55 protein-coding genes and 2 tRNA genes (1 of these 57 only partly in view) are annotated in these 55,020 nt (G+C 57.4%); 32 read left to right on the forward strand and 25 right to left on the reverse strand.

Features of this window, described 5'->3' with window-relative positions; genetic code table 11:
* Positions 1-49: 49 nt before the first annotated feature.
* Positions 50-1,180, reverse strand: coding sequence for a sugar diacid recognition domain-containing protein (locus ACQ4OB_RS02120; RefSeq protein ID WP_074876917.1), 1,131 nt, complete (start codon positions 1,178-1,180; stop codon positions 50-52).
* 169 nt (positions 1,181-1,349) lie between these two features.
* Between ACQ4OB_RS02120 and ACQ4OB_RS02125 the strand changes: the two genes are divergently transcribed.
* The 3 genes from ACQ4OB_RS02125 to rarD all read left to right on the forward strand — a co-directional run bounded on the left by ACQ4OB_RS02125 (position 1,350) and on the right by rarD (position 4,991).
* Entirely contained in the window at positions 1,350-2,660 is a 1,311-nt protein-coding gene (locus tag ACQ4OB_RS02125; RefSeq protein ID WP_430955029.1) for an MFS transporter, read from the forward strand.
* Positions 2,661-2,878: 218 nt separating this feature from the next.
* A complete protein-coding gene (locus ACQ4OB_RS02130) occupies positions 2,879-3,892 on the forward strand; it encodes an aldo/keto reductase (protein ID WP_074876921.1) in 1,014 nt (337 codons plus the stop codon).
* Between the two features lie 211 nt (positions 3,893-4,103).
* Positions 4,104-4,991: an EamA family transporter RarD gene (gene rarD / locus ACQ4OB_RS02135; RefSeq protein WP_074876923.1), complete on the forward strand. Its 888-nt coding sequence runs from the start codon at positions 4,104-4,106 to the stop codon at positions 4,989-4,991.
* A 63-nt stretch (positions 4,992-5,054) separates the two neighbouring features.
* Here rarD and hppD read toward each other — a convergent pair whose 3' ends face one another.
* Entirely contained in the window at positions 5,055-6,131 is a 1,077-nt protein-coding gene (hppD, locus tag ACQ4OB_RS02140) for a 4-hydroxyphenylpyruvate dioxygenase (RefSeq protein ID WP_046054072.1), read from the reverse strand.
* Between the two features lie 253 nt (positions 6,132-6,384).
* The gene (locus ACQ4OB_RS02145) at positions 6,385-7,329 is read right to left on the reverse strand and encodes a DMT family transporter (protein ID WP_102614392.1); all 945 of its coding nucleotides are present in this window, start codon (positions 7,327-7,329) and stop codon (positions 6,385-6,387) included.
* 79 nt (positions 7,330-7,408) lie between these two features.
* On the opposite strand from ACQ4OB_RS02145, the gene ACQ4OB_RS02150 reads away from it, so the two are divergent.
* Entirely contained in the window at positions 7,409-8,281 is an 873-nt protein-coding gene (locus ACQ4OB_RS02150) for a LysR family transcriptional regulator (RefSeq protein WP_102614393.1), read from the forward strand.
* Positions 8,282-8,684: 403 nt separating this feature from the next.
* On the forward strand, positions 8,685-9,047 hold the full coding sequence (locus ACQ4OB_RS02155; protein WP_008155126.1) for a histone-like nucleoid-structuring protein, MvaT/MvaU family: 363 nt from the start codon (positions 8,685-8,687) through the stop codon (positions 9,045-9,047).
* 174 nt (positions 9,048-9,221) lie between these two features.
* On the opposite strand, the gene ACQ4OB_RS02160 is transcribed toward ACQ4OB_RS02155, so the two are convergent.
* A complete protein-coding gene (locus ACQ4OB_RS02160) occupies positions 9,222-9,746 on the reverse strand; it encodes a DUF4946 domain-containing protein (RefSeq protein WP_074876928.1) in 525 nt (174 codons plus the stop codon).
* A 145-nt stretch (positions 9,747-9,891) separates the two neighbouring features.
* Between ACQ4OB_RS02160 and gloA the strand changes: the two genes are divergently transcribed.
* Positions 9,892-10,413, forward strand: a complete 522-nt coding sequence (gene gloA / locus ACQ4OB_RS02165) for a lactoylglutathione lyase (RefSeq protein ID WP_033055156.1) — start codon at positions 9,892-9,894, stop codon at positions 10,411-10,413.
* Positions 10,414-10,510: 97 nt separating this feature from the next.
* On the opposite strand, the gene ahpF is transcribed toward gloA, so the two are convergent.
* From ahpF to ACQ4OB_RS02180, 3 genes are all read right to left on the reverse strand, one after another.
* Complete coding sequence (ahpF, locus tag ACQ4OB_RS02170; protein ID WP_430955030.1) at positions 10,511-12,073, reverse strand: alkyl hydroperoxide reductase subunit F; 1,563 nt, start codon at positions 12,071-12,073, stop codon at positions 10,511-10,513.
* 125 nt (positions 12,074-12,198) lie between these two features.
* Positions 12,199-12,762 (reverse strand): alkyl hydroperoxide reductase subunit C, encoded by a 564-nt coding sequence (gene ahpC, locus ACQ4OB_RS02175; protein ID WP_008155117.1) that lies wholly within the window; start codon positions 12,760-12,762, stop codon positions 12,199-12,201.
* Between the two features lie 145 nt (positions 12,763-12,907).
* Positions 12,908-13,852: a site-specific integrase gene (locus ACQ4OB_RS02180; protein WP_074876931.1), complete on the reverse strand. Its 945-nt coding sequence runs from the start codon at positions 13,850-13,852 to the stop codon at positions 12,908-12,910.
* Between the two features lie 177 nt (positions 13,853-14,029).
* Here ACQ4OB_RS02180 and ACQ4OB_RS02185 point away from each other — a divergent pair, with 177 nt between their 5' ends.
* The gene (locus ACQ4OB_RS02185; protein ID WP_430955031.1) at positions 14,030-15,049 is read left to right on the forward strand and encodes a DNA-binding protein; all 1,020 of its coding nucleotides are present in this window, start codon (positions 14,030-14,032) and stop codon (positions 15,047-15,049) included.
* Here ACQ4OB_RS02185 and gorA read toward each other — a convergent pair.
* Both gorA and galU read right to left on the reverse strand, forming a co-directional pair.
* Positions 15,046-16,404, reverse strand: a complete 1,359-nt coding sequence (gorA, locus tag ACQ4OB_RS02190) for a glutathione-disulfide reductase (RefSeq protein WP_430955032.1) — start codon at positions 16,402-16,404, stop codon at positions 15,046-15,048. The two genes, ACQ4OB_RS02185 and gorA, sit on opposite strands and share 4 nt — an antisense overlap.
* Before the next feature lie 130 nt (positions 16,405-16,534).
* Positions 16,535-17,374: a UTP--glucose-1-phosphate uridylyltransferase GalU gene (gene galU / locus ACQ4OB_RS02195; RefSeq protein ID WP_076030977.1), complete on the reverse strand. Its 840-nt coding sequence runs from the start codon at positions 17,372-17,374 to the stop codon at positions 16,535-16,537.
* Between the two features lie 258 nt (positions 17,375-17,632).
* Here galU and ACQ4OB_RS02200 point away from each other — a divergent pair, with 258 nt between their 5' ends.
* On the forward strand, positions 17,633-17,821 hold the full coding sequence (locus tag ACQ4OB_RS02200; protein WP_074876938.1) for a hypothetical protein: 189 nt from the start codon (positions 17,633-17,635) through the stop codon (positions 17,819-17,821).
* A gap of 139 nt (positions 17,822-17,960) precedes the next feature.
* Positions 17,961-18,242, forward strand: coding sequence for a hypothetical protein (locus tag ACQ4OB_RS02205; RefSeq protein WP_076030976.1), 282 nt, complete (start codon positions 17,961-17,963; stop codon positions 18,240-18,242).
* Positions 18,243-18,253: 11 nt separating this feature from the next.
* Here the strand turns inward: ACQ4OB_RS02205 and ACQ4OB_RS02210 are convergent, their stop codons facing one another.
* Both ACQ4OB_RS02210 and ACQ4OB_RS02215 read right to left on the reverse strand, forming a co-directional pair.
* Complete coding sequence (locus ACQ4OB_RS02210; protein WP_076030975.1) at positions 18,254-18,484, reverse strand: hypothetical protein; 231 nt, start codon at positions 18,482-18,484, stop codon at positions 18,254-18,256.
* Between the two features lie 72 nt (positions 18,485-18,556).
* Positions 18,557-18,913: a hypothetical protein gene (locus ACQ4OB_RS02215; RefSeq protein WP_076030974.1), complete on the reverse strand. Its 357-nt coding sequence runs from the start codon at positions 18,911-18,913 to the stop codon at positions 18,557-18,559.
* A 212-nt stretch (positions 18,914-19,125) separates the two neighbouring features.
* On the opposite strand from ACQ4OB_RS02215, the gene ACQ4OB_RS02220 reads away from it, so the two are divergent.
* From ACQ4OB_RS02220 to ada, 6 genes are all read left to right on the forward strand, one after another.
* Positions 19,126-19,428, forward strand: coding sequence for a DUF1883 domain-containing protein (locus ACQ4OB_RS02220; protein ID WP_024164534.1), 303 nt, complete (start codon positions 19,126-19,128; stop codon positions 19,426-19,428).
* Between the two features lie 29 nt (positions 19,429-19,457).
* Entirely contained in the window at positions 19,458-19,634 is a 177-nt protein-coding gene (locus tag ACQ4OB_RS02225; protein WP_430955033.1) for a hypothetical protein, read from the forward strand.
* Positions 19,635-19,760: 126 nt separating this feature from the next.
* Positions 19,761-19,967 (forward strand): hypothetical protein, encoded by a 207-nt coding sequence (locus ACQ4OB_RS02230; RefSeq protein WP_430955034.1) that lies wholly within the window; start codon positions 19,761-19,763, stop codon positions 19,965-19,967.
* Positions 19,964-20,668, forward strand: coding sequence for a 2OG-Fe(II) oxygenase (locus ACQ4OB_RS02235; RefSeq protein ID WP_102614399.1), 705 nt, complete (start codon positions 19,964-19,966; stop codon positions 20,666-20,668). Before ACQ4OB_RS02230 ends, ACQ4OB_RS02235 begins: the two co-directional genes overlap by 4 nt.
* 4 nt (positions 20,669-20,672) lie before the next feature.
* The gene (gene alkB, locus ACQ4OB_RS02240; RefSeq protein ID WP_430955035.1) at positions 20,673-21,338 is read left to right on the forward strand and encodes a DNA oxidative demethylase AlkB; all 666 of its coding nucleotides are present in this window, start codon (positions 20,673-20,675) and stop codon (positions 21,336-21,338) included.
* 87 nt (positions 21,339-21,425) lie between these two features.
* On the forward strand, positions 21,426-22,499 hold the full coding sequence (ada, locus tag ACQ4OB_RS02245; RefSeq protein ID WP_074880714.1) for a bifunctional DNA-binding transcriptional regulator/O6-methylguanine-DNA methyltransferase Ada: 1,074 nt from the start codon (positions 21,426-21,428) through the stop codon (positions 22,497-22,499).
* Here ada and ACQ4OB_RS02250 read toward each other — a convergent pair.
* Positions 22,463-22,951, reverse strand: coding sequence for a GyrI-like domain-containing protein (locus tag ACQ4OB_RS02250; protein WP_074876949.1), 489 nt, complete (start codon positions 22,949-22,951; stop codon positions 22,463-22,465). The genes ada and ACQ4OB_RS02250 overlap by 37 nt on opposite strands.
* A 52-nt stretch (positions 22,952-23,003) precedes the next feature.
* Positions 23,004-23,987, reverse strand: coding sequence for an MDR family oxidoreductase (locus ACQ4OB_RS02255; RefSeq protein ID WP_102614401.1), 984 nt, complete (start codon positions 23,985-23,987; stop codon positions 23,004-23,006).
* 187 nt (positions 23,988-24,174) lie between these two features.
* On the opposite strand from ACQ4OB_RS02255, the gene ACQ4OB_RS02260 reads away from it, so the two are divergent.
* The 11 genes from ACQ4OB_RS02260 (at position 24,175) to ACQ4OB_RS02310 (ending at position 33,763) form a co-directional block, all read left to right on the forward strand.
* Positions 24,175-25,239: an NAD(P)H-dependent flavin oxidoreductase gene (locus ACQ4OB_RS02260; protein ID WP_430955036.1), complete on the forward strand. Its 1,065-nt coding sequence runs from the start codon at positions 24,175-24,177 to the stop codon at positions 25,237-25,239.
* A 124-nt stretch (positions 25,240-25,363) separates the two neighbouring features.
* On the forward strand, positions 25,364-26,131 hold the full coding sequence (gene modA / locus ACQ4OB_RS02265; RefSeq protein ID WP_102614402.1) for a molybdate ABC transporter substrate-binding protein: 768 nt from the start codon (positions 25,364-25,366) through the stop codon (positions 26,129-26,131).
* On the forward strand, positions 26,131-26,811 hold the full coding sequence (gene modB / locus ACQ4OB_RS02270; protein WP_074876958.1) for a molybdate ABC transporter permease subunit: 681 nt from the start codon (positions 26,131-26,133) through the stop codon (positions 26,809-26,811). The genes modA and modB overlap by 1 nt, the downstream gene beginning before the upstream one ends.
* Positions 26,812-26,814: 3 nt before the next feature.
* Positions 26,815-27,894, forward strand: coding sequence for a molybdenum ABC transporter ATP-binding protein (gene modC, locus ACQ4OB_RS02275; protein WP_074876961.1), 1,080 nt, complete (start codon positions 26,815-26,817; stop codon positions 27,892-27,894).
* A gap of 75 nt (positions 27,895-27,969) precedes the next feature.
* Complete coding sequence (locus ACQ4OB_RS02280) at positions 27,970-29,010, forward strand: DNA topoisomerase IB (protein WP_102614404.1); 1,041 nt, start codon at positions 27,970-27,972, stop codon at positions 29,008-29,010.
* A gap of 72 nt (positions 29,011-29,082) precedes the next feature.
* Positions 29,083-29,304 carry a hypothetical protein gene (locus ACQ4OB_RS02285; protein WP_074876965.1) on the forward strand — a complete coding sequence of 74 codons (222 nt, stop codon included), beginning with the start codon at positions 29,083-29,085 and terminating at the stop codon, positions 29,302-29,304.
* Between the two features lie 128 nt (positions 29,305-29,432).
* The gene (locus tag ACQ4OB_RS02290; protein WP_056852777.1) at positions 29,433-29,663 is read left to right on the forward strand and encodes a hypothetical protein; all 231 of its coding nucleotides are present in this window, start codon (positions 29,433-29,435) and stop codon (positions 29,661-29,663) included.
* Between the two features lie 307 nt (positions 29,664-29,970).
* Complete coding sequence (locus ACQ4OB_RS02295; protein ID WP_074876967.1) at positions 29,971-30,255, forward strand: hypothetical protein; 285 nt, start codon at positions 29,971-29,973, stop codon at positions 30,253-30,255.
* 684 nt (positions 30,256-30,939) lie between these two features.
* Positions 30,940-31,149 (forward strand): hypothetical protein, encoded by a 210-nt coding sequence (locus tag ACQ4OB_RS02300; RefSeq protein WP_074876968.1) that lies wholly within the window; start codon positions 30,940-30,942, stop codon positions 31,147-31,149.
* Between the two features lie 224 nt (positions 31,150-31,373).
* The gene (locus ACQ4OB_RS02305; RefSeq protein ID WP_430955037.1) at positions 31,374-32,843 is read left to right on the forward strand and encodes a DUF3300 domain-containing protein; all 1,470 of its coding nucleotides are present in this window, start codon (positions 31,374-31,376) and stop codon (positions 32,841-32,843) included.
* A 26-nt stretch (positions 32,844-32,869) separates the two neighbouring features.
* Entirely contained in the window at positions 32,870-33,763 is an 894-nt protein-coding gene (locus ACQ4OB_RS02310; RefSeq protein ID WP_102614407.1) for a DUF2950 domain-containing protein, read from the forward strand.
* A gap of 104 nt (positions 33,764-33,867) precedes the next feature.
* On the opposite strand, the gene ACQ4OB_RS02315 is transcribed toward ACQ4OB_RS02310, so the two are convergent.
* From ACQ4OB_RS02315 to ACQ4OB_RS02345, 7 genes are all read right to left on the reverse strand, one after another.
* Complete coding sequence (locus ACQ4OB_RS02315; protein WP_430955038.1) at positions 33,868-38,301, reverse strand: response regulator; 4,434 nt, start codon at positions 38,299-38,301, stop codon at positions 33,868-33,870.
* Positions 38,302-38,339: 38 nt separating this feature from the next.
* Positions 38,340-39,494, reverse strand: coding sequence for an HD-GYP domain-containing protein (locus ACQ4OB_RS02320; RefSeq protein WP_102614409.1), 1,155 nt, complete (start codon positions 39,492-39,494; stop codon positions 38,340-38,342).
* Between the two features lie 240 nt (positions 39,495-39,734).
* Positions 39,735-39,819, reverse strand: a tRNA-Leu gene (locus ACQ4OB_RS02325).
* Positions 39,820-40,039: 220 nt separating this feature from the next.
* Entirely contained in the window at positions 40,040-41,293 is a 1,254-nt protein-coding gene (locus tag ACQ4OB_RS02330) for an OprD family porin (RefSeq protein WP_430955039.1), read from the reverse strand.
* A gap of 90 nt (positions 41,294-41,383) precedes the next feature.
* The gene (locus ACQ4OB_RS02335) at positions 41,384-42,688 is read right to left on the reverse strand and encodes a CitMHS family transporter (RefSeq protein ID WP_430955040.1); all 1,305 of its coding nucleotides are present in this window, start codon (positions 42,686-42,688) and stop codon (positions 41,384-41,386) included.
* A gap of 131 nt (positions 42,689-42,819) precedes the next feature.
* Entirely contained in the window at positions 42,820-44,145 is a 1,326-nt protein-coding gene (dctA, locus tag ACQ4OB_RS02340; protein ID WP_430955041.1) for a C4-dicarboxylate transporter DctA, read from the reverse strand.
* A gap of 44 nt (positions 44,146-44,189) precedes the next feature.
* Positions 44,190-45,272: a 4-oxalomesaconate tautomerase gene (locus ACQ4OB_RS02345; protein WP_074876984.1), complete on the reverse strand. Its 1,083-nt coding sequence runs from the start codon at positions 45,270-45,272 to the stop codon at positions 44,190-44,192.
* Positions 45,273-45,438: 166 nt separating this feature from the next.
* Here ACQ4OB_RS02345 and ACQ4OB_RS02350 point away from each other — a divergent pair, with 166 nt between their 5' ends.
* A complete protein-coding gene (locus tag ACQ4OB_RS02350; protein ID WP_074876985.1) occupies positions 45,439-46,329 on the forward strand; it encodes a LysR family transcriptional regulator in 891 nt (296 codons plus the stop codon).
* A gap of 81 nt (positions 46,330-46,410) precedes the next feature.
* On the opposite strand, the gene ACQ4OB_RS02355 is transcribed toward ACQ4OB_RS02350, so the two are convergent.
* The 4 genes from ACQ4OB_RS02355 to ACQ4OB_RS02370 all read right to left on the reverse strand — a co-directional run bounded on the left by ACQ4OB_RS02355 (position 46,411) and on the right by ACQ4OB_RS02370 (position 50,445).
* Positions 46,411-47,187: an SDR family NAD(P)-dependent oxidoreductase gene (locus tag ACQ4OB_RS02355; RefSeq protein ID WP_102614413.1), complete on the reverse strand. Its 777-nt coding sequence runs from the start codon at positions 47,185-47,187 to the stop codon at positions 46,411-46,413.
* 222 nt (positions 47,188-47,409) lie between these two features.
* Positions 47,410-49,536, reverse strand: a complete 2,127-nt coding sequence (locus tag ACQ4OB_RS02360) for a TonB-dependent siderophore receptor (protein WP_430955042.1) — start codon at positions 49,534-49,536, stop codon at positions 47,410-47,412.
* Between the two features lie 411 nt (positions 49,537-49,947).
* Positions 49,948-50,021, reverse strand: a tRNA-Cys gene (locus ACQ4OB_RS02365).
* 202 nt (positions 50,022-50,223) lie between these two features.
* Positions 50,224-50,445, reverse strand: a complete 222-nt coding sequence (locus ACQ4OB_RS02370; RefSeq protein ID WP_074877108.1) for a DUF3079 domain-containing protein — start codon at positions 50,443-50,445, stop codon at positions 50,224-50,226.
* A 159-nt stretch (positions 50,446-50,604) separates the two neighbouring features.
* On the opposite strand from ACQ4OB_RS02370, the gene ACQ4OB_RS02375 reads away from it, so the two are divergent.
* The 5 genes from ACQ4OB_RS02375 (at position 50,605) to ACQ4OB_RS02395 (ending at position 54,156) form a co-directional block, all read left to right on the forward strand.
* A complete protein-coding gene (locus tag ACQ4OB_RS02375; RefSeq protein ID WP_074877110.1) occupies positions 50,605-50,961 on the forward strand; it encodes a hypothetical protein in 357 nt (118 codons plus the stop codon).
* Between the two features lie 87 nt (positions 50,962-51,048).
* Positions 51,049-51,579 (forward strand): iron transporter, encoded by a 531-nt coding sequence (locus ACQ4OB_RS02380; protein ID WP_074877111.1) that lies wholly within the window; start codon positions 51,049-51,051, stop codon positions 51,577-51,579.
* Positions 51,580-51,912, forward strand: coding sequence for a cupredoxin domain-containing protein (locus tag ACQ4OB_RS02385; protein ID WP_430955043.1), 333 nt, complete (start codon positions 51,580-51,582; stop codon positions 51,910-51,912).
* Positions 51,913-51,934: 22 nt separating this feature from the next.
* The gene (locus ACQ4OB_RS02390; protein WP_430955044.1) at positions 51,935-52,789 is read left to right on the forward strand and encodes an FTR1 family iron permease; all 855 of its coding nucleotides are present in this window, start codon (positions 51,935-51,937) and stop codon (positions 52,787-52,789) included.
* The gene (locus tag ACQ4OB_RS02395) at positions 52,777-54,156 is read left to right on the forward strand and encodes a 4Fe-4S binding protein (protein WP_430955045.1); all 1,380 of its coding nucleotides are present in this window, start codon (positions 52,777-52,779) and stop codon (positions 54,154-54,156) included. The genes ACQ4OB_RS02390 and ACQ4OB_RS02395 overlap by 13 nt, the downstream gene beginning before the upstream one ends.
* A gap of 33 nt (positions 54,157-54,189) precedes the next feature.
* Here ACQ4OB_RS02395 and ACQ4OB_RS02400 read toward each other — a convergent pair whose 3' ends face one another.
* Positions 54,190-55,020: the 3' portion of a methyl-accepting chemotaxis protein gene (locus ACQ4OB_RS02400; RefSeq protein ID WP_102614417.1), read on the reverse strand. It continues 789 nt past the right edge of the window; 831 of the gene's 1,620 nt are visible here — the last part of the coding sequence; its start codon lies beyond the right edge, outside the window; the stop codon is at positions 54,190-54,192.

Consider the following 55,020-nt stretch of genomic DNA (forward strand, 5'->3'; position numbering starts at 1 on the left):
TTTTTTTTTTTCCCCCCCCCCCCCCCCCCCCCCCCCCCCACCCCCGCTGCTACAGGTTGGTGTTCGGTGCGTCGGTTTGTGGGAGTAGCTGGACACCTAGGTAGAGCGCAAGCATCCCGTCGAGTCTTAGCGGATCAACTCCACTGAGCTCGGCAATCCGCTCCATCCGGTAACGCAAACTGTTGCGATGGATGCCCAGCGCATCGGCACAGGCCTGGCTCTGGCCATCGTGATCGCACCAACAGCGCAGAGTCGCCAGCAGTTGGCCGTTGCCATCCTTGGCGATGACTTTGCGCAGCGGTTTGAGCAACTCGTCCAGCGCGTCGTCGTTGCGGTGGCGCCAGAGCATCACCGGCAACCGATAACGGTTGAGCGTCAGCAAACGCGAGTGTGGCAACACCTCTCGCCCATAGGCCAGCAAGTCGCCGACGCGTCGATAGCAACGACGCAGCCCGGACAATCCATCCGCCTGCCCGCCTACGGCGATGCGCAAAATGTTCCAGCCGAGGCCGTCGAGTTTTTCCAGCAACCGGTCATTCTCGATCGCCTGCGCCGCCGGTCGGCACCAGAGCAACGATGACTTGGCTGAACTCACGCACCAACTGTCCGGGTAGCGCGAGGTCAGCCAGGCGCTGAGTGCCTCGACGGTTTGCCCCGGACCATGCTCCATCCCTAACTCGAACAGATAAGGCACCCGCGTCATCTGCGGCTTGAGCCCCAGCTGCTGCGCTTCATCGATCAACCGTGGCGAATCCCCGGCCTCGCTGAGCAGCAATGCCAGCAGATCGTCGCATCGCTGGCGCCGCCATTGCTGTTCGGCCTGCTGATTGCGCTGGCCGACCAGCATCTCCGCGGTCATCCGCACCAGTTCGGCATAGGTGCGTAATTGCTCGGGTTCACCGGTGATGCCCAGCACGCCAATCAAACGCTGATCGAGTAACAGCGGCAGGTTGATGCCCGGCTGCACGCCCTTCAAATGAATCGCCGTTTGGGCGTCGATTTCCACTACCCGCCCATTGGCCAGAACCAGTTGCGCGCCTTCATGCCGGGTGTTGACCCGCTCCGGTTCGCCGCTGCCAAGAATCAGGCCCTGGCTGTCCATGACGTTGACGTTGTACGGCAGGATAGCCATTGCCCGGTCGACGATGTCCTGGGCCAGGTCGTGATCGAGTTCGAACATAGCGCGGATCCTTGAAAGCGTGATGGAGCGGATTGTTCACCCGCACAGGCCTTGGTTGCAAACCCTGTGCTCAGGCACAAAGACAATGACCCAAGCGGTGGCCGAGACTCACCGGGCGGTCAACGTTACCCTTGCATCGCAAAAAATCATAATAAAGAGAGAGCCCGCCATGTCACAGAGCGCCGCCGCTACCCAGGCCATCGTTGACGAAAAAAACGCCGTCTACAAACGCATTACCCTGCGTTTGATCCCCTTCATCTTCATCTGCTACCTGTTCAACTACCTCGACCGGGTGAACGTTGGATTTGCCAAGCTGCAGATGCTCGATGCGCTGAAATTCAGCGAAACCGTGTACGGCCTCGGGGCCGGGATCTTCTTTATCGGTTACGTGTTGTGCGGCGTCCCCAGCAACCTGGCCTTGACCAAATTCGGCCCGCGGCGCTGGATCGCGCTGATGATGATTGTCTGGGGCTCGCTCTCGACCTGCCTGCTGTTCGTCACCACCCCGACCGAGTTCTACACCTTGCGTCTGTTTACAGGCGCGGCTGAAGCCGGGTTCTTCCCGGGCGTGGTGCTCTACCTTTCGCAGTGGTTTCCGACCTTCCGCCGTGGCCGCATCATGGCGCTGTTCATGTCCGCGATCCCAGTGTCCGGCCTACTCGGCAGCCCGTTTTCCGGCTGGATTCTCAATCACTTCGCCGCAGGCCAAGGTGGTTTGGCGGGCTGGCAGTGGATGTTCCTGCTACAAGGCATTCCGACGGTGATCCTCGGTGCCCTCGCCTACTTCCTGCTCAGCGACAGTTACGCCAACGCCAAATGGCTCACGCCGTTCGAGCGCTCGGTGCTGGAAGCCGACCACGCTATCGATCTGGCCAACAAACCGAAAACCACCACCGACTCGCTGCTGGCCGTGTTCAAGAATCCCGCTATCTGGGCTTTCGGTCTGATCTACTTCTGCATCCAGAGCGGCGTCTATGCGATCAACTTCTGGCTGCCGTCGATCATCAAAAACCTGGGCTTCAGCGATAACCTGGTGATCGGCTGGCTCAGTGCAATTCCGTACCTGCTGGCAGCGCTGTTCATGTTGATGGTCGGCCGCTCTGCGGACCTGCGCAAAGAACGTCGCTGGCACTTGGTGGTGCCGATGCTGATGGGCGCGGTCGGTTTGCTGATCGCGGTGAACTTTGCGACTACCCCAGCCATCGCCATCCTTGGCCTGACCATCGCCACCATGGGCGCCCTCACCGGCCTGCCGATGTTCTGGCCGGTGCCGACTGCGCTGCTGAGCGCGGGCGCTGCGGCGGGTGGTCTGGCGCTGATCAACTCCATGGGGCAGATGGCCGGGTTCCTGAGTCCGTATCTGGTGGGTTGGGTCAAGGACAGCACCGGCTCGACCGATGCCGCGCTTTACCTGCTGGCGGGCGTGATTGTTTGCGGGAGTTTGTTGGCGCTACGCATGACCCGCACCCTGCGCGTCTGACGAGGGTCCCTTGATTGATCGTTCCCACGCTCTGCGTGGGAATGCAGCCCGGGACGCTCTGCGTCCCTTTCGAGAGCTGGAACGCGGAGCGTCCCTTGAGGCATTCCCACGCAGAGCGTGGGAACGATCGGCACCGGATGTTCGAGATTTGCGTTTGCTCTGGACAGTCGTTCTGGTATTTGATTGAGCCTTTCTCCCACCGGTAAAAGGATTTCGTCATGAGCTACCGCACGCTGGGTCATTCGGGTTTACAGGTTTCCACCCTGACCCTGGGTACCATGATGTTCGGCGAACAGACCAGCACCGAAGATTCCCTGCGGATCATCGACAAGGCCTGGGACCAGGGCATCAACTTCATCGACACCGCGGACGTTTACACCAACGGCCGCTCCGAAGAGATCGTCGGCGAAGCGATTGCCGGTAACCGTCACGAATGGGTGCTGGCGACCAAGGTCGGTTTCGGCCCGGTGGACGGCGTTCCGAACCGCAGCGGCCTGAGCCGCAAGCACCTGTTCAATGGCATCGACGCCAGCCTGACGCGTTTAGGCACCGACTATCTCGACATCTATTACTTGCACCGCGAAGACCACAACACGCCGCTGGAAGTCACGGTGTCGGCCATCGGCGACTTGATCCGCCAGGGCAAGATTCGCTATTGGGGTTTGTCGAATTACCGTGGCTGGCGCATCGCCGAAGTGATTCGTGTGGCCGATCAACTGGGCGTCGACCGGCCGGTGATCAGTCAGCCGCTGTACAACATCGTCAACCGTCAGGCGGAAACCGAGCAGATCACCGCCGCGCAAAACTATGGCCTGGGCGTGGTGCCTTACAGCCCGCTGGCGCGTGGTGTGCTCAGCGGTAAATACGCGCCGGACGTGAAGCCGGATGCCAACAGCCGCGCCGGCCGCGCCGATAAGCGCATTCTGGAAACCGAATGGCGCGTCGAATCCCTGCGCATTGCGCAGCAGATCCAGCAGTACACCCAGGATCGCGGCGTGGGCATCGTCGAATTCGCCATCGCCTGGGTGCTGAATAACAGCGCCGTCACCTCGGCCATCGTAGGGCCGCGTACTGAAGAACAATGGGATGCCTACACCAAGGCGCAAGCGGTGAAGATTACGGCTGAGGATGAAGCGTTCATTGATTCGCTGGTTGTGCCTGGGCATGCGTCGACGCCAGGGTTTAATGATGTGAGCCACTTTGTGTCGGGACGCAAATCACACCTGGCTTGAGATGTATCCCTTGATCGCTTGATCGTTCCCACGCTCTGCGTGGGAATGCCTCAAGGGACGCTCTGCGTTCCAGTTCTCGAAAGGGACGCGGAGCGTCCCGGGCTGCATTCCCACGCAGAGTGTGGGAACGATCAGGCTCTGTTGATCAATATTCAACTCGAAAACCACGTATCCTCCGCAGCCGTTTCACGTTCAACTTCGCGAGGACAGTTTGTCTAAAGGTATCGCTCTATCGGTTTCAGCCTCGGTGCTGTTTGCCGTCATGTATTACTTCACGTCGTTGCTCACGCCTTTGAGCGGCGTGGAAATCTTCGGTTGGCGAATGCTCCTGACCCTGCCTTGCATGACAGTGTTCATGGTGGTCTCTGGTGAATGGAAACTCGTAATCGCCCTTTTCCGGCGGCTGGTTGCTCAACCAAAATTGCTTGCCGGCCTGATCGTTTCCGCGACCCTGCTTGGCCTGCAACTCTGGTTGTTCATGTGGGCGCCGCTCAATGGCTATAGCCTCGACGTGTCCTTGGGCTACTTCCTGTTGCCGCTGTCCATGGTGCTGACCGGACGGTTCGCCTATGGCGAGCGCCTGTCTTACCTGCAAAAGGTTGCCGTGTTTTTTGCGTCCCTCGGGGTGCTTAACGAGCTGTATCAGGTCGGCAGTTTTTCCTGGGCGACCTTGCTGGTCGTCATCGGTTATCCGCTCTATTTCATCCTGCGCAAACGACTGGCGACCGACAACCTTGGCGGTTTGTGGATGGACATGGCCTTGATGTTGCCGGTGGCGCTCTGGTTCGTTCAGGGCGGTGAACAGGGTTTCAACGTGTTCGATCAATACCCGTGGCTCTCGCTGCTGATCCCGGTGCTTGGCATCATCAGTGCTTCGGCGCTGGTGGTTTACATCATCGCCAGCCGGTTGTTGCCGTTCAGCCTGTTCGGGTTGTTGAGTTACGTCGAGCCGGTGCTGTTGCTCGGCGTTGCGTTGCTGCTGGGGGAAAGCATCAAGCCCGGTGAGTGGCTGACCTACATTCCGATCTGGTTGGCGGTGGTTGTGTTGGTGTTCGAAGGGTTCAAGCATCTGGTCCGGCATCGACGTAAATCGATGTAGAACCGGCACGAAAAAGCCCGGCCAGCATTGCTGCTGACCGGGCTTTTTTACATCTGAAATGGCTTAGTCGGTGGAGAGTACACCACGACGAACCTGATCGCGCTCGATGGATTCGAACAGCGCCTTGAAGTTGCCTTCGCCGAAACCATCGTCGCCTTTACGCTGGATGAATTCGAAGAACACCGGGCCCATCAGGGTTTCCGAGAAGATCTGCAACAGCAAACGCTTGTCGCCTGATTCGGACGAACCGTCCAGCAGAATGCCGCGCGACTGCAGTTGATCAACCGGCTCACCGTGGTTCGGCAAACGACCTTCGAGCATTTCGTAATAGGTTTCCGGCGGCGCGGTCATGAAGCGCATGCCGATGCTTTTCAGGTGATCCCAGGTCTTGATCAGGTCATCGGACAGGAAGGCAACGTGCTGGATGCCCTCGCCGTTGAACTGCATGAGGAACTCTTCGATCTGCCCGGCGCCCTTGGACGATTCTTCGTTCAACGGGATACGGATCATGCCATCTGGCGCGGTCATGGCCTTGGAGGTCAGGCCGGTGTATTCGCCCTTGATGTCGAAGTAACGGATTTCGCGGAAGTTGAACAGCTTCTCGTAAAAGTTGGCCCAGTAGGCCATGCGACCGCGATAAACGTTGTGGGTCAGGTGGTCGATGATTTTCAGGCCAGCACCGACCGGATTGCGGTCGACACCTTCGATGAACACGAAGTCGATATCGTAGATCGAACTGCCTTCGCCGAAACGGTCGATCAGGTACAGCGGCGCGCCGCCGATGCCCTTGATCGCGGGCAGGTTCAGTTCCATCGGGCCGGTTTCGATGTGAATCGGCTGGGCGCCCAGTTCCAGGGCCCGGGCAAACGCCTGCTGGGCATTCTTGACGCGAAATGCCATGCCGCACACGGACGGACCGTGCTCGGCCGCGAAGTACGAAGCAACGCTGTGGGGTTCGTTGTTGAGAATCAGGTTGATCTGGCCCTGGCGATACAGGTGCACATCTTTGGAACGATGGGTCGCGACCTTGGTGAAGCCCATGATCTCGAAGATCGGCTCCAGGGTGTTCGGGGTCGGCGATGCGAATTCGATGAATTCAAAGCCCATCAGGCCCATTGGGTTTTCGTATAAATCTGCCATGGTTGGCGCCTCATCATTTTCTTGTCAATTAACGGATCGTTAGTTGCTAGCAATGCTGAGAACGGCGGGTGGCGCGCAGGAGATGCCCCGCACGCTGCGGGCGAGGAAGTCACCGTAGATCAATTGAAACCCAAAACTCTTCATTGTCGACCCAAGGCTCTTGCGGGCGAGGCTTCTGCTTTGCAGAAGACGATTATTCTTATATGCGTAACCCGATTCTACACAGCGTAAATAGGTTTGTCCGCCTTCTGTATCAAATCCCCTTTTTCCCTGCTCGCGCAAGGGGTTTGTTGCACAGGAAAATCCCCACGAGGATCAGCCCTCCCCCCAGGCACATCGCCAGGGTCAACTGCTCGCCTAACAACAGTGCACCGAGGATCACCGCCGTCAGCGGGTTCAGGGCGATGAACACGCCTGAACGCGTCGCGCCGATTTTGCGAATGCCGTCGTAATAGCCGATATAGGCCAGCGCCGAACCCAACACGCCCAGGTACATCAGGCTCATCCATTGGGTTGGTCCGAGGCTGGCGAGTGCAGCCACACTCAACTCACCGCGAACCGCAGTGGTCGCCCACAGCATCAGCGTGCCCAACAGAATCGAATACGTCACCGTTTGCACCGGCCCCAGGGTTTGATTCAAATCTTTGGAGAACAGCGAATAAACGCCCCAGCCAAGCACACAGCCGAAGATCAACAGATCGCCGATCCAGGCATCAATGTTGTCGGCCAACAATTGCGGGTTACGGCTGACGATCACCAGGCTCGCCCCGGCAATACAGATCGCGATTCCGAAAACCTTTATGCGACTCAAGCGTTCCTTGAACAACAGCCACGACGCCAGCCCGATCACGGCCGGGTTCAACGCCACAATCAACGACGCCCGTGAAGCATTGATGTAATGCAGGCCATAAAAGAAGCACAGGTTGTAGAAAAAGATCCCGAAGAACCCCAGCAGCGCCAATTGCAGCCATTGCCTGGGGGCGGGCCTTGCAAGTGGCACCCGGGCCAATAGCAGAAACACCAGCAACGCCCCGCTGGCCAGCAAGAATCGCAGGCTGGCGGCAAACAAGGGGCTGAGGCTGTCGGCCAGAAACCGCCCGGCGACAAAGGTGCCGCCCCAGATCATGGTGACGGCAGCCAGTTTCAGATAAACCGGGATGTCCGACGGGTTGGACAAGCTTTGCTCATAAGTCGTCATAAGTTTCCAGGACGGAGAATTGGGAGAGATGACGTATCATTCGACTAATACCCTCTCATCGTAAAATGAGTAAAAACTCATGACCCTTACTCAACTGGAGATATTTTCCCTGGTCGCCGAGCTGAACGGTTTTACCGCTGCAGCCAATCGCTTGGGGATTTCCCAATCCGCGGTCTCTCACGCCCTCAAGTCTCTGGAACAGGAACTGGGCGTCGAGCTGCTGCGCCGACATCAGTCCCAGGTCGAACTCAGCGACATCGGCCAACAGCTTTTGCTGCGTGCCCGGGCGATGCTGGGCCTGGCCAATACCTTGCGTCAGGAAGCGGCTGATGCACGCGGAATGAAACGCGGCACGTTACGCATCGGCTCGTTCGGCCCGACCTCATCGATCAAACTGCTGCCGCAGATCCTGCAGCACTATCGCGCGGCTCACCCGGGCATCGAGGTCCATATAGATGAAGGCCCGGACCGGCAGGTGATCCAATGGCTGGAGGAGCGGCGTATCGATATCGGCTTCGTGGTATTGCCCGAGGAACGGTTCGACACCTTTGCGCTGATTGAGGACCAAATGGTCGCGCTGCTGCCCGCCGATCATCCGCTGGCCCACCATGACAGCCTGAGCTTGAGCGATTTGTGCAACGACCCTTTTGTCTTGACCGAGGCCGGTTCGTCGGAACTGGTATCGCGGCTATTCAGTGCCGCGCGGCTGACACCGAACATCCGTTATCGCTGCTCACAGCTACTGAGCACACTGGATACTGTTGGCCGGGGCGACGCGCTGACGGTCGTCGCCGAAAGCTCATTGCCGGACGACCGCGACAATCGCTACGTGAAAAAACCGCTGTCGCCACAGGTCGCCCGTCAGGTCGGTCTGGCAGTCCTCGATCAACGCCAGTCATCCCCTGCGGCGCTGGCTTTCATCAAGCTGGCCGAACGTCTGAACTACCGCTAAGCGGCACACTTACCGAGGGCCAACTATCATGGCCTCTACCTGAACTCTTTTTGGAAGGCGTCCGGTCCTGCCGATTATCTGACCGCTCACCGCGTGAACTTCTTGCAAGGTTATCTGTTTGGCCGGCCAATGCCCGGCACGGACTTCATTAACGCATTAAGTCACCATTAACTAGCGGCGCTCAGCGATGCGACAAGAAATCACGCACCAATTTGAATCAAAAGACTACTGTTGTTACATGAAGAAAAAGACAGGATTTACTCTTGGCCAATTAACTACTACAATTTTTCATGCCTGCGCTAGATTGGCAGGTGAGCCATTATCACCGGGTCGCTTCAAGGCTCTTGGCTTATAGCTTTGTTTGCGGTTGGTATCAGCCAAACACACTATTGGAGTAAAGATATTGTCCAGACTCGCTGAATTTCGTGCAGCTGAAAAGGCCCTTCAAGAGCAGCTCAAACAGCTGGAAACCCTGAAGAATGATGCCGGGCTCAAGAAAGAAATCGAATTCGAAGAAAAGCTCCAGGGGCTGATGAAAACCTACGGCAAGAGCCTGCGCGACATCATCGCCATTCTCGATCCGAACCCGGCAAAATCCGGTCTGCAACAGGCAACACCCAAAACCCGCCGCGCTCGCGTGGTCAAGGTTTATCAGAATCCGCACACCGGTGAACTGATTGAAACCAAGGGTGGCAACCACCGCGGCCTGAAAGCCTGGAAGGAACAGTACGGTGCAGCTACCGTTGATTCCTGGCTGCGTGGCTAAGCACTCGCGGTGACAAAAAAGCCCTGCCGATGCAGGGCTTTTTCATGGACGCCTTCTAAATGCAACGATTGGCGTCGATCAACTCGCTACTTGTTGAATAACTTTGTGCTTAATCCATTTGGGTATCTAAAAATTTCAGAATGCGCTGAAATCGGCAGCCATTGAAATCTTTAACTAAAGTTTCAGGCTGTTACGGGCCGCCTCTATTTCATCCTGACTTGCCTTATAAACCTCTGCCTGCCCCGCGTAGGAAAGAACATAGGCCTTATCGCCGTCCACGGCGGCAACCAATGTTTGAGAGAGCACATGCCTTCCGTTCTGCGTGATCGTGCAGGTAGTTTCCAGCGCTGATAAGCGGCTCAAGGTCGTCGGGTGAATCTTGTTGCAGACACTTTGATAACCGCCTTGAAAGAAGTCCTTTTGCACCGACTTGCGCATCTCCAGCAACACGCCCTGTAGATTCACGTGATGTCCGCTTTCCACTTGGGACATGGTCAATTCCATCACCATCACCGGCGTGCCGTCCTGATCGTTTTTCACCGCGCGCTGACGGGACACCTGAGTTTTGGCGTCAGCTTGCGGGACAGCTTCAACCTCCCAGCCGTTGGGCCAGGTCATGATTGGCTCGCCTGCATGAGCGCTGTTAATACCTGCAAGCACGCAGATCAGGACGAACATCGATTTACAGATACGCATCATTGCAATGAACACTCACGGATTGAGCCGCAAAGTCTGAGCCTCGCCCGTCGGTCAGGCAAGAGCCGACTGTTTGAGTTTGGTGATGTCAGAACCCTTGCGTATCATTGTCGCCATTCGTTAGCCCCACTTATTTTCCGGAGGGCCCATGAGCCTGCACGAATTGAACACCTTCCCAGGCGTGACTGCCCAACCTGACACCGCCACCCAGAAGTTCGTCTTCAACCACACCATGTTGCGAGTCAAGGACATCACCAAGTCGCTGGATTTCTACACGCGCATTTTGGGTTTTTCGCTGGTGGAGAAACGCGACTTCCCGGAAGCCGAGTTCAGCCTGTACTTCCTGGCACTGGTTGATAAAAACCAGATTCCGGCCGACGCTGCTGCTCGCACCGAGTGGATGAAGTCGATTCCCGGCATTCTCGAGTTGACCCACAACCATGGCACCGAAAACGACGCGGACTTCGCTTACCACAACGGCAACACCGACCCGCGTGGTTTTGGCCACATCTGCATCTCGGTGCCGGATATCGTCGCTGCATGCGAGCGCTTCGAAGCGTTGGGCTGCGACTTCCAGAAACGCCTGAATGACGGCCGTATGAAGAGCCTGGCGTTCATCAAAGACCCGGATGCTTACTGGGTCGAGATCATCCAGCCCGCACCGATGTAAAAAGTTTGCTGCCACTGATCGTTCCCACGATCAGTTTCAGGCACAAAAAAAACCCATGATCGCTCATGGGTTTTTTTGTGTTTTCAGCACCGAGGATTTATGCCGGAGCCGAGGTCCGGATCAGGTGATCGAATGCGCTCAAGGAAGCCTTGGCGCCCTCGCCCACCGCAATCACGATCTGCTTGTACGGCACGGTAGTCACGTCACCGGCAGCGAACACACCCGGCATCGACGTTTCACCGCGGGCATCGACGATGATCTCGCCGCGAGGCGACAACTCGATTGTGCCTTTGAGCCAGTCGGTGTTGGGCAGCAAACCGATCTGCACGAAGATCCCTTCCAGCTCGACGCTACGCAACTCGTCCGACTGACGATCCTTGTAACGCAAGCCGTTGACCTTCTGGCCGTCGCCCAACACTTCAGTAGTTTGCGCACTGGTGATAACGGTGACGTTCGGCAGGCTGTGCAACTTGCGCTGCAAGACCGCATCGGCGCGCAGCTGTACGTCGAACTCCAGCAGCGTTACGTGGGACACAATACCCGCCAGGTCAATGGCCGCTTCGACGCCGGAGTTACCGCCGCCAATCACCGCCACGCGCTTGCCTTTGAACAGCGGACCGTCGCAGTGCGGGCAGTACGCAACGCCTTTGTTGCGGTATTGCTGCTCACCCGGGACGTTCATTTCACGCCACCGCGCACCGGTCGCCAGGATCACGGTCTTGGCTTTCAGGGTCGCGCCGCTGGCGAAGTGGACTTCGTGCAACTCACCATTTTTGCCCGGCAGCAACTTGTCGGCGCGTTGCAGGTTCATGATGTCGACGTCGTATTGCTTGACGTGTTCTTCCAGTGCTACGGCCAGTTTTGGCCCTTCGGTTTCCTGCACGGAGATGAAGTTCTCGATGGCCATGGTGTCGAGCACCTGCCCACCAAAACGTTCAGCCGCCACACCGGTACGAATGCCTTTGCGGGCAGCGTAGATCGCGGCCGAAGCACCAGCCGGACCACCGCCGACGACCAATACGTCAAAAGCTTCTTTGGCGCTGATCTTCTCGGCCTGACGCTCGATGCCGCTGGTGTCGATCTTGGCGAGAATTTCTTCCAGGCCCATGCGGCCTTGGCCAAAGTTCACGCCGTTCAGGTAAACGCTCGGCACGGCCATGATCTGACGGTCATCGACTTCCGCCTGGAACAGCGCGCCGTCAATGGCGACGTGGTGGATGTTCGGGTTCAGCACAGCCATCAGGTTCAGTGCCTGGACCACGTCCGGGCAGTTCTGGCAGGAAAGCGAAAAGTAAGTCTCGAAGCTGAACTCACCTTTGAGCGAGCGGATCTGTTCGATCACTTCAACGCTGGCTTTCGAAGGGTGACCGCCGACTTGCAGCAAGGCCAGCACCAGGGATGTGAATTCGTGGCCCATCGGGATGCCGGCAAAACGCAGGCTGATATCGGCACCCGGGCGGTTGATCGAGAACGATGGTTTACGTGCATCGTCACCGTTATCGAGCAAGGTAATTTGGCTGGAAAGACTGGCAACGTCTTTCAGAAGAGCGAGCATTTCCTGGGATTTCGCACCGTCGTCGAGGGAGGCAACGATCTCGATCGGCTGGGTGACCCGTTCCAGGTACGACTTCAACTGGGCTTTAAGATTGGCGTCCAACATACGGGCGATTTCCTTTTTTTCATTTCGTAAAAAAACGCCCGAGCGAATCTCGCCCGGGCGTTTTTATTGGGCGGTTGCAACTTACTTAGGTGCGGAAACCCGCCCTGATGATGCGATCCACAGACTTAGATTTTGCCGACCAGGTCCAGGGACGGAGCCAGAGTGGCCTCGCCTTCTTTCCACTTGGCCGGGCAAACCTGGCCTGGGTGAGCAGCGACGTACTGAGCAGCCTTGATTTTGCGCAGCAGCTCGGAAGCGTCACGGCCAACGCCGCCATCGTTCAGTTCAACGATTTTGATCTGGCCTTCAGGGTTGATCACGAAGGTGCCACGGTCAGCCAGACCAGCTTCTTCGATCAGCACGTCGAAGTTGCGGGAGATGGCGTGAGTCGGGTCGCCGATCATGGTGTACTGGATTTTGCCGATGGCAGGCGAGGTGTTGTGCCAGGCAGCGTGGGCAAAGTGGGTATCGGTGGAAACGCTGTAGATCTCGACGCCCAGCTTCTGGAACGCGTCGTAGTTGTCAGCCAGGTCTTCCAGTTCGGTCGGGCAAACGAAGGTGAAGTCGGCTGGGTAGAAGAACACGACAGACCACTTGCCTTTCAGGTCAGCGTCCGACACTTGTACGAAGTCGCCATTTTTGTAGGCGGTAGCTTTGAACGGTTTAACTTGGCTGTTGATGATAGGCATCGATGACTCTCCGTCAGGGTTGAAAAGTTTGGTTGAGAAGTTGATGGCGTGAATCCTACCGACTCGATTGCCGGATGGCTCATTGGCAAAGCTCATGTTGCTCATTGGTTTTCGCTATTAGCCGAACGTATTAATAGAAGAAAACTTACTTGGCGGCGCCAATGGTTTTTTCCGCGAGCGGTGTCATCCCGAGAAACGGGCTGGCTTCAACATAGCGCATGGCGGACTTCATATCCTTCCAACCCACATAACTCATCAACGACTTCAAGTCCCACCCGCTCTGATGCGCCCACGTGGCAAAGCCGCGCCGCAAGGAGTGACTGGTGTAATGCTCGGCCGGGATGCCGGCGCGCTCCAGCGCCTGGCGCAACAACGGGATCACACTATTGGCGTGCAGTCCCTCCTCGCTCAGGTGACCCCAACGGTCGATGCCCCGGAATACCGGTCCACGGACCAATGCGGCTTCGGTGATCCAGTCGATGTACGCCTGCACCGGGCATAGGCGCTGCAACGCTGGCGTCTGGTAAGTCTTGCCGAGGTTTTCGCGGTCGCTCTTGGTTCGCGGCAAATACAGGGTGATGCCTGAGCCGACAACTGCTTGCACGTGCTCGATCTGTAACCGGCACAACTCATCACTACGAAAACCGCGCCAGAAGCCCAAGAGGATCAACGCTTTGTCGCGCCTGGCCCGCAACAGAGCCGGTTGATCCTGTTCAGATTTTGCGGTGTGCGCTTCTTGCTCCAGCCAGGCAACCACTTGCTCCAAATGTTGAAGCTGTAATGGCTCCGCTTGTTTTTCTTGAGCCGGGTGCAGCGCGCGAATGCCCTTGAAGACTTTGCGCACCACCGGCGCCTTGGTGGGATCGGGAAAACCCTGACTGTTGTGCCATTGCGCCAGCGCTGACAAACGCAACTTAAGGGTATTGATCGACAGCACTCCCGCATGCGCAACGAGGTATCGCGCCACGCTGTCACTGGTCGCCGGCAGGAAACCGCCCCAACTGACTTCAAAATGCTCGATGGCCGCCCGGTAGCTGCGACGGGTGTTGTCGCGAGTGGCGGCTTGCAGGTAACGATCCAGCTCAGTCATGGGCTCAACTCTCTAAAACGTACCGCTTTGGCGGGTGAAAACGCGCCACAGGCTCATCACACGGGGTAATACCAGTATATCCCGCATGAATACTTGTCGTATTTTAAGTTTTGGTTTGGCGTGGTACATTGCGTACTTAAGTGGCATGTACCACAGTACGAAATCGTAGGAGAACTCATGGCTCGTGGCGGTGTAAACAAAGCGGTGGTGCAAGCGGCGCGCCTGGCAATTCTGGCGCGTGGTGAAAACCCAAGCATCGATGCGGTACGGATCGAGATGGGCAACACTGGCTCGAAAACCACGATTCATCGCTATTTGAAGGAGCTGGATGACGGTGCCGAGCGCATCGAGGTAGCGCCAGAACCGATTGATGACGAGCTGGCGGGACTGGTCTCGCGGTTGGCACAAAGACTCAAGGAGCAGGCTCAGGAGCCCATCGATCAGGCCCGCGAGCAGTTCGATAAACAAAAAAATGCGCTGGATACGCAGTTGCATGAGGCCCAACAAGCCAACACGCAACTACAGCAGCAGTACGAGATTCAAAGCCTGGCACTGACTCAAGAGTCCGAAGCCCTGCTGGAAACAAGCGCCATGCTGCAGACCGAGCAAACCCGCAACGCCGGACTGAACCAGGCACTGGCCGATTTCGAATTACGCTTGCAAGACAAGGATGAGCAGATCCGCTCATTGGAAGAAAAGCACCTGCACGCTCGCGATGCCCTGGAGCATTACCGCAATGCCGTCAAAGAACAGCGCGAGCAGGAGCAGCGCCGCCACGAAGGCCAGGTGCAGCAGATTCAAATGGAGTTGCGCCAGGCCCAGCAAAGCGCATTGGTGCGCCAGGATGAGATCACACAACTGCACCGCGACAACGAACGTTTGTTGACGGAGAACCGTGGCACCCTGAGAGAGTTGAGCCTGCTGCAAGATCAACTCAAGCAAACCAACGCTCGACAGGATCAGCTGCTGGAACAGGTCAATCGCATCGACAGCGAACGCACCCTCCTCCAGGAACGCTTGCGCGCTGCCCTGCTGGAAAGCCAGTCACTGAAACAGAACGTCGATGAACAGTCGCAGATAAACAAAGCGCTGGAAATTGAGCTAATCAAGACTCAGGCGAGCCTTGATGAGACCGTGCGCCTGGCAGCCGTCATTGCGACAGCGCCAGACGCATCAGAGCCTCAAAAGGACGATTAACCCGCGACCGGCGTGCGCATGGTGACGAACTCTTCGGCGGCAGTTGGATGCACGCCGATGGTTTCATCGAAATCGCGTTTGGTGGCACCCGCCTTCAAGGCGATTGCCAAGCCCTGCACAATTTCTCCAGCATCCGGACCAACCATGTGACAGCCCAGAACCTTGTCGGTCTTGGCATCCACCACCAGCTTCATCAGGGTGCGCTCCTGGCATTCGGTCAGGGTCAGCTTCATTGGACGGAAGCGGCTTTCGAAGATCACCACATCGTGACCGGCCTCCCGGGCCTCTTCCTCGGTGAAACCGACCGTGCCGATGTTCGGCAAGCTGAATACCGCGGTCGGGATCATCTTGTAATCCACCGGGCGATACTGCTCAGGCTTGAACAAACGTCGCGCCACGGCCATGCCTTCGGCCAGAGCGACTGGCGTCAGCTGAACCCGACCGATTACATCGCCAAGCGCCAGGATCGACGGTTCAGCCGTCTGATACTGCTCGTCAACTTCGACAAAACCTTTCTTGTCGAGTTTGACGCCGGTGTTTTCCAGCCCAAGATTATCGAGCATCGGACGTCGACCGGTGGCGTAGAACACACAATCCGCTTCCAGCTCACGGCCGTCCTTGAGGCTCACCTTCAAGCTGCCATCGGACTGCTTGTCGATACGCTCGATGTCGGCGTTGAATTGCAGGTTCATGCCGCGCTTGGTCAACTCCTCATACAGGTGTTTACGCACCGCACCGTCGAAGCCGCGCAAGAACAGCTCACCGCGATACAGCAACGTGGTTTCAGCGCCCAGACCATGGAAGATCCCGGCGAATTCGACGGCGATGTAACCACCGCCTACCACCAGAACGCGCTTGGGCAACTCTTTAAGGAAGAACGCCTGGTTGGAACTGATCGCGTGCTCGTGCCCCGGAATTTCCGGAATCTGTGGCCAGCCACCGGTAGCAATCAGGATGTTCTTGGCGGTGTGGCGCTCGCCATTGATCTCGACCGTGTTCGGGTCGACGATTTTGGCGTGGCCTTCATGCAAGGTCACGCCGCTGTTAACCAGAAGATTGCGATAGATACCGTTCAGTCGATTGATCTCGCGATCCTTGTTGGCGATCAGTGTCGCCCAATCGAACTTCGCTTCACCCGGCGTCCAGCCAAAACCTTGCGACTGTTCGAAGTCTTCGGCGAAATGCGCGCCGTAAACCAGCAGTTTCTTCGGCACACAGCCGACATTCACACAAGTGCCACCCAGGTAGCGGCTCTCGGCCACAGCCACTTTCGCGCCAAAACCGGCAGCAAAACGCGCAGCCCGCACACCGCCGGAACCGGCACCAATCACATAAAGGTCAAAATCGTAGGCCATTTTCAATCTCCTCGGCAGTCCACAAGCATACCCGCAGACATCCGTTGGGCAAGCGCTGCAAGCGATATGGGGACGGAAAATGAAAAAGCCACCCGAAGGTGGCTTTTCAATACAAGTGGGTCAGAGGCTATTAGTAAGCCTTGCCAGTCTTGTAGAAGTTCTCGAAGCAGAAGTTGGTCGCCTCGATGTAGCCTTCAGCGCCACCACAGTCAAAACGTTGCCCCTTGAACTTGTAGGCAATCACGCAACCGTTTTTCGCCTGCTTCATCAGGGCGTCGGTGATTTGAATCTCGCCGCCTTTGCCTGGCTCGGTTTGCTTGATCAGCTCGAAAATATCCGGCGTCAGGATGTAACGACCGATGATCGCCAGGTTCGACGGCGCGTCTTCCGGAGCTGGTTTTTCGACCATGTTGCGAACGCGGTACAAATCATCAGCGATCAGCTCGCCGGCGATCACGCCGTACTTGTTGGTTTCCATCGGATCCACTTCCTGGATCGCAACGATGGTGCAGCGGTATTGCTCGTACAGCTTGACCATCTGGGTCAGGACGCCGTCGCCTTCGAGGTTGACGCACAAGTCGTCCGCCAGCACTACCGCGAACGGTTCGTCACCGATCAGTGGACGGCCAGTCAGGATAGCGTGGCCCAGGCCTTTCATTTCGGTCTGGCGGGTGTAGGAAAACGAGCACTCGTCCAACAGTTTGCGGATACCGACCAGGTATTTTTCCTTGTCGGTGCCTTTGATCTGGTTTTCCAGCTCATAGCTGATGTCGAAGTGGTCTTCAAGAGCGCGTTTGCCGCGACCGGTAACGATGGAAATTTCGGTCAACCCTGCGTCCAGTGCTTCTTCGACGCCGTACTGGATCAGTGGCTTGTTTACCACCGGCAGCATTTCTTTGGGCATGGCTTTAGTCGCTGGCAGGAAGCGAGTACCGTAACCGGCTGCTGGGAACAAGCATTTCTTGATCATAAAAGTCCTTGATAGGGCTGTGTGTACGAGTTTCGGCGCAGTCTAATCAGGCGGCGTGCACCTTACAATGCCCCCGCGCTGGCTAACCGATGCCATCATAGAGAAATATTCTCGCGGATAGTTCCCGAGATAACTCCGCAGCCTTATAGATAGCACAGACCATCAGTTCTGCACGGCTGCGAATCCTACACCATCAGCACCCGTTGAGTGCATTTGGCGCTATCATTGCGCGATTGAACCAGTCAACGAGGCAGATAGATGTCGGAAGCAAAAAGTGTCAATGGGTTCCTGATCAATCAGGCGAAAGACGGTCAGTGGTGGGTAGACAGTGCAGGCGGCGAAAATATCGCCGGGCCTTTTCCCACCGAAGCGTCGGCGATTGAAGTGGCATCCGTTCTGGAGCTCGAACACCCCGCCCCGAAGCGTCGCGGCAAGGACAAGTCCTGAGAAGCACCGGACTCGACCCAAGCCCTGCCTTGCGCAGGGCTTTTTTGTGATTGCCTGCAAACAAGTGGCCATTCGCTATAACCTTTTGATGCCAGCGCTGTCATAGGCTCAGCCCCTTCATCCTGACGACGACAACGACATGAATAAATTTTTGCCCCTGATTGCGGCATTGGCCCTGAGCGGCTGCGCCACTTCCGAAACGACCTACCTGAACAACGGCGAGCAAGGCCTGGCCATCGACTGTTCCGGGGAAGCCAACTCCTGGGCCACCTGCTACGAAAAAGCCGATGCCTCTTGCGCTGGCACCGGCTATCGGATCGTAGGTACCGACGGAACACCGTCGACCAAGGAAAGCGACAAGACCCTGGGCGTTGACGTCGGCAACTTCAAGAACCGCAGCGTCGTGGTGGTCTGCAAGTAAGGCGCCCTGCCCTACATGTGAATTTCGGCGAACTTGATCCCGAGGCCGCGTACCGTCTCGATCAAATCGTCGAGGCTGCTGAAGGATTCGACTTCATCATTCTCATCGACCAGAAAATAACTGCGCCCGGCGCTTTTCTTGAAAAACACGATCCACTCTCCCGGATTCGCCGGATTCTGAATCACGTGGGTGGCAGAGATGTGACCCTCTGCATGGCGCTCCTGTACCTGCTCTCGCTTCATGCTCGACTCCAGAAATGACAATGCCGCCAAAGCGCTGCTTTGGCGGCATCGGTGCTGACGGGCGACAGTCTATCAGCCAGAAATGCACGCCGTAGCGGCATTGCGTACATCCATGGGGCGCAACGGCACATTGGAAATGCGCTCGTGCAACTTGATGCTGCTGCCAGTGGAGCGGTCTTCAATATCAAATACCGCGGCCGGCCCCGAGGAGAATTTCTGCGGCACGATGACTCGCACACCGTCCTTGTGCGGCTCGACTTGCAGCGCTCCCCGGCTGCTGGACAGTTTTTCGGTGAGGCATTGCGCGTACTCGTGAGGCTTCTTGCCAGAAATCACGCTCATGGTCGGTAGTGACTCATTGATCTCCGAGACATTCGCACAACCACTCATCGCTATCGCCATAGGCAGGAACAGCACACCCCACTTCATACAACACCTCCGATAAAGACACTCCGACAGTCCAAATGCTGTTTTTCTCCGAGGCATGCTGCGTTTATCGCTCATAGAATTCCGTATAACTGTTTTTAATTGTCAAACCAGACCTCGACGGCCGGATAATAACCCGTTCGGGCTGATAAACTGCGCCAATCGCACATGCTATCGTTTTGATTTTGTAGAAAAAGCCCTTCTGGAGGCGCCTCATGAAATTTATCCACCAGCGCGAGCACCTCAACGAAGACGACATCGTCGTCATTCAATGCTCCCAAACATGCAACATCCGTTTGATGAACGACGCCAATTTTCGCAGCTTCAAGAATGGCGGCCGCCACACTTACCACGGCGGTGCGTTCGACACCTTCCCGGCCCGGATTACCGCGCCGAGCACCGGCTTCTGGAACATCACCATCGACACGGTGAACCGTCGGCCGATCAGCGTGACTCGCAAACCGACCCTGACTCACACCATCAAGATCATCCGCCGCTCCAGCACGAAACTGAGCTGAGTGACATCCAGACACCAAGACAAGCAGGTATGAACGTGGCCCAAAAGACCAAGTACGTCATCAAATACAAACTAAATGGTGAGCGTCGCTTTGAATTTGCCCAGCTTGAAAACGGCACTGAAGAAGAAGCCAAGGTTGCGCTGAATGCTCTTCATGGTTCGAGCGACGATGTCATTAGCGACATCAATGTCAGCAAAGCGCTGTAACGGGATCCGGAGCGATAACATGGACGTCTGCTCCTACCTCCGGAATTCAACCGCAAGCGCCGGAGTGTCAACGCAATCCCAGCTCCCCAGACTGGCCACCTCAACCTTTGGTTTAGGAGTCAGAACATGCCTACTTCCTCGATTCGCTTCATCAGCGGCACTTCCAGCCTTGGCGTCTTGCTGCTGGCGTTCAGCGCCGAGGGTTTGTGTGCGCTGCTGATCGGTGATGACCTGGTAATGCTGGAACGCGATCTTTCGGATGGCAGCCTTGGCGGCTACTGTTGGGGGCTGGAGCGTAAACGGCAATTGCTGGATCGTGAGGCGCAGCGATGAGCGAGCGCTCTCTCGATGGACTGGACTGGGTCATGCTAGAGCAGCAGCTCGATCAGGATGGCTGCGCGGTTATCAAGTCGCTTGTAAGCCATCAGACCTGCGATGAAATCAGCGCTCTGTATGCCCGTTCCGAACCGTTTCGCTCGCAAGTAATCATGGCGCGTCACGGCTTTGGCCGTGGCGAGTACAAATACTTCAAATACCCGTTACCAAATGTCGTCGCCCGTTTGCGCAGTGCGTTCTATCCTCGACTGGTGCCCATCGCCAATCGCTGGTATGAGCACATGAACCTGCCAACTCGTTTCCCGCAAACCCATGAAGCATTTCTCGACCGCTGTCATGCCGCCGGTCAGGAACGCCCGACGCCGCTGTTGCTGCAATATGGACCGCAGGACTACAACTGCTTGCATCAGGACCTGTACGGCGAACACGTATTCCCGCTGCAAGTGGCGATTCTGCTGTCAGAGCCGGAAGACGACTTCACCGGTGGTGAGTTCGTGCTGACGGAGCAGCGCCCGCGAATGCAGTCGCGCCCCCAGGTCATCGGCCTGAAGAAAGGCGACGCTCTGATCTTTGCCGTCAACCAACGACCGGTCAAAGGCGTTCGTGGCTATTACCGAGTGACCCTGCGCCACGGCGTGAGTCGCCTGCACAGCGGAAAACGGCATACCCTCGGAATCATCTTTCACGACGCGTTATGACCCCATGAACCCGACCACCTTCGACTTGTTTGCCGACGTGGAACCCGAGCAGCAACCCAGGCTCGATCGTATCGGCGACCAGTCCTGCGTCCTCAGAGGCTTTGCCCTGCCTTGGTTGGATCAGTTGCTTCCCGCGCTGGACGCGGTTCTGGCGTCCGCACCGTTTCGGCAGATGATCACGCCCGGGGGCTTTACCATGTCGGTCGCCTTGAGCAGTTGCGGCACGCTTGGCTGGACCACCGACCGCAGCGGTTATCGCTATACCCGCGAGGATCCGCTGACCGGGCAACCCTGGCCGAAAATGCCCGAGGTGTTTCTTGAACTGGCACAAGCGGCGGCGCGGCAAGCGGGGTTTGCGGATTTCGTGCCGGATTCCTGCCTGATCAACCGCTATGTTCCTGGAGCGAAGATGTCGTTGCACCAGGACAAAAACGAAGTTTCCTACGCAGCGCCCATTGTTTCAGTGTCCCTTGGACTGCCGGCGATGTTCCTGTTCGGCGGCTTCGAGCGCAGCGATAAAAGCCAACGCGTGCCGCTGTTGCATGGCGACATCGTGGTCTGGGGTGGCGTGGACCGTTTGCGTTATCACGGGGTCCTGCCGATCAAGGACGGCCAACACCCGCGACTGGGCGAACAGCGGATCAACTTCACCTTTCGCACCGCCGGATGAAGTCTTCGAATTCGACCGCAAGACCCGGAGTGCGGCAACCCCATCGCCTGGTTAATCTGCATGAAACGGATCAACGGACATGAAGCCATGACAAGCCATTCGACAAAGATTGCCACCGAGAACGACCCTCGCTGGGCCGCCGTTATCGCGCGTGATCCCCGGGCAGACGGGCAGTTTGTATATGCCGTGAAAACCACCGGCATTTACTGCCGCCCCAGCAGCCTGGCGCGTTTGCCAAAGCCACAGAACGTCGAATTCTTCGACACGGCCGAACAGGCCCAGGCGGCGGGTTATCGCCCAAGCAAGCGCGCCGCGAAAGATCAAAGTGAGATCGCCGCGCAACATGCTGCGACCGTGGCGGCCGCTTGCCGCCAGATCGAAACCGCGGAAAGTCTGCCTGTTCTGAGCGAACTGGCTGTTGCCGCGGGCCTCAGCAGCTTTCACTTCCATCGGGTGTTCAAAGCGATTACCGGTCTGACGCCTAAAGGTTACGCTGCGGCCCATCGTTCACGCAGGGTCCGGGAGCGCCTCGCGGACGGAGACTCGGTGACCGATGCGCTGTATGACGCCGGCTTCAACTCCAACAGCCGTTTCTATGAAGCCGCCGATCAGCTATTGGGCATGAAACCCGGTGATTACCGCGCCGCCGGTCAGAACAATGACATTCGTTTTGCCGTCGGCCAGTGCTCCCTGGGAGCGATTCTGGTGGCGCAGAGTGAGCGTGGTGTTTGCGCGATCCTGCTGGGCGATGACCCGCACCAATTGGTCTGCGATCTACAGGACAAATTTCGGCGCGCCAATCTGATTGGCGCCGACCAAGCGTTCGAGCAACTGATCGCCAAGGTGGTTGGTTTTATCGAAGCACCGGCCCTTGGCCTCGACTTGCCGCTGGATGTTCGTGGCACCGCTTTTCAGGAACGTGTCTGGCAAGCCCTGCGGGAAATTCCCGTCGGCTGCACCGCCAGCTATGCCGATATCGCTCAACGAATCGGCGCGCCAAAAGCGATGCGCGCCGTGGCTCAAGCCTGTGGCGCGAACAATATCGCCGTGGCGATTCCGTGCCACCGCGTGGTGCGCAGCGACGGCAACCTGTCGGGCTATCGCTGGGGTGTGGAACGCAAGCGTCAGTTGCTTGAGCGCGAAAACCCGTCTGAGTCCTGAATGCCGATATAGACCGACACTGAATCCGGACTGGTATAGACCTCAAAGTCTGTAGCGAACGAGCGGCAAACCTGCGGGTTGTCCTTAAAGTAAGCCCAGATCAGGCCCCATGCCTGAATGACACAGTCCGGCATCGCCCCGTTGGCGCTGAACACCAGGTAGTCGCCTCCTTGCACCTGAATCTGCGCAAAGTCCTCGGAGGGCGCGGTGACCGCCGCACCCGCGGTCACATCGAAATGGCCAGAAGCGTCGGACTCGTAGTTGGAATAGACGCCGTACATGAAGGAGTCCGGCTGTTTGTGGGGGATCTTGTCGAAGATGTCCTCAACGAAAAACTGTTCCCACATCGGGCCGATGCGCGCAGTGTCTGGCTGCTGCTCGGCGGCATTGCAGGTGCGCACTTGCAGGCCCGAGACGCTAAAGGGCCGCACTTCACGCTGCTTAACATCCATGGTCGATAGTCCTTGTCTCTGTCATTTGTCTGTTTAAATTATGGTGCAACAGTCAACGATTAACGTCGACCACCACCCGACCACGTAACTGACCAGCGAGCAAACGCGGTGCGGCCTCGATCGTTTCACTCAAACCGATTTCGTGACTGATCAACGGCAGCAAAGCGAAGTCGAGATCCTTGGCCAGACGACTCCAGGCCAGTATCCGCTTGGCTTTGGGCTGAGTCACGCTGTTGATCCCGGCCAGGGTTACGCCGCGCAAAATGAACGGCGCGACTGAAGCCGGAAAGTCCATGCCCTGCGCCAGGCCACACGCGGCGACCGTGCCGTTGGCCTTGGTGCTGGCACAGGCGTTGGCCAACGTGTGGCTGCCGACCGAGTCGATAACTGCCGCCCAACGCTCCTTGGCCAAGGGTTTGCCCGGCTCGGACAACGTGGCGCGCTCGATGATTTCGCTGGCGCCCAACTGCTTGAGGTAGTCGTGCTCGGAAGGTCGGCCGGTGGACGCGACCACCCGATAGCCGAGCTTACTCAGCAGTGCAATGGCGAAACTGCCTACGCCGCCATTGGCGCCGGTGACCAATACTTCGCCCTGCTCGGGCGTCACGCCATTGTGTTCCAGCGCCAGGATGCTCAGCATCGCCGTGTAACCCGCCGTGCCGATCGCCATTGCTTGGGCCGCGGTGAACGCCTTGGGTAGTGGTATCAACCAGTCGCCCTTCAAGCGAGCCTTCTGCGCCAGTCCGCCCCAATGCCCTTCGCCAACACCCCAGCCATTGAGTACGACTTGATCGCCGATCTTGTAGTCCGGGTGCGTACTGACTTCGACGGTACCTGCCAGATCGATCCCCGGCACCATCGGGAATTTTCGCACCACCGGGCTGCTGCCGGTGATCGCGAGGCCATCCTTGAAGTTCAACGTGCTATACGCCACACGCACAGTCACATCGCCTTCGGGCAGTTGATCGTCATTGATCTCTTGCAGCGTGGCCCGGTAACCGCTGTCGTCTTTGTCGATCAAAATGCCTTTGAACATTACGGCCTCCTAATGGAATCACTCAGTTGTCGTGCAGTTGAAAACACATCGCAATTTTTCACCGTACTCGACATTAAGCCAAGAGTGGCACACGAAAGGAAAACTCGGCTGGCCTTATGTCCGTCATAGCTGATACAAAATCGGTCCAACCGTCCCTGCCCTGTTATGACGTCGGAGAACCCTTCAAATGAGCAAATGGCCAGATACCCGCATTCTTGACCTGCTCGGCATTGAACTGCCGATCATCCAGGCGCCCATGGCCGGCGCGACCAACTCGGCCATGGTTATCGCAGCCAGTAACGCCGGAGGCCTGGGTTCGATGCCGGCAGCCATGTTGAGCATCGATCAGTTGCGCGAAGAGCTGAAAACGATTCGCCAGCACACGCAGCGCCCGATCAACGTCAACTACTTCTGTCATCAGCCACCCGCCGCCGATGAGCAACGCGCTCAAGACTGGAAGAATCTGCTGGAGCCCTACTATCGGGAACTTGGCGTGGACTTCGACGCGCCGACGCCGGTGTCCAATCGAGCACCGTTCGATAATGCGGCCTGCGAAGTGGTCGAGGAATTTCGTCCCGAAGTGGTGAGTTTCCACTTTGGCCTGCCGGAAAAGTCCTTGCTCGACCGTGTGAAAGCCACGGGAGCGAAAGTGCTCTCCTCGGCTACCACGGTCGAAGAGGCCATTTGGCTCGAGCAGCACGGTTGCGACGCAATCATTGCCATGGGCTATGAAGCCGGCGGCCATCGGGGCATGTTTCTCAGTGATGATCTGAGCACCCAGGTAGGGATCTTTGCGCTGGTGCCGCAGATCGTCGATGCGGTGAAAGTGCCGGTGATTGCTGCGGGCGGGATTGCCGACTCACGAGGCGTCGCGGCAGCGTTCCTATTGGGGGCTTCGGCGGTACAAGTGGGCACGGCGTACTTGTTCACACCGGAGGCCAAGGTCAGCGCGTCTCATCACAAGGCGTTGCGCACGGCCAAGGAAAGCGAAACGGCCATCACTAACATTTTCACCGGACGTCCGGCTCGCGGCATTCTCAATCGGGTGATGCGCGAACTCGGGCCTATGAGTGCAAAAGCACCGGCCTTCCCGCTTGCGGGTGGTGCGCTGATGCCGTTGCGGGCCAAGGGACAAGCGGATTTCAGCAATCTCTGGGCGGGCCAGGCATTCACCCTGGGCGTTGAAATGACCACGGCTGAACTGACGCGGAAGCTGGCTGAGGAAGGATTGGCCAGGTTAGTTCGTCGGTAACGCATTCACCTGCGTGACCTCAATAACGCGCATTCAACACGTTCCGTTTGCAGGCATTTCGCTATATATTCCACTATATAGCGCTTGCCCTCCTCGTTGCATCTGCCTACAACGGAGCCGTTTCATGATCATTCGTGCCTCACGTTTTGCCCCCACCTTCCTGGCAACCCTGTTCGCAGTGTTCGCTGTCGGCTCCGCCCTGGCGGACGAAGTCCAGGTCGCCGTCGCAGCCAACTTCTCTGCGCCGATTCAGGCGATCGCCGCGGATTTCGAAAAAGACACCGGGCATAAACTGGTCACCTCCTTTGGTGCAACCGGCCAGTTCTACACCCAGATCAAGAACGGCGCACCGTTCGAAGTGTTCCTCTCGGCGGACGACACCACCACGCAAAAACTCGAAACCGAAGGCGACACCGTCAAAGGCTCGCGCTTCACTTACGCCATCGGCACCCTGGCTCTGTGGTCGGCGAAAGAAGGTTATGTCGATGCAAAGGGCAAAGTGCTGAGCGACAACCAGTATCAGCACCTGTCCATCGCCAACCCGAAAGCCGCGCCTTACGGTCTCGCCGCCACGCAGGTGCTGGCCACGCTGGACCTGACCGACAAGGTCAAAGCCAAGATCGTTGAAGGCCAGAACATCACCCAGGCCTACCAGTTCGTCTCCACCGGTAATGCCGAACTCGGTTTTGTGGCCTTGTCGCAGATCTACAAAGACGGCAAAGTCACCGGCGGCTCGGCCTGGATCGTTCCAGCCGACATGCACGATCCGATCAAACAAGACGCGGTGATCCTCAATAAAGGCAAGGACAATCCGGCTGCCAAGGCGCTGGTTGACTACCTCAAAGGTCCGAAAGCCGCCGCTGTCATCAAATCCTACGGTTACCAACTCTAATGACGCTATCGAGTGCCGACTTTTCCGCCATTTGGCTGACCCTGAAACTGGCGTCCCTGACGACAGTTATCCTGCTGGTCATCGGCACTCCGATTGCGTTATGGCTATCGCGCACCCGCTCGTGGTTGCGCGGCCCGGTCGGGGCGATCGTCGCCCTGCCCCTGGTGCTGCCGCCAACGGTGATTGGCTTTTATCTGTTGCTGGCGCTCGGCCCTAACGGGTTTGTCGGCCACTTCACCCAATCACTGGGGCTCGGGACCCTGACCTTCAGTTTTGCGGGGCTGGTGATCGGCTCGGTGCTCTACTCGATGCCGTTCGTGGTCCAGCCGCTGCAAAATGCTTTTTCTGCCATCGGCACTCGCCCCTTGGAGGTGGCTGCGACCTTGCGTGCCAATCCCTGGGACACGTTTTTCAGCGTGATCCTGCCGCTGGCCCGCCCTGGCTTCATCACCGCGGCCATTCTCGGTTTCGCCCACACCGTCGGGGAATTCGGTGTGGTGCTGATGATCGGCGGCAACATTCCCGACAAGACCCGGGTGGTCTCGGTGCAGATCTACGATCACGTCGAAGCCATGGAATACGCCCAGGCTCATTGGCTGGCCGGGGCGATGCTGGTGTTCTCTTTTATTGTGTTGCTGGCGCTCTACTCCAGCCGTAAAACCAAAGCAGGCTGGAGCTGACCGATGATTCATACGCGTCTGAAACTGAAGTACTCAGGGTTCGCCCTGGAGGTGGACCTGCAATTGCCCGGCCGCGGTGTCACTGCTCTTTACGGTCATTCCGGTTCGGGCAAGACCACCTGCCTGCGCTGCATTGCCGGCCTGGAGAAGGCCGATGAGGGCTTCATCCAGGTCAACGATGAAGTCTGGCAGGACAGCGACAGGAAGATTTTCGTGCCGCCACACAAGCGGGCGCTGGGTTACGTCTTCCAGGAAGCCAGCCTGTTTCCCCATCTGTCGGTGCTGGCCAATCTGCAGTTCGGCCTCAAGCGCACTCCTCGCCAACAGCGGCGGGTCGACATGGCACACGTGACTGAACTGCTCGGAATCGGCCATTTGCTGGATCGCCATCCGCAGCACCTTTCCGGCGGTGAACGGCAGCGGGTTGGCATCGCTCGTGCCCTGCTCACCAGCCCGAAACTGTTGCTGATGGACGAGCCGCTGGCGGCATTGGATAGCCAGCGCAAAAACGAAATCCTGCCTTACCTGCAACGACTGCATGATGAATTGGACATCCCGGTGCTGTACGTCAGCCACTCACAGGATGAAGTCGCGCGGTTGGCCGATCACCTTGTTCTGCTCAGCAATGGCAAGGCACTGGCCAGCGGCGCTATTGGCGAAACGCTGGCCCGTCTCGACCTGCCCCTGGCGCTGGGCGACGATGCCGGCGTGGTGATCGAGGGGCACGTCATTGCCTATGACGCCGACTATCAGTTGCTGACCCTGCAACTGCCGAACACGACCCTGAACATTCGCGTGGCTCACTCACTGATGACCCCGGGTCAGGCGCTGCGCTGCAAGGTTCAGGCACGGGATGTCAGCCTGAGCCTGCAAAGTGTCGAGCAAAGCAGCATCCTCAATCGCCTGCCGGTCACCGTGATCAGTGAAATGGGCGCGGACAATGCCGCCCACGCGCTGATCCGTCTGGACGCTGCCGGCACACCGCTGCTGGCGCGGATCACCCGCTACTCCCGGGACCAATTGGGCGTGCACCCTGGCCAGCAACTCTGGGCACAGATCAAGGCGGTGGCGGTGCTGGCGTAAATCCGCTGGCACGACTGCAACAACGTGCGGTCAATGGCTGTAACGGCCCCTGATCCACCGCCCAGGACTATTGCCATGCCCGATACCGCGCTGCCCGATGTGCTGCCACCCGACCTGCATTACGTCGATGACACCCAGCCCGGCATCACCCGCAAGAAACTGCGCGGCAAGTTCTGCTATTTCGACCCTGCGGGCCAACGCATTACCGATCAGGATGAGATCAAACGTATCAATGCCCTCGCCGTGCCCCCGGCCTACACGGATGTGTGGATCTGCGCCGACCCGCGCGGCCATCTGCAAGCTACCGGTCGTGATGCCCGAGGTCGCAAGCAATACCGTTATCACCCGCGCTGGCGAGAAGTGCGCGATGCCGACAAATATTCACGCTTGCGGGACTTTGGGTTAGCGCTACCGAAACTGCGCAAACAGCTTGAAACGCTGTTGGCGGCTCCCGGCTTCAGTCGCGACAAAGTCATGGCCACGGTCATCACCTTGCTCGATGCGACGCTGATCCGGGTCGGCAACTCCCAATACGCTCGGGACAATCGGTCTTACGGTTTGACCACCCTGCGTAACCGTCACGTCGAGATCAACGGCAACGCAATCCAGTTCCAGTTCCGTGGCAAGAGCGGTGTCGAGCACCAGATCACCGTGAAAGACCGACGCCTGGCGCGGGTCATCAAACGCTGCCTGGAAATTCCCGGGCAAAACCTGTTTCAGTACCTGGATGAAAACGGCGAGCGACACACCGTCAGTTCCTCCGACGTCAACGCCTACCTGAAGACACTCACCGGTGCCGACTTCACTGCCAAGGACTACCGAACCTGGGCTGGCAGCGCGTTGGCGCTGGCGGTTCTGCGGGAACTGCAGTGGGAGTCCGAGTCGGACGCGAAGCGGCATGTGGTGGAGATGGTCAAGAACGTCGCCAAACAACTGGGTAACACACCGGCCGTCTGCCGCAAGTGCTACATCCACCCGGCGGTGCTCGATGGCTTTCTTTTGGGAGCGTTGGCTGACCTGCCCCGTCCTCGAGCGCGTAAAGGGCTGAGGGCCGAGGAAGTCGGGCTTGCGGTGTTTTTAGAGAAGATGATCGCTAGTGTTGAAGCGACGAACTGACCTGTCTATTTTTTGCACGATCGCAAATGGCTTCTATAGTAGTTGTGAACCTGAATTAGCTACGGTGACGCCATGGAAGACATTTTCGTTGTGAAACGATGCAACAAGATCATCATCCATGGTCGCCGAGCCGGAGAAACCGATCATCCACCACCTGCCGCCGCCGTCTGGTATCGCATCGCCGATACTCGAACCCGCGGCTTCATCGGCGACGGTTTCGATCGTGAAGAAGACGCCCGGCGCGAATGCCGGCAGCTGAATGCCAGGTCGCAAGTGACGGCCCGGGAAGGCTGATGCTACCTGCCTTGCGCGGGTCTATACTGAAAAACAGCTGAAGGATCAGCGACCCCATCAGCAAACAGCTCGCTCCCCTGCGGGCTTTTTGCTGCCAGTAACAGGTTTCTTGAACGGAGGTGTTTGCCATGTCCGAAAAAGAGTCCATCACCACCCTGCTCACCCTGCTCGACTCCCGTCAGGTTCGCCTGGCAGCGGCATGCAAGGAAATCGCCGACTGGGTCGATCATCAAGGCGGGCACCCGACAGCCCTCAGAATCCGTGATCGCCTGAACGACATCGAGAAGGACACACCACTGATTCGCAATACGCTGTCGTCGCTCAAACCTGTCGACCGCCCCCTGCCGCGGTTCAGATGATTCGATCTGGACATCCTCAAGGACACGGCCTGCTTCAGGACGCATGAACGGCGACCTTATCGTCACCGGGTGCGTCCTTGCCTGAGCGTTTCTTGCTACATCCCCAACCCAGCCTGGCGCCGGGTTTTTTTATGCCTGGGCAATCCATTTCACACGGCATTCACATCTCAGGCTTTACATTGACAGGACTCCTTTGAAGAATCCCCTGGCCCGCCCGCACGCGGGCTTTTTTTTGACTATTACGCAGACAACGAACGTCGCCGTACGCTTGAGGTCAAACGATCACACGTCACCAAGGAGGCGTCTGATGGTTACTCACTTCAAAGTAGGCGGGCATCTGGCCTGCGGTCACAAAGGCAGCAAACTCGTTTCAACCAGCGAACTGACCCGGGTGAAATGCAGAAGCTGCCGCAACACCGATGCGTTCAAGGATGCGCGCAAAGACCAGCGCAACGCTGCACGCCGCGCCGCACGCAAAGCCAAAGTTACGCATAGCGCCAATGACTGGCGAGCGGCCTGGGTCGAACGGCTCACTGCCATGAAAGGACTGCAACGATTGCCTCGTGGTTTTACCGGTCAGCCTTTCGTTTAGCTGACAGCATCGGCGGCTGAATCGAATTCATTCGGGCCAGCCGCTGGCGCATGACATCCAACACTTGAAAGCTTCGACCAGAACTCGCCCTGCCTCGGGGCGCACAAGACATAGATATTGGATACTGAGTTTATTGTTAGTTATCTTTGTAATTGATCTGCAAGACAAACTGAAACGCCGTCACTGCGCATGACTTCCCCTAGCTTTATAGGTGACGTAGATCACATCACCTGCAACTTACAATTGCTCTAAATCTTTGTAGGCAGAGGTTTTTATTAACACTGCTCTACCAGCATTCAGTGTTTCCGGAAGCGGCTCGTCTTTGACGGCTTTCCTGTTGAGATCACGCACCTTCAACACCTGATGAATGTCCTCCTGCAATCGCTTCGCCCTGCAGGCAGGCACGGGCATGGGCGTTATTTGGAGTCTTAGGGCTACTAGAAAGAACGTTATAGCAATGGCAGCCACTGATAATTGCTTATATACAGGCAACGCAACTTTTAAGATTAGCTCTCCCCGAACTGATCGATATATTTTTTAACGATAAGAACAATAGCGATGTCTGCAATGGGGGCTTTACATTGCCCTGCTATTTTTTGGCGGCGAACAGATTCTTCAACTAGGATTCTATCGAATCCAAATTACGCCAACGGTGTTGGCGGGCACTGATCAAGGAGGGGACAGATGACATCAATTCGCAAGACCGAGAAAACCTATCGCACCTGGTCCAGCCCAATCCTGCTTGAACTCAAGGAGAGAGAGCACCAGCTGGACGCTGAAGCCCGCCAGGCCCTTCAAAATGTCTTGATCGAGAGACGGCTTCTCAATATCGGCAACCCTTCAGGCGAAGATCGACGCGGCGCAAATCCAGGGATTAGCAGCCAGGGTCAATAACTGCCGAAAACAACGGGATTCCCAGGCCCCACAACAGCCTTGGCTCGTAGACAACTATTAAGGAATGCAACGCCATGAAACCAAGCGGTATACGCGGATAAACCTTGGGCTCGAAAAACAGGGCTTCAGTTCGAGATGACAGATCAAATGACAGTATCTGTCTTTTTGATGATGACGCAGCCTAATCCGATCTTCGCCAGCCTGGCTGGCACATGGAGGGCGCAATGCGCATTCCTCTGTTTTACGCGATGTCAGCTGTACTGTTTTTGCATGGTTCTGCCGCCCAGGCGCAGCCATCGAATGCCACCGCTGCCCAAACGCCACCCGCTTCAGCGGCAGTCAAGGACGCAGTCTTTACTCAAGAGCAACTGGATCAGATGCTGGCTCCCATTGCGCTTTATCCAGACCCGCTTCTTGCACAGATGCTGATGGCCAGCACCTACCCTGGGGAAGTCGCCGAGGCCGTTAACTGGTCGAAAGCGCATCCTGAAGCCAAAGGCGATGAGGCGGTCAAACAAGTGGCAACCCAACCCTGGGACCCAAGTGTTCAAGCGCTGGTCGCCTTTCCCCAATTGCTGGCGACCGTGGGGCAGGATCTTGTCTGGGTTCAGCGACTGGGCGATGCCTTTCTGGCGCAGCCCGATGAGGTGATGGAGGGCGTGCAACGCTTGCGGCGTCAAGCGCAGGCCGCCGGCAACCTGCAGAGCAATCAGTATCAGAATGTGACTGTTCAAAATGTGACCGCTCCCGCCCCAACAACTGCATCGCCATCGACGGCCGCATCCTCAGCCCCAGCCAGCTCCTCCACCATCATCATCCAGCCCGCAGATCCGCAGGTGGTGTACGTTCCCACTTACAACCCGACAACCACCTACGGCACTTGGGCTTATCCAGAATCGCCCCCTGTCTACTATCCACCGCCACCCGCTTATTATCCGGGTTCGGCTTTGCTGGCCGGGTTGGCGTTCGGCACCGGCGTAGCGATAATCGGCTCGCTATGGGGCGACTGTGACTGGGGCAATAACGACATCGACATCGACGTCGATCGATACAACAACATCAATCGCAACAACCAGATAACCAATAATCAGAACAAGTGGCAGCACAACGCAGTACATCGCGATGGCGTTCCCTATCGAGACAACAGAAGCCGGCAGGAATATGGTCGTCAACTCAACGGTGCCAACCAGCGCCAGGCTTATCGCGGAGACGATGCCCAGCGCGCCAAGGCTCGTGAGAATGCGCGTAGCGCCATGGACAGGAGCGGTGTCGAGAGACCCGCCACCAGCAACCGACAAGCCCGTGAACAAGCACGCCAGGCGCAGTCGGGAATCTCGGCAGGCAATCGAACGCAGGCAGGCGCGGACAGACCGAAAACGGCTGACAGAAGCCAGGGTAACGCCAGAAATATTCGCGAAAACGAGCAGCCTCGCAAACAGACTGCCCAGGTGAATCAACGTAGGCAGGACACCTCTCAGGCGCGTCAGAGTACGACAAAACGACCGGCTGCCAGCCCAGGCAGTGCCAAAAACAATGCATTCGCCGGGGTGCGTTCACCGTCCCAGTCCAATGCCCAAGCCTCTCGCGGGCGCACTAGCCAGGCTTCCGCCCAGCGTCCCAGCAGCATGCGTTCTTCCGGCAATCAAATCAGTCGGCCATCCAGTCCAGCGCGTTCGAGAGGGGGTCGTCGGTGAAAAGCCAACGTCGAGGAAGAATATTCATGAATCTGTTGCCTCCGACTTTGGCGATCATCGCGGGCTTGGCGTGGTCGTGCATGGCGACGGCGCAGCAGGCATTCTCCACGCCGGAAAAGGCTGTTGAAGCGTTCGTCATGGCACTGGGAAAGGAAAAGGCCGATCAGGTACGCCTGACAGAGTTGCTGGGAAAAGACTGGCGCCAGGTCATTCCCCGCGAAGGTGTACAACGCAGCGATGTCGATGAGTTTTTGAAGCAGTATCACGAGCAACACCACATCGAAAAAACCACTGACCGCAAGGCAACTCTGTCGGTCGGCAGTGACCGCTGGACCCTGCCTATCCCCCTGGTCAAAGGGGCAAACGGTTGGCAGTTCGACATGAAGGCCGGCAGCAATGAAATCCGCGCACGCCGTATCGGCCGTAACGAACTCTACACGGTGCAATCTGTGCTGACCTATCACGATGCCCAGATGGACTATGCGTCGGTGGACAATGACGATGACGGTGCGCTCGAATACGCACAGAACATCCTGAGTACACCCGGCACACACGACGGACTCTATTGGGCGGACGACGATAGTGGTCAGGTCAGCCCGCTTGGCCCATTGTTCGGCGAGGCCGCCGGCGGTGACGACTGGCACGGTTACCACTTTCGCATTCTCAAGGGACAAGGCCCCTCGGCGCCGGGCGGTGCCTACAGCTATATGATCGGGGACAAAATGAGCCGCGGCTTCGCGCTGGTCGCCTGGCCGGCGAAATACGATGACACCGGCGTGATGAGCTTCCTGATCAGCCATGAAGGCCAAGTCTTCGAGAAGGACCTAGGTCCCGACAGTGACAAGCTGGCGAAATCGATGAAGTTGTTTGATCCGGATAACAGCTGGAAGGAAGTGACCGTCGATCAGGATCCAGAGTAAATAATGATCAGCACCAACAATGCGCTAAGGGTATGTCAAGCAGACAGCCGTCACTCAGACCCAGTGACGGCAGTTGCACTCAGCCGCGTACAAACGGCTGGGATCTATTCAATCTCCCCCACGTTATCGTCGTCGGTGGAGACGAAGTGTTGTATTTCGCCTTGCAGCAATTCCAAGGCACGCTCGAAGTCAAAGCGCTCAAGCTGCTGAGCGACCAGGTCCAAACGCTGGGCTAGCGCATCACCGAGCGACAGGCCACGCATCTCACCAAGCGCTCCAATGGCAGCGGTGTCGCTGTCAGCCAATAGCCGCCGGAGCCTGGCGAGCCGTCCACTGATTGTCGGCCCGGACGGCAGCGCCTGCTCGACTGATGCTGGATTTACCTCACCCAACCGCGACAACGCACTCAACACGGGCATCAAGTGCTGCTCAACCTCGGATAAATTCGACTGCACGACCTTACTCGGTTCGCCGGCCCGGCACGCTTGCTCAAGCTGTGCGGCCGCCTGCGCCACAGACTTGGCCCCAATGTTCCCGGCGTTCCCGCGCAAGGTATGAGCCATGCGCGTGGTTGCTGTTGGATCAGGGTCAGCGAGTGCTGCTTGAAACTGTTCGACGAAGCAAAATTGAGTCGCATGGAATTTGCGCAACAGTCGCAAGTAAAGGGCCTCCTTGCCCGAACAGGCGGTCAGCCCGGCGACCTTATCGATACCTTCGAGCTCAGTGGGCAACGATGCGGATATTTGGGGATCGTTCAACTCTTGCGCCTGCCCGCTACGACCGAGCCGTGGTTTGATCCACTTGGCCAGCGTGGCAAACATGGCGTCTACGTCCAATGGCTTGGACAGGTGGTCATTCATGCCACAGGCCAGGGCGCGTTCGCGATCCACTGCCATGGCGTCGGCGGTCATGGCGATGATCGGCAATGCCGCGAAGTTCGATTGCTGGCGAATCCTGCGGGTCGCTGTGTAGCCATCCATCACAGGCATCTGGCAGTCCATCAGTACGCCGTCGAAATCGCTGTCACGCGCCAGCAAATCGAGTGCCTGCTGACCATCGAAGGCCTGTTCGAGCTCGATGCCGGCCCCTTGCAGCAAATCACACGCCAGCTCCCTGTTCAGTTCGTTGTCTTCCACCAACAACAGGCGCCCGCCTTTCAAGCGCGCCATGTGGTCAGCGCTCTGCTCGTTGCGCTCACTGGCGCGGGTACCGGTTTGCGGCACTTTGCCGAACACCGTGCCGATGGATTCCAGCAAGGTGGACGGAGTCACCGGCTTGGTCAGCACCACCGGCAACTGCACGTGCTGGAGCTTGGCCTGTTCAAGCAACTCTTCGCGATCAAGGGCAGTGACCATGATGACTGACGGCGTGCGCGTCAGGTTGCTGGAACGCATCTGGCGGACGGTCTCCACCCCATCCATGCCTGGCATCCGCCAGTCCATCAGAACCAGGTCGAAAGGCAACGAAGCTTTCTCGGCCTGCACCAACATGCGCAGCGCCATGCGACCGCTTTCAGCCACGTCCACCTCCACACCGAAACTGTGTGCCATGACCGAAAGAATCTCACGGGCACTTGCGTTGTCGTCGACCACCAACACGCGGATGCCTAGCAGCTCGTCGGCGGTGAACATGCGCCGCGCAGGCGCCTCTGCCTGGATGCCCAGACTCACGCAAAAGTGAAACGTAGAGCCGATGCCCAGCGTACTTTCGACCCAGATGCGCCCATCCATCAATTCCACCAGACGTTTGGAAATCGACAAGCCCAGGCCAGTCCCTCCGTACTTGCGAGTCGTGGAACTGTCGGCCTGGATAAAGGACTGAAAAATCCTCTGGCATTGCTCTTCGCTCATGCCGATCCCCGTATCGCGCACCCAGAAATGCAGCTCGACCTTGCCCTCCTCACTCCCAACTCGTTCGATGCCCAGAACAATTTCACCGTGTTCGGTGAACTTCGTCGCGTTGTTGCCCAGGTTGGCCAGGACCTGGCCTAGCCGCAACGGGTCGCCGATCAGTGCGGTCGGCAGATTGGCGACCGTGCTGTAGAGCAGCTCCAGGCCTTTATCCTCGGCCTTCAGGCCCACCACATTGGTGAAATTCTCCAGCACGTCTTCCAAACGGAAAGGTATTAGTTCCAGATCCATCCTGCCGGCCTCGATCTTGGAGAAATCGAGGATGTCGTTGATGATTCCTAACAGGTTCTCCGCCGAGCGATGCACCTTCACGATGTAGTTGCGTTGTCGATTATCGAGCTCGGTGCGCAGTGCCAAATGACTCATGCCGATAATGGCGTTCATGGGCGTGCGGATTTCATGACTCATGTTGGCGAGGAATTCGCTCTTGGCGCGTGTCGCTTCTTCGGCGATTTCCCGGGCCAGTTGAACCTGCGCCTCGGCGGCTTTGCGGTCCGTGATGTCGTAATACCAACTGGCGCTGCTGCGTTCGCCGGGAATCAAGGGTACGGCCGAGAGCAAGACGTCGAAACGTTCTCCTGCGCTGCGCTGCAGGCTGGCCTCGAAATTTATAACCGCCCCTTTGGCGGCAGCGTCCAGGAATCGGCTGCGGGCTTGTGCATCGCACCAGAAGAGATTTTCATCCATCTCACCAAACTGCTCGCGGTCGACGCCGAACAGACTCTCCAGTTCCGGGTTGCAGTAACTCAAGCGACCCTCATCGTCACGGATCAGCATAGCCACCGGGCTACTGTCCAATACCGCACGCAACTGCGTTTCGCTGGACTTGAGCGCCGCCTGCATTTGCCGTCGCTCACTGACGTCGCGGACCGAAGCGCAAATGCACGTGCCACGCCCCTCCAGCAGCGGCAAGTGCGACAGGCCGATCTCTACGGAAAACAGACTGCCATCCTTGCGAAGGCCTTTGAGGTCATCCAGTTTCGCGCCCATCTGCCGGGTGCTGCCATGGGCGATGAAACCATTGCGCAACGTCACATGGCGCCCGCGCGCCGCGTCAGGCACCAGCCGTTCGATGGCCTCGCCCACCAATTCGCCCGGGGCATAACCGAACAGCGTGTCCAGCTGCGGGTTGGTTATCAGGATCTCGCCTTCGGCATTGATGACGATCATCCCGTCCGGTGCCGCCTCAAGGATCGCGCGATACCAGGCCTTGGTGGCACGCAATGCGCTCTGCTGCGCTTCCAGTTCCTTCGACTGCAGCTCCAGCCGCAAAGCCTGCTCGCCCATTTCATCGGCCTGGCGCCGAGTCTCGACCAGCAAGGATTGCACCGCCAGATGACGCTCCATCACCGCCATGGCCCCGGCCAGGCGTGGCATGGCCTCCTGCAAAAGCGACTGTTCACGGGGGCCCAGCGGTTGATGACCCGCCAGTTCGAGCACGCCGAGCAGACGTTCACCACGCACAACTGGTTGCACCAGCAGATAGCTGGCGGGCACTTCCCCCAGCTGCGAATGCAAGCGTCCGAATGACTGCGTCAGCCCCTGCAATTCACGGGACGCTCGATCCAGTGCACATTGCCCCAGGAGACCGGCTCCGAAAGTCACCGTGGACGCCGGCGGGGAATCAGGATCGGTCGCGTAACTGCCAATCAGTTGCAGGCTTTCATTATGTTCTTGCACGCTATAAAGCACGCCCCGACTAATGCCGAGCATGCTCGCCATATGCCGCAAAAAGACCTGAGCCAGCTCGCTAGGAGTTTCTGCTTGCGGCAGGTTGGTCTGAAGTAGTTCGGCTTGCGCCTTGACCCAGCGTTGGCGCTCCAATTGTTGCGACTCGGTCTGTAGCGTTGCGATGGCACGCGCCAGATCGCCGGTTTCATTTTGCAGATCGGTATGGGGAATCGTCCCGTCCAGTCGGCCGGCGGTCAGCTCGTCAACGGCGGCGCGAACCCGGTAAAGGGGCAGGCGAATCGAGCGACTGATCAACCAGCCCATCAGCAACGCCAGTGTCAGGCCGCCCAGTAACAATTGATAAGTGAGCCGGGTGCTGCGCCCGGCAAATTCTGCGATCTGTTTGGCTGTGTCATGAATGGAGGCCTGTTTGGCTCCCGCCATTTGTTTGAGCAAGTCGTCCACGCGCTCATCCAGCCCTTGGAACAGGACGCTATTGATCAGCCGCGAGGCTTGCGCTTGATCCCCTGCACCGGCCAGTTGCAGTGCTGCCTCACCGTCTTGCAGCAAACGCTTCAACAAAACCTCGAACGTGGCGAACCGCTCCTGGTTTTCCTGGCGCCAGAGGGTCGGCTGTGCCAGCTGCAACGCTTCTTGAAGATTTTTTCGAGCCTCACGAAATTGCTCGACGCCCTTGCTACGAACAACTTCGCTGTCGCCGTTGACGGCATGCTGTAAACCCTGCACAAGATGCGGCATCTGCACCCTCGCTTCCTGCAAGTGTTCCATGCCCGCCAACTCTTGCTGATACAGCCGCCGCATATCCGCTTTCAAAGAGTCCTGGGTTCGCAGGCTCTGCACGCCGAGCACAAGAACCAGCGCGCCTAACGCCGCGAAACCGAGGATCAACTTGATCCGCAGCGGCAGTCGTTCCAGCAAAGCGAGCACTCTGGTCATAGCAATTCCTGTTGATGAAAAACCGGCGAGTCGACCGTTCAGGGTTTCTGGGCAGTGCGGTGCAGGTCCATCAGCATGGCCATGTCCTGATCGCTGTCTTGAAAACGTTCCGCAATGACGTGGAATTGCTCGGCACTGGCAAGGAATGCATCACAGACATCTGGATCGAAGTGAGTCGCGCGCCCCTGTCGAATGATGTCCAGCGCCTGTTCATGCGGCATTCCCGCCTTGTACACGCGCCGGCTGATCAGCGCGTCATACACATCCGCCACTGCCATCAATCGGGCGCTGATCGGAATTTGTTCGCCAGCCAGCCCCTGCGGGTAGCCGCTGCCATCCCACTTTTCCTGGTGGCTATAGGCGATTTCCTTGGCCACGCGCAGGAAGTCCACCGAAATTCCCAATTGATCTTCGGCACGCTGAATGGCATCACGGCCCAGGGTGGTATGGGTCTTCATGATCTCGAATTCTTCCGGGGTGAAACGCCCCGGCTTGAGCAGGATGTGATCAGGAATACCGATTTTGCCGATATCGTGCAGCGGTGCCGACCTGAACAGCTGGCGGATGCTGTCATCGTTCAGGAATAGATTGAAACGCGGATGATCGCGCAGCAGTTCGGCCAGCAGCTTGACGTAATGTTGGGTGCGACGGATATGGTTGCCCGTCTCGTTGTCGCGTGTCTCCGCCAGCGAAGCCATGGCCTGGATCGTGACGTCCTGTATCGCCACCACCTCACGGGTGCGGCGCTGGACCTCCTGCTCCAGAAAATCGTTTTGATCACGAAGAAAGTCAGCTGCGGCCTTGATCTTCAGCTGGGTCTGCACCCGAGCCAGGACCAATGGCGGGCTGATGGGCTTGGTGATGTAGTCGACCGCGCCCAACTCCAGGCCCTGGATTTCGTTTTCCATTGACGCCATTGCGGTCAGGAAAATGATTGGGATAGCGCGAGTGCGAGGATCCTGTTGCAACTGCCGGGCGACCTCATGACCCGACAGCCCTGGCATCATGATGTCGAGAAGGATCAGATCCGGCAGTGGACTGTTTTGCAATACCCGCAACGCCGCTTCGCCACTGTTGGCAGCCTTGACCCGATACCTGTCGCTGAGCAGGTCGGCCAACAGCATCAGATTGTCTGGCGTGTCATCGACCACCAGAACGGTGGCGGCAGGATAAACATCCTGTTCAATACCCATGTCTTTTGGCTCCGCTGCCCAATGAAGGACCGTGCGAAGTCCCTCCACTGCAAACAAGCGTAGCTCTATTCATTGCAATTGCTGATTGAAGCGATACTGGCCCAGCGCCAAGACATCCATCGCGGCGCAGTAAAATCCCTCGCGCTCTTTGATACCGTTCAGGCCGCAGCAAAAAAACACCAGAGTCGGTTAGACGCTAGTGACAGGGATGGGATTGGAAAAATGCAGCGGATTTTGAAGTGGTGCCCCGAGCCGGAATCGAACCGGCACGCCCTGCGGCGGCAGATTTTAAGTCTGATGTGTCTACCAATTTCACCATCGGGGCATGGGAAATGCAAAAGCAGGCGCCGATTTAACCCTAAAACAAAACCAGAATCAATCACTTAGGAAATGAGGCACCCTTATGGCCATGAAAATCAATTTTACCAAGTCCACGTTGTACGATCTGAGGTGTCCGGACCGCAAAGCCGCCCCTCTTCACCCAATCCTATGAAGCCGCCACTGAAAAGGCGGCCTGGGAAAATCGGGAGGCAGCAATCAGGGGATCACCAGAGGGCGATGTCATAGGTAAAGTAGATCCGGTTGCTATCTCGGCCACGGGAATACTCAGAGCGGTAAACGTAGTTACGCAACCGCACACCCAGACCTTTGAAGGTGCCTTGTTGCACGACGTAAGCCAGTTCGGCGTCACGTTCCCATTCTTTTACCGTGGTGGTGGACTTACCGTCGTTGCCGCTCAGATACCGGGTGGAAAACGTCAAACCGGGTACGCCCAGAGCGACAAAGTTGTAGCCGTAGTTGAGCATCCATGTCTTCTCGTCCTCCTCGATGAACTTGCCTATACCGGCGTTGCTGAACGAGTAAACCGTTGCACCGCTGATATAGGGCAAACTAGCGTCGCCATCGAGGGTCTGGTATCCGCCACCGAAGGTATGACCAGAGATGGCGTAGGACAGCTGCCCGCTCAGCATGTTGTTGTCGATCTTGCCGCCGTAGGCGGAGCCGGTATCGACACTGTTGAAATAGCGCAAGTCACTGGTCAGTACGCCGCCTCCCAGGGGTAGGTCGTGCTGGATACCTGCGAAATTCTGTCGGTAAAAGTTTTCCAGTTCGCCGTAGAAGTAACTCAAACGAATGCTCTTCCCCAGCTTGTATTCGGCGCCTGCATAGCTGAAGTCGCCTGATTTATCTCCGCCGTAACCGTCGGGCACAATCGGCATGCTGTCGCTGGAATCTCGCAGTTTGAATCGATCCAGGTAGCCCCCGGTGAGGGTGAGGTTTTCGATGTCGACGCTACTGATCTGTGTGCCTTGGTACGTTTGCGGCAACAGACGCGCATCGTTGTAGATCAGCACTGGTGTCTTGGGTAACAAGGTGCCGTATTTAACTGTGGTCTTGGCCAATTGGGCTTTGGCACTCATACCCAGACTTGCGAATTCGTCAGCCGCACGACCGTCATCATGCACGGGCAACAAGCCAGTGCCACTGCGACCACGGCCGGAATCGAGCTTGACCCCGAGCAGGCCGAGGGCATCAACACCAAACCCGATAGTGCCAGGCGTAAATCCCGACTGGTAATCCAACAGAAATCCCTGGGCCCACTCGGTTCGTTCGCTCTTCGCCTTCCTTGCTGATCTGGCACTTAAACCATGCTCGTCGCGGAAATTCTCATTGAAGTAGACGTTGCGCAATTGCAGCTTAAGCTTGCTGTCATTGATAAACCCTTCTGCACTGGCGCTGGTCAGCGGCAACAAACCGAGAAAGGAAAACAGCGCCCGTTGGGTAAACAAAGTGGTCATAGCGAACTACTCATTGTTGTTATTTGGAGTGCAGAACAGCGCACGCCTCACTGGTGAGGCGCGTCAGGAGAAACAGGTGGCGTGGTTGAATCAGGTGAAGAGACTAATCGCACCGGTCAATAGAGCTATCGCCGTGATCACCAGGGAAGTCAGCACAGCCCATTTGACGGTGGCTTTCTGGAAATCGCCGATATCGCGGTCAACCATCCCCACCAGCAACAGCGTCGAAGCCACGAGAGGGCTCATCAGGTGCACAGGTTGTCCGAGTATCGAGGCCCGGGCGATTTCAACCGGGTCGATGCCATAGGCTGCGGCCGCGTTAGCCAGAATCGGTACCACCCCAAAGTAGTAAGCATCGTTGGAAAGAACAAAGGTCAACGGCATGCTGGTGATCGCCACCACCAGTGGGAACAGGTGACCCCAGGATGGCGGAATCCAGTCCACCAGCGTTTGCGCCAGGGAGTCGACCATCTTGGTTCCCGAGAAGATCCCGGCAAAGATACCGGCAGCAAACACCAAAAGTACGACGGTCATGGCGTTGCCCGAATGGGCGAGAATGCGCTCTTTCTGAATATCCAGTTGCGGGTAGTTGATCATCAGTGCCAGCACAAAGCCGATCAGGAACAGGATCGCCGAGTGCATGAGCCCCATTACCAGCGCGACCATGACCGCGATCACCAGCAACAGGTTCACGTATGCAAGTTTAGGCCGCTTGTGTGGGGTATCGCCCAGGATCGCGTCGATGTAGCAATTACCGCCACCGCTCTGTAGCTGCACATTGCCGATGCGTTTACGCTCGGCACGGCCCAGGAGGAAAGCAGAGAACACCACCCACATCGCGCCGCCGATCATGGTCGGCAGCAAGGGAACGAAGTACTCGCCGGCATCCAGGCCCAGCGCCGCGATCGCCCTTGTTGCGGGCCCACCCCATGGGGTCATGCCACTCATGATGCTCAAGGACAACATGGCGATGGTCGCCAGAATCATCGGGTTCATGCCGATACGCTTATACAACGGCAGCATTGCCGCGCAGGTGATCATGTAGGTGGTTGTGCCGTCGCCGTCGAGGGCGACCACCAGTGACAGCAGCGCGGTGCCGATAGCGATTTTCATTGGATCGCCGTTTACACGCTTGAGGATTTTGCGAATCAACGGGTCGAACAACCCGGCATCAATCATCAGTCCGAAGAACAGAATGGCGAACAGCAGAAGCGCAGCCGAAGGCGCAACCATCTTCAGGCCGTCGAGCATCATCTTGCCCGTAGTGCCGCCAAAACCGCCAATCACCGCAAACACAATCGGCACCACAGTCAGGGCGACAATCGGCGATAGGCGTTTCGACATTATCAGGTAGGTGAAAACCACCACCATGGCCAAACCAAGAAATGCGAGCATAGGTCAGTTCTCTTGTTCTTATCAGTAGCGTGGCCGATGCGCAGGCGCACGGCCTCGAACCCGCCAGACGGGAGGATCAACCTGGCGGGGAATTGAATGAAATAATTGCTGGGTTTTTTAGCCGTGTCCGGTCAGACGTGTTCTGTGACCTTGCGACCATCCCAGTTTTCACTCTGGGTCTGGGTCTGGGCGGACGACGGTTCGCCGTCAAGAGTCCGCATCAGTGTCTCGCGATCGCAAGCGTTCTCCGAGATGGACATCACCACGGTAGCCACAGCGTTGCTTGCCAGACTAGTCAAGGCCCGGGCTTCCGACATGAAGCGGTCGATTCCGATCAGCAAGGCAAGGCCGGCCAAGGGAATGTCATGGATCACAGTCAGTGTCGAAGCCAGTGCGACAAAACCGGCTCCGGTCACACCTGCGGCCCCCTTCGAGGACAACAGCATGATGGCCAGCATGGTCACGGTCTGTGTCAGGCTTAGCTCGATGTTGCAGGCCTGAGCAATGAATACCGCTGCGAGGGAGAGGTAGATCGCCGTACCGTCGAGGTTAAACGAGTATCCCGTTGGCAGCACCAACCCCACCACGCCTTTCTTGCAACCCAGGGCTTGCAGCTTTTCCAACATCCGCGGCATCACCGGCTCGGTGGAGGAAGTCCCGAGCACTACCAGGAACTCTTCGCGCAAGTAGCGCAGCAACTTCCAGAGACTGAAGCCATTGGCCCGGCAAATGCTCCCCAGCACCACAAAGACGAAGAAGGCACAGGCTACGTACAAGGTCATGATCAGCTTGGCCAAGGAGCCCAACGATGTAATACCGTACTGGCCTACGGTGAACGCCAAAGCGCCAAATGCACCGATCGGAGCGAAGCGCATCAGATAGGAGAATATTTTGAACACCATGTGCGAGGCAGATTCCAGTACATCCAGTACCGGCTTGCCGCGCTCGCCGATGGCCGACAGCGCAAAACCGCAAAGCACCGCGATGAACAACACCGGCAGCACTTCACCCTTATTGAAAGCACCAATGAAGGTTTCCGGGATGATGTGCATGAAAAACTCGACCACTCCCAGCTTCGCGGCAGAATCGGTGTACTGCGACAGTCCCTCGGTGCTCAAGTGGGCAGGGTCAATATTCATGCCCACACCGGGTTTGAACAGGTAGACCGACACCAGGCCGATGATCAGGCTGATCACGGTCAGCGCCAGGAACAGCAGCATGGTCTTGCTCAACAGACGCCCGAGTGAGCGTTTGTCGCTCATGCCGGCGATACCGGTGACGATCGTGCAGAACACCACCGGAGCGATCATCATCTTGATCAACTTGATGAAGGCGTCACCAAGTGGTTTCAAGGCAATGGCCTGTTGCGACCAAAAATGCCCGACCAGCACACCCAACAGCACGGCGAGGAGAATCTGGAAGTAGAGCGATTTTACAACTTTCATGGCATCACCCATTTTTAGAATTGTGCTGATGCAAGAACGGCAATGACCAGGGGAGATTATCCGGCAAGTCGTTGGGAAGCCGTGGCGTAGACAAAACCGGAGAACAGCCTGCGCGATGTACGCACCACTGAGGCACGAATTGTCTCACCCTGAGCGCCGGTGTAGGACAGTACGACATCTATCCCGCCACTTGGATGTTCAATGCGTACTTGCTTCATGCGCGGCTCGCTAATCCCGCCGAGCAATTGCGCGACCACACTGTCTTCAGTGACACAAGCGGTGGCTAGGCCGATGGAACCGGTGATCGCCAAGGCCCGATGGCAGTTGTGTGGCATGAAGTAGCGCACCTGGATTGTGCCGCCAGCCTTGGCCGGTGACACGAGTACTGGCTTGGGAATCACTTTGTCGCTGACGTCACCCAGGCCCATTACCAAGCCGGCTTGCAGTCGCAAGGACTCCAGGCGACGCAGGAACTCTTTGTCGGCATCCAGTTCAGCAGGACTTTCATCGCCGCGCTTACCCAGTTGGCCGGCTTCGACGATCATCATCGGCATCGCCATGTCGATGCAGGTTACTGGAATACCGTCGATCAAATCCTGCGTTTGCCCAGTAGGGAAAAGTTTGCCGGTCTTGCTGCCCGCAGCATCCAGGAAGGTCAGTTGCACAGGAGCGGCGGTACCCGGCACGCCATCGATGGCGGTGTCACCTTCATAGCTGACCTTCCCACCGGGCGTCTGTACCTCGGCGTTCACAAAAGTCCCCGTGTTGAGGTTACGAATACGCACACGGGTCAGGTCTTTGGAAGCTTTTACCAGCCCCTGCTCAATGGCGAACGGGCCAACGGCGCAAAGCATATTGCCGCAATTAGGCGCGGTGTCGACTCGACGCTGGGAAACCATGACTTGGACGAACAGATAGTCGACATCCGCCTCAGGATGCAGCGACGGGCTAACGATCGCCACCTTGCTGGTTTGCGGGCTACCGCCACCGATACCGTCAATTTCCAGCTCATGGCCAGAACCCATAACGTTGAGCAGCAGTTCGTCACGGTCTTCGATCGCAACAGGTAGATCCCAGGCAAGGAACACTGGGCCTTTGGAAGTACCACCGCGCATTAGCACACAGGGAATTCGTTGCATGAATACTGACTCTTGTTGATCAATCGGGGTAATTGATGTCTTGTGAGCAAGAGTCGCAGGCTTTAAAAATTGTTTCCAATGCAAATATCAGCCTGATTATTGCGTTTCACGAATGATGGATTTAGGCTGACTGGGCGTAACAACTCTCGGATTGTGAGACGAAAAAGTGAATTATGAGCTCAATGACATCCGATCTTTCGTGAAGATCGCAGAACTTGGAAGCTTCCATGAAGCTGCCGATGCATTGCATCTTTCTCAACCCGCATTGAGTCGGAGAATGAAAAAGCTTGAAGAGGGATTGGGGACAGCGCTTCTGGATCGCACGACAAGAAGGGTAAGCCTCACCAGCGTTGGGCGAGACTTCCTGCCCAAGGCGCGACGCTTACTGGATGACTTCGACGACTCGATACTTAACATCCGAGAGCTGGCGGAGCGGCAGAGCGGCCGTGTAACCCTTGCCTGTATCCCCACCGCAGCCTTTTACTTCCTCCCTTCAGTAATCCGCCTCTACAACGAGCGCTATCCACAAATTCGCATTCGCTTGCTTGATCTCAGTGCGAACGAAGGACTGGAGGCTGTACTGCGTGGCGAAGCCGACTTTGGCATCAACATGATGAGCGGCCAACACCCAGACATAGAGTTCGTGCCGTTGGTCAACGAGCCTTTTGTTTTGGCTTGTCGACGCGATCATGAACTGGCCGAGCGTAGCGAGGTAACCTGGTCTGAACTTAGCAACTACCGCCTTATCGGGGTCGGTCGCCTAAGCGGTAACCGCATGCTGCTTGACCACGCTTTGTCCGGCTTGAGCTGGCGTCCGCAATGGTTCTATGAGGTGCAACACCTATCTACATCGCTGGGCCTGGTGGAAGCTGGCTTAGGCGTTTCGGCAATGCCGAGCCTCGCAATGCCTGCTGTGGATCATCCAACATTGGTGAGCGTTCCTTTGATAGAGCCTATTGTGAACCGATCGTTGGGACTGGTTTATCGAAGAGGCGCCTCACTCTCTCCAGCAGCAGAAAAATTCGTCTCAATACTGCTGGAGCAATGGGAGAAATGACCTCAATCTTCCTGCTTTTTTGAGTTGAGACAATATCGTCCAGCGCAGGAGTCAACGGTCGCAGAAGGGATTAAAAAAGTCTTAATAAGCTTTGTTCTCAACCAAGCAATTGCCTCCATCCACCACGAGCAACTCACCTGTGATGTAACTCGCTTCAGGTGAAGCCAAGAATACAACGGCAGCGGCCACTTCCTCTGGCCGACCCGCCCTTCCAAGGGGTGTAGAGCGTGCTGCTTTTACTTCATCAGGAGTGCTCGACCCTGTAGCTATCCAACCAGGGGCTACCGAATTCACCGTGATACCAAATTGAGCAACCTCAAGGGCAAGGCTCATGTTCATCCCTACCATTCCGGCCTTAGCTGCACTATAAGCAGCCTCTCCTGGATTACTGGCTCGGGTGCCTGTAGTTGAGCTGATGTTCACTATGCGGCCATATCCTCTAGCCCGCATCCCAGGCAACACCCCTTGAGTTAACAGGAACGCAGTTGTCAGATTTCTAGCGATGGAAAGATTCCAGGTTTCGAGGCTCGTATTCGTGAACTCGGCGAACGGTTCAGGACTCCCTTGCATCGCCATACCGGCATTATTTACAAGAATATCGATGCGGCCCCAGACGGCCTCAGCCCAAGCGACGAACTCACTAACCTGGGTTTCCTGAGTTAAGTCTACCGGTCGACCCTCTGCTTCGAAGCCGGCGGCGCGTAACTCCGCAACCCGCTCAGTGATGCGTGCGCTGCTTGCCGTGACAATCAGCTTGGCCCCTTGAGCCCCAAGACGATGGGCAATTGCCATACCGATTCCGATCTGACTGCCCGCACCGCTCACAAGCGCCACCTGCCCTGCCCAACTTGAATTCATCGTCCTGGCCCTTTTGAAGGTTTGCGAAATGCATAATGGAGATGTAGCAGATAGCCGGAATCATCTGTTGAGGATTTGGTTACTGAGGTCGATATCTGCAAATAAAAAGGGCCCTTCAACGGCCCTTTTGTACTCAAACCAAAATCACTTTGTCAGCCAGGACTCAATGGTCGCGGAGCCATACTGAGCCTTCCGATATTCAAGGATTGGACATCAACTGGATTACAACGTGTATGAAATGCCGACCTGTACCGTTCTTGGGGCCCCTGGATAGGCATAGACATTGCCGAACGCCCCTTCCTCATAGTCTTCGTCAGTTAAGTTCTTCACATCCAGGTTGATCCTGATCCTTTCGTTGACCTTGTAATAGCTGAGTAGGTCGACGACGGTGTAGCTGCCCATTGAAAATGCTGTGTTGGCTGTCTGCCCTTCGCGCTCATCTACGTACTTCAGACCTGTGCCCAGACCCAAGCCCTTAAATACGCCATCCTGGAACTCGTAGACGTTGAGCAGGCTGAAGCTGTTCTGCGGAATGTTCATCAGTCGGGTGCCGGACTTGATGACGTTGTCCTTGGTCACTTCCGCATCGACATAGGCGTAACCGCCAATCACCCGCCATTGCGGAGTCAGGTTGCCGGCAACGTTCAGGTCGAAACCACGGCTGCGCACCTCGCCTGCCGCCACACTGAAGGTAGAGTCCACAGGATCGGTGGTGAGTACGTTGCGCTTTTCAATCTGGTAGATCGCCGCGTCGACACTCAATTGACTGTCCAGCGCTTCCCACTTGATACCCAACTCATAGGATTTGCCTTTTTCCGGTTCGAAACCACCGCCTTGACGACTGGCACCCGTGTTGGGCTTGAACGAGCGGGCCGTATTGGCATAGATCGCCACGGTGTCGGTGAGATCGTAGGTCAGCCCTATGCGCGGGGTCACGGCATTGTCGCTGGCTTCCCAGCTTTTACCGCCCGGTACAAAGGTTTCGTAGTCATGTTCGAAGCGCTCGAAGCGGGCCCCGGCCAGGAGTTTCAAGCGCTCGGTCAATGCCACTTGATCCTGGAGGAAAGCGGCGTAGGTCTTGAGGTTTTCTTGATCGTTGGTCGGGGTTCGGGTCAAGGCTGGTCGAGGCTGGCCATACACCGGATTGAAGATATCAATCGGGTACGCACTCACCGCGCCGCTGGAGCGCTGAATGATCGACTTGTAGTCGTAATCTTCGAATTCGACACCGGTCAGCAAGGTGTGATCAAAACCGCCCGCCGTGAAATGCCCGGTGAGGTTGAGCTGAGTGTCTTTATCCGTCCATTCCAGCTTGCGGTAGTTAAAGTTGCGGCCCAAGGTGCGCCCGTCGGCCGCGACACCATTGGCCTCAACGGCATTGCCTTCAAGAGTGCCATCGAGCCATTGGAAACCACCACCCAACGTCCAGTTATCGCTCAGCAGGTGCTCGAAACGCAGCTGCGCCATGTTGTTGTCGTTGTGCAATTTGCCAACGTCTTTTTCGCCGAAGAAGGTATCGCGAGAGGCGGTGCCAATCTGATTCGGATAGCGCGTCACACCGCGATCAAGCGGATGGTTGTTGCGCATGAAGTCACCTTCGAAGATCACCTTGGTCTCATCGGTGACCTGCCAGCTCAGTACCGGCGTTACGCCGTAGCGCTCGGTTTCAACATGATCACGAAAGGTATCGCCGCCCTCACCGACCACATTCAGGCGATAGGCCAGGCGGCCTTCATCATCCAGCGGGCCGGAGGCGTCCAGCGTGCCACGCTTCATTCCCTGGTCATCGAGTTGGCTACCCAAGGTCACAACGGGCACGGCCAGGGGTTGTTTGGAAATGACGTTGAATGTGCCACCTGGGTCGCCTCGGCCATAGAGCATGGTCGCCGGTCCTCGCAACACTTCAAGCCGCTCGATGGAGTTCGCATCCGGCATGTTCGGATAACCACGGTTGATCGGAAAGCCGTTGCGGTAGAACTCGCCGGTGGTAAATCCACGCACCGTGAAAGTAGTCAAACCCTGGCCACCAAAGTTGTTGGCCCGCCCGACGCCGCCGGCATAGTCGAGCGCGTCCTGCAGCCGGGTGGCACTGATGTCCTCTACCACATCCTTGGGCACCACAGTTATGGATTGTGGTGTTTCGTGGATCGACGTGTCGGTACGCGTCGCACTGGCCGAACGCGTCGCACGATACCCATCCACCGGCCCCAAGGCCGTTTCAAAATCAGCAGTGCCAACGATGTCGGTCGCTTGCAGCTCCAGGCTGGCTTTATCGATTGTCGCTTCCTCAGCCCAGGAAGAAACGGAAAACGCCTGAAGCACACAGATAGAAACCAGAGTACGACGCATCGAAGAAACCTTGAGAAAATAGCCAAATGGGATGACATACATGCCAACAAATCGACGCGCATGGTATACAAAAAAATACGCTTTTAATACGTATTTGCATTCGCATTTGAAATGCGACATTCGGTTGTGCAAATCGCTATTCGAGTAATTCTTGACGAGAGTTTGGCAAGGTGGTGCAGAGCTTGCGGGAGATGGGTCTATTGAGAGCTGCGGCTCACAATTAGCCCCCAAGCGTTGATTTGGGGGGACTTTGAAAATATTTTACGGAGGGGGAAGCGTGCGCAGATGGGTGCTGGAGAAACTCCCGCTCCGGTGAAGCAGGTTCGCGACTGCCCTTTCAAGATTAAATCTTGCCGGACAGTGCAAATAAAAAAGCTCCGTAAATCATAGATCTACGGAGCTTGTTTAAATTGGAGGCCGAGGTCGGAATCGAACCGGCGTAGGTGGATTTGCAATCCACTGCATAACCATTTTGCTACTCGGCCTCAAACATCTGATGTCATGTAGCACAACATCAAACGCGTACAAACTTGGAGTAAGATTCATGATCTAACTCCTTGAAAACATTGAGCTTTTTCAGCGGTCAGTGCTTTCGATGGCGTGAATTATGTACTGATTTCCCGAGGCTGGCAACCCCTTGATTTCAAAAAAAATTCCGTCAGGTGGTTTCGATGTTTAAAGGGGTGCTCAACCCTTCCGGCCGGGTTCGTCTGTCACGTCTTCTACCGCGATCAACGGTTCAATGCCCCAGTCGCCATGCAGATACCAATCGTCTCCGATCATTTCGGCTGGATGCATTGTCCTGTCGGAGCCATTGCCGCACGCCAGGGAGTTTGCTGGACAGTACCTGTCGCAGCCCCAGCAAATGCGCTCGGGGTGCTTGGGGCTGATGGGAAAATTCTTGGCCATGTCGATCCCCGGCTTGCCTGTAGGATGTGCCCCCAACCTATATCGCTCGCGCAAAAACGACCTTGATACGGATCAAGGTATGGCTAAGCTTTGCTCTGCTGGGGAATCAGCCGCTTTCCCCCCTTGGGCGGCCAAAAAAAACACCTGGAGAAGCTACTTATGCCTGGTAAAAAAACTCCTGCCGAAGACCAAAGCCCTGTCCAATTGTCGACCTGGGATGATGAAGTCACGGAAAAATCACTCGATGCAGAAGCATTTGCCTCTCCCCCCGAATTGACCAATGCAGAACTGGTCCACCTTCGTGTCCGGGTGATTGCCCTGGAAAACCTGGTCATCGCGTTACTGACACAAGGTTCGGACCAACAATTGGCCGTCGCCCGCGAAATGGCCGCTTACATTTCACCCCGGCCCGGCTTCACCCAGCATCCTCTGACGATTCACGCGGCTGCGCAGATGAACGATTGCGTCGACCGTGCCGAGCGATTTCGAAAGCGCTCCCCGTCGTCCCAGGCTTAATCACTGCAAACTTGATAACAATCATTATTATTCGCAGGAAAGCTTCCTACACTCGGGCTCCCACTCGTCAGTGCCCAGGAAGACATCATGCGTACGACCTTTTCGCTGTCACTCGCCCTGCTGTTGCTAACACCGCTGGCTCAGGCCAAGGAATACCCGATAGGGGAACCGCAGCTGTGTCCGGGGCTGGAAGTCGGGGCGGTGTATTTGCAGCCGATCGAGATGGCGCCTGCCGGAATGATGCGGGCCACCGCGGATTCCGATGTGCACCTGGAAGCCGACATTCGCGCCACGGCGGACAATCGGCAAGGCTTTCAGGAAGGCAGTTTCGTGCCTTATCTGAATGTCTCGTTCAACCTGAAAAAACAGGGCAGCGAGAACGAACTCAAAGGCGATTTCCACGCCATGGTCGCCAATGACGGCCCGCACTATGGCGACAATGTAAAGCTGCTCGGTCCAGGTAAATATCAGCTGACCTTCACCGTCCTGCCACCTGGCGGTCATGGTTCCCTTGGCCGCCATACCGATAAGGAAACCGGCGTAGCCCCCTGGTTTGAACGCTGCGAATTGCACTACGAGTTCATCTACGCCGGTATCGGTAAAAAAGGCGGCTATTGAATGAAGCGTTTGCGGATTGCCTGGCTGATGCTTGCCGGAGCAGTAGCACCGTTCACAGCCTATGCCGAATTACCGAGCTATGAACTGTGCCTGCGCGATGGCCACTTCTCCCCTGCCTTGCTGGAGGTTCCGGCCGGTCAGCGCTTCAAGATCATCCTGAAAAATATCGGCCAAGGCCCGGCCGAATTCGAGAGCACGCCCTTGCGGGTTGAAAAAGTACTGTCGCCGGGCGTGACAACCTTCGTGGTCATTCACCCGCTCAGGCCCGGCCACTACCCCTTCTTCGACGAGTTCAATCCGCAACTGCCCGAGGGCGGCATCCTCGCGAAATAACCCGTTCCAACACGGAGTTTTCATGAATCAATCATTGTTCATTGTCTGGCGCGAAAGCGTCGAGGCGCTGCTGGTGATCGGCATTCTCCAGGCCTGGGTCAGCCAGCAGCCTCAGGCTGATCGACTGGCGAAGTACTTGTGGGCAGGCGTCGTGCTGGGATTGCTGTTCTCGAGCCTGCTGGCAGTGTTGATTCTGTTTGCCGGTGAGGCAATGAGCGGTTCAGCCAGCGAGTGGTTCCAGGCCGCACTCGCGTTGGTGGCCAGCTTGCTGATCGTGCAAATGGTCGGCTGGATGCATCGCCACGGGCGCACCCTCAAGCACGATTTGCGGCGACACGCCGATAGCCACCTGGCCCGGCAAGGTGGCGCAGGCCTGTTATTGCTGGCCATGCTTGCCGTCAGCCGCGAAGGCAGTGAAACGGTGGTGTTTCTCTATGGCGCCGGCGCTCAGTTACGAGGTCCGCAACTCGGCTTGTTCGCCATTGGCGGTGCAATGGGGCTGGCGCTATCGGCCCTGACCATTGCCCTGCTGCACAGCAGTCGACAGTTCATTTCGTGGCAACGATTCTTCGCCATCAGCGAAGCCGTTTTGCTGTTGCTCGGCGCGGCAATGCTGGTCAGTGGCACCGAGAGAATCGGCGGTCAATTACTCGCCATGGATTTGCCGGAGGCAATGTACAGCCTCGTTGGTGATGCGCTTTGGGACAGCAGTGCCGTGCTCAGCGACAGCCATGGCCTGGGTGGTTTCCTTGCCGGTTTTGCCGGTTATCGCGCGACGCCCAGCGGCATGACATTACTGGTGCTGGCAGGTTACTGGCTGACCGTCGGCGGATGGCTGCGTCAACGTGCTGCGGAAAAAGTCCCATGCCTGAACTGAGTCGCCACAATCGATGGCTGCAGCGCCTGGGCGACGGCATGCGTCGTCATGCTCCCGTCATTCGCGCTGTGCAGTGGGCCGTTGTACTGTTCTATGCGTTGTTGTTGGTGGTACCGGCGGTGTTGCCGCTGCCGGGCAGCCAGGCACGGATGCTCGATAACCTGACTCTGTTCGCGCAGTTTTTGTTTTGGGGGATCTGGTGGCCGTTCGTGCTGCTGTCGATCGTGCTGTTCGGCCGCCTCTGGTGTGGGGTTCTCTGTCCGGAAGGTTCACTCAGCGAATGGGCCAGCCATTACGGCAAAGGTTTGGGTGTGCCGCGCTGGTTGCGCTGGGGCGGCTGGCCAACCCTCGCGTTCTGCCTGACGACCCTCTACGGCCAGTTGATCAGCGTCTATGACTACGCCCAGGCGGCGCTCTTGATTCTGGGCGGCTCGACCGTCGCCGCGGTCGTTGTCGGGTTGCTGTTCGCCCGGGGCAAGCGGATCTGGTGCCGTTACCTGTGCCCGGTCAGCGGCGTCTTCGCCCTGCTCGCTCGCCTGGCTCCCGTGCATTTTCAGGTCGACGAACAACGCTGGATTGAAAACTCCGCACCGCGCCTGCCGCCGCCCAACTGCGCGCCTTTGCTCGATATCCGTCGCATGCAAGGTGCTAGTGATTGTCATGCCTGCGGACGCTGCAGCGGACAACGCGGCGCTGTTCAGCTGATCGCTCGCTCCAGCAATCAGGAAATTCTTCACGCGACGGCGCAGGCACTTTCACCGTGGGACGCGCGCTTATTGCTGTTCGGCGTGATCGGCCTGGCCATGGGCGCGTTTCAATGGACGGTCAGCCCATGGTTCGTCGCCCTCAAACAAACACTCGCCCAATGGCTGGTCGAGCACGACCAACTCTGGGCCCTGGAGGACAACGCGCCCTGGTGGCTGCTCACCCATTACCCACAGCTCAACGACAGTTTCAGTTGGCTAGACGGTTTCAGCATCGTCGTTTATCTGGGTTTGAGTTCGATGGTGTTGGGCACGGCGCTGATGATCCTTCTGCGCCTGACCGCGCGACTGGCGCAAGATCCTGCACTGTATTGGCCCCTGGCAATGACACTCACGCCCTTGGGTGGTGCAGGGTTGTTTCTCGGGCTGTCGGCCACAACGGTGAAATTGCTGCGCTATGAAGGGCTGCTGCTGGAATGGGTACAACCGGCCAGGGCTTGCGTGTTAATGGCCGCGATGGGCTGGAGCCTGTTGCTGGGATGGAAACGGCTGGATCGCGAAGGCATTTCCCAAGTTCGTCGCTGCGCTGGCAGCACTTGCCTGATACTCGCGATCGGCTTGGTAGGGGGCGGCTGGTGGTTGCAGTTCTGGGGCTGGTCTTGAGCACCCTCATCCACAACCACCACCCCGAATTACCTAGACTTTAAAACGCGCCACCGTCTGGTGCAGCGCCCCGGCCATCTGCGCCAAATCGTGACCCGCCGTGTGAGTATGTTGGGCACCCAGCAAGACCTGCTCGGACAAGTTGCGGATGCCCATCAGATTACGATCCACCTCCCGCGCCACCAACGCCTGCTCTTCCGTGGCACTGGCAATCATCATGTTGCGCTCGTTGATCTGTGAGATCGACCGAGTGATTTCGTCCAATGCATCCCCCGAGCGCTGCGCCACTTCAAGGGTGGCCCGAACCAGGTTGCTGCTGCTTTGCATGGCCGTCACGGCATGGCCGGTATCGAGACGAATGTTGCCAATCATCTGCTCGATTTCCTGGGTGGACTCTTGCGTGCGATGGGCCAGGGCGCGCACTTCATCGGCGACCACGGCAAAACCGCGTCCGGCATCCCCGGCACGGGCCGCTTCAATGGCCGCGTTGAGGGCCAGCAAATTGGTCTGCTCGGCGATGCTGCGAATCACGTCCAGCACCTTGCTGATGTCCTGCACCCGGCCCGCCAGTTGCTCGATGCGCTGTGAGGTGTCGGTGACGCCATCGGCCAATGCGCCGATTGAAACCACGGTTTCCTGAACCTGTTCACGCCCGCGCTGTGCGGTTTGCTCGGACTGCCGCGAGGCCTCGGAAGTGCTGACCGCATTGCGCGCCACTTCGTCGACCGCCGCGGTCATCTGGTTCACCGCGGTGGCTGCCTGTTCGATCTCCAGCCCCTGCAATTGCAGGTTGCTGCTGGTCTGGCTGCTGACCGCACTCAGCTCTTCGGAGGAACTGGCCACCTGGTCCACCGACGTCGCGAT

It is taken from the genome of Pseudomonas sp. ES4 (assembly GCF_050586665.1).
Lineage (GTDB): Bacteria > Pseudomonadota > Gammaproteobacteria > Pseudomonadales > Pseudomonadaceae > Aquipseudomonas > Aquipseudomonas frederiksbergensis.

What these genes read in the sequence shown, in the direction of transcription:
- ACQ4OB_RS02185 (WP_430955031.1), top strand. Translation starts at nt 14,030, where the DNA reads ATGGCTCGTGGCGGTGTAAACAAAGCGGTGGTGCAAGCGGCGCGCCTG.
- ACQ4OB_RS02255 (WP_102614401.1), bottom strand. Translation starts at nt 23,987, where the DNA reads ATGTTCAAAGGCATTTTGATCGACAAAGACGACAGCGGTTACCGGGCC.
- ACQ4OB_RS02385 (WP_430955043.1), top strand. Translation starts at nt 51,580, where the DNA reads ATGAAGCGTTTGCGGATTGCCTGGCTGATGCTTGCCGGAGCAGTAGCA.
- ACQ4OB_RS02330 (WP_430955039.1), bottom strand. Translation starts at nt 41,293, where the DNA reads ATGACCACTTTGTTTACCCAACGGGCGCTGTTTTCCTTTCTCGGTTTG.
- ACQ4OB_RS02395 (WP_430955045.1), top strand. Translation starts at nt 52,777, where the DNA reads ATGCCTGAACTGAGTCGCCACAATCGATGGCTGCAGCGCCTGGGCGAC.
- ACQ4OB_RS02380 (WP_074877111.1), top strand. Translation starts at nt 51,049, where the DNA reads ATGCGTACGACCTTTTCGCTGTCACTCGCCCTGCTGTTGCTAACACCG.
- ACQ4OB_RS02230 (WP_430955034.1), top strand. Translation starts at nt 19,761, where the DNA reads ATGCCTACTTCCTCGATTCGCTTCATCAGCGGCACTTCCAGCCTTGGC.
- ACQ4OB_RS02315 (WP_430955038.1), bottom strand. Translation starts at nt 38,301, where the DNA reads ATGACCAGAGTGCTCGCTTTGCTGGAACGACTGCCGCTGCGGATCAAG.
- ACQ4OB_RS02120 (WP_074876917.1), bottom strand. Translation starts at nt 1,180, where the DNA reads ATGTTCGAACTCGATCACGACCTGGCCCAGGACATCGTCGACCGGGCA.
- dctA (WP_430955041.1), bottom strand. Translation starts at nt 44,145, where the DNA reads ATGGGTGATGCCATGAAAGTTGTAAAATCGCTCTACTTCCAGATTCTC.
- ACQ4OB_RS02235 (WP_102614399.1), top strand. Translation starts at nt 19,964, where the DNA reads ATGAGCGAGCGCTCTCTCGATGGACTGGACTGGGTCATGCTAGAGCAG.
- ada (WP_074880714.1), top strand. Translation starts at nt 21,426, where the DNA reads ATGACAAGCCATTCGACAAAGATTGCCACCGAGAACGACCCTCGCTGG.
- ACQ4OB_RS02200 (WP_074876938.1), top strand. Translation starts at nt 17,633, where the DNA reads ATGTCGGAAGCAAAAAGTGTCAATGGGTTCCTGATCAATCAGGCGAAA.
- ACQ4OB_RS02345 (WP_074876984.1), bottom strand. Translation starts at nt 45,272, where the DNA reads ATGCAACGAATTCCCTGTGTGCTAATGCGCGGTGGTACTTCCAAAGGC.
- ACQ4OB_RS02250 (WP_074876949.1), bottom strand. Translation starts at nt 22,951, where the DNA reads ATGGATGTTAAGCAGCGTGAAGTGCGGCCCTTTAGCGTCTCGGGCCTG.
- ACQ4OB_RS02225 (WP_430955033.1), top strand. Translation starts at nt 19,458, where the DNA reads ATGAACGTGGCCCAAAAGACCAAGTACGTCATCAAATACAAACTAAAT.
- ACQ4OB_RS02205 (WP_076030976.1), top strand. Translation starts at nt 17,961, where the DNA reads ATGAATAAATTTTTGCCCCTGATTGCGGCATTGGCCCTGAGCGGCTGC.
- galU (WP_076030977.1), bottom strand. Translation starts at nt 17,374, where the DNA reads ATGATCAAGAAATGCTTGTTCCCAGCAGCCGGTTACGGTACTCGCTTC.
- ACQ4OB_RS02360 (WP_430955042.1), bottom strand. Translation starts at nt 49,536, where the DNA reads ATGCGTCGTACTCTGGTTTCTATCTGTGTGCTTCAGGCGTTTTCCGTT.
- ACQ4OB_RS02290 (WP_056852777.1), top strand. Translation starts at nt 29,433, where the DNA reads ATGTCCGAAAAAGAGTCCATCACCACCCTGCTCACCCTGCTCGACTCC.
- ACQ4OB_RS02215 (WP_076030974.1), bottom strand. Translation starts at nt 18,913, where the DNA reads ATGAAGTGGGGTGTGCTGTTCCTGCCTATGGCGATAGCGATGAGTGGT.
- ACQ4OB_RS02150 (WP_102614393.1), top strand. Translation starts at nt 7,409, where the DNA reads ATGACCCTTACTCAACTGGAGATATTTTCCCTGGTCGCCGAGCTGAAC.
- ACQ4OB_RS02180 (WP_074876931.1), bottom strand. Translation starts at nt 13,852, where the DNA reads ATGACTGAGCTGGATCGTTACCTGCAAGCCGCCACTCGCGACAACACC.
- ACQ4OB_RS02295 (WP_074876967.1), top strand. Translation starts at nt 29,971, where the DNA reads ATGGTTACTCACTTCAAAGTAGGCGGGCATCTGGCCTGCGGTCACAAA.
- ACQ4OB_RS02305 (WP_430955037.1), top strand. Translation starts at nt 31,374, where the DNA reads ATGCGCATTCCTCTGTTTTACGCGATGTCAGCTGTACTGTTTTTGCAT.
- ahpF (WP_430955030.1), bottom strand. Translation starts at nt 12,073, where the DNA reads ATGTTGGACGCCAATCTTAAAGCCCAGTTGAAGTCGTACCTGGAACGG.
- ACQ4OB_RS02145 (WP_102614392.1), bottom strand. Translation starts at nt 7,329, where the DNA reads ATGACGACTTATGAGCAAAGCTTGTCCAACCCGTCGGACATCCCGGTT.
- ACQ4OB_RS02285 (WP_074876965.1), top strand. Translation starts at nt 29,083, where the DNA reads ATGGAAGACATTTTCGTTGTGAAACGATGCAACAAGATCATCATCCAT.
- ACQ4OB_RS02335 (WP_430955040.1), bottom strand. Translation starts at nt 42,688, where the DNA reads ATGCTCGCATTTCTTGGTTTGGCCATGGTGGTGGTTTTCACCTACCTG.
- ACQ4OB_RS02210 (WP_076030975.1), bottom strand. Translation starts at nt 18,484, where the DNA reads ATGAAGCGAGAGCAGGTACAGGAGCGCCATGCAGAGGGTCACATCTCT.
- gloA (WP_033055156.1), top strand. Translation starts at nt 9,892, where the DNA reads ATGAGCCTGCACGAATTGAACACCTTCCCAGGCGTGACTGCCCAACCT.
- modA (WP_102614402.1), top strand. Translation starts at nt 25,364, where the DNA reads ATGATCATTCGTGCCTCACGTTTTGCCCCCACCTTCCTGGCAACCCTG.
- ACQ4OB_RS02320 (WP_102614409.1), bottom strand. Translation starts at nt 39,494, where the DNA reads ATGGGTATTGAACAGGATGTTTATCCTGCCGCCACCGTTCTGGTGGTC.
- gorA (WP_430955032.1), bottom strand. Translation starts at nt 16,404, where the DNA reads ATGGCCTACGATTTTGACCTTTATGTGATTGGTGCCGGTTCCGGCGGT.
- ACQ4OB_RS02220 (WP_024164534.1), top strand. Translation starts at nt 19,126, where the DNA reads ATGAAATTTATCCACCAGCGCGAGCACCTCAACGAAGACGACATCGTC.
- ahpC (WP_008155117.1), bottom strand. Translation starts at nt 12,762, where the DNA reads ATGCCTATCATCAACAGCCAAGTTAAACCGTTCAAAGCTACCGCCTAC.
- hppD (WP_046054072.1), bottom strand. Translation starts at nt 6,131, where the DNA reads ATGGCAGATTTATACGAAAACCCAATGGGCCTGATGGGCTTTGAATTC.
- ACQ4OB_RS02310 (WP_102614407.1), top strand. Translation starts at nt 32,870, where the DNA reads ATGAATCTGTTGCCTCCGACTTTGGCGATCATCGCGGGCTTGGCGTGG.
- ACQ4OB_RS02160 (WP_074876928.1), bottom strand. Translation starts at nt 9,746, where the DNA reads ATGATGCGTATCTGTAAATCGATGTTCGTCCTGATCTGCGTGCTTGCA.
- ACQ4OB_RS02130 (WP_074876921.1), top strand. Translation starts at nt 2,879, where the DNA reads ATGAGCTACCGCACGCTGGGTCATTCGGGTTTACAGGTTTCCACCCTG.
- ACQ4OB_RS02370 (WP_074877108.1), bottom strand. Translation starts at nt 50,445, where the DNA reads ATGGCCAAGAATTTTCCCATCAGCCCCAAGCACCCCGAGCGCATTTGC.
- modB (WP_074876958.1), top strand. Translation starts at nt 26,131, where the DNA reads ATGACGCTATCGAGTGCCGACTTTTCCGCCATTTGGCTGACCCTGAAA.
- ACQ4OB_RS02390 (WP_430955044.1), top strand. Translation starts at nt 51,935, where the DNA reads ATGAATCAATCATTGTTCATTGTCTGGCGCGAAAGCGTCGAGGCGCTG.
- modC (WP_074876961.1), top strand. Translation starts at nt 26,815, where the DNA reads ATGATTCATACGCGTCTGAAACTGAAGTACTCAGGGTTCGCCCTGGAG.
- ACQ4OB_RS02355 (WP_102614413.1), bottom strand. Translation starts at nt 47,187, where the DNA reads ATGAATTCAAGTTGGGCAGGGCAGGTGGCGCTTGTGAGCGGTGCGGGC.
- ACQ4OB_RS02260 (WP_430955036.1), top strand. Translation starts at nt 24,175, where the DNA reads ATGAGCAAATGGCCAGATACCCGCATTCTTGACCTGCTCGGCATTGAA.
- alkB (WP_430955035.1), top strand. Translation starts at nt 20,673, where the DNA reads ATGAACCCGACCACCTTCGACTTGTTTGCCGACGTGGAACCCGAGCAG.
- ACQ4OB_RS02300 (WP_074876968.1), top strand. Translation starts at nt 30,940, where the DNA reads ATGACATCAATTCGCAAGACCGAGAAAACCTATCGCACCTGGTCCAGC.
- ACQ4OB_RS02125 (WP_430955029.1), top strand. Translation starts at nt 1,350, where the DNA reads ATGTCACAGAGCGCCGCCGCTACCCAGGCCATCGTTGACGAAAAAAAC.
- ACQ4OB_RS02280 (WP_102614404.1), top strand. Translation starts at nt 27,970, where the DNA reads ATGCCCGATACCGCGCTGCCCGATGTGCTGCCACCCGACCTGCATTAC.
- ACQ4OB_RS02375 (WP_074877110.1), top strand. Translation starts at nt 50,605, where the DNA reads ATGCCTGGTAAAAAAACTCCTGCCGAAGACCAAAGCCCTGTCCAATTG.